General features: G+C 58.0%; 48 protein-coding genes, 2 rRNA genes and 1 pseudogene (1 of these 51 running past the window's edge). 21 read left to right on the top strand and 30 right to left on the bottom strand.

Annotated features, from left to right (window positions below; translation table 11 throughout):
* Window positions 1–41: 41 nt before the first annotated feature.
* The 5 genes from HMPREF1267_RS00005 to HMPREF1267_RS00025 all read right to left on the bottom strand — a co-directional run bounded on the left by HMPREF1267_RS00005 (window position 42) and on the right by HMPREF1267_RS00025 (window position 7892).
* Window positions 42–3120 (bottom strand): 23S ribosomal RNA (locus HMPREF1267_RS00005).
* Window positions 3121–3634: 514 nt separating this feature from the next.
* Window positions 3635–5152: ribosomal RNA gene (locus HMPREF1267_RS00010) — 16S ribosomal RNA — on the bottom strand.
* The 16S and 23S rRNA genes sit together here, the layout of an rRNA operon.
* A gap of 588 nt (window positions 5153–5740) precedes the next feature.
* Window positions 5741–6490 (bottom strand): hypothetical protein, encoded by a 750-nt coding sequence (locus tag HMPREF1267_RS00015; RefSeq protein WP_232215084.1) that lies wholly within the window; start codon window positions 6488–6490, stop codon window positions 5741–5743.
* Window positions 6491–6717: 227 nt separating this feature from the next.
* Window positions 6718–7521: an ATP-binding cassette domain-containing protein gene (locus tag HMPREF1267_RS00020; protein ID WP_023027974.1), complete on the bottom strand. Its 804-nt coding sequence runs from the start codon at window positions 7519–7521 to the stop codon at window positions 6718–6720.
* A complete protein-coding gene (locus HMPREF1267_RS00025) occupies window positions 7518–7892 on the bottom strand; it encodes a GntR family transcriptional regulator (RefSeq protein ID WP_034653268.1) in 375 nt (124 codons plus the stop codon). Before HMPREF1267_RS00025 ends, HMPREF1267_RS00020 begins: the two co-directional genes overlap by 4 nt.
* A gap of 208 nt (window positions 7893–8100) precedes the next feature.
* Between HMPREF1267_RS00025 and HMPREF1267_RS00030 the strand changes: the two genes are divergently transcribed.
* Window positions 8101–9255 carry an NYN domain-containing protein gene (locus tag HMPREF1267_RS00030; RefSeq protein ID WP_005280398.1) on the top strand — a complete coding sequence of 385 codons (1155 nt, stop codon included), beginning with the start codon at window positions 8101–8103 and terminating at the stop codon, window positions 9253–9255.
* On the opposite strand, the gene HMPREF1267_RS00035 is transcribed toward HMPREF1267_RS00030, so the two are convergent.
* Window positions 9252–9989, bottom strand: coding sequence for a PspA/IM30 family protein (locus tag HMPREF1267_RS00035; RefSeq protein WP_005280399.1), 738 nt, complete (start codon window positions 9987–9989; stop codon window positions 9252–9254). The genes HMPREF1267_RS00030 and HMPREF1267_RS00035 overlap by 4 nt on opposite strands.
* A gap of 91 nt (window positions 9990–10080) precedes the next feature.
* Entirely contained in the window at window positions 10081–10452 is a 372-nt protein-coding gene (gene trxA / locus HMPREF1267_RS00040; RefSeq protein ID WP_005275779.1) for a thioredoxin, read from the bottom strand.
* A 119-nt stretch (window positions 10453–10571) separates the two neighbouring features.
* Between trxA and HMPREF1267_RS00045 the strand changes: the two genes are divergently transcribed.
* The 4 genes from HMPREF1267_RS00045 to HMPREF1267_RS00060 are packed head-to-tail and all read left to right on the top strand — an operon-like array spanning window position 10572 to window position 14769.
* A complete protein-coding gene (locus HMPREF1267_RS00045; protein WP_023027975.1) occupies window positions 10572–10772 on the top strand; it encodes a heavy-metal-associated domain-containing protein in 201 nt (66 codons plus the stop codon).
* 9 nt (window positions 10773–10781) lie between these two features.
* Window positions 10782–12971, top strand: coding sequence for a cation-translocating P-type ATPase (locus tag HMPREF1267_RS00050; RefSeq protein WP_023027976.1), 2190 nt, complete (start codon window positions 10782–10784; stop codon window positions 12969–12971).
* A gap of 3 nt (window positions 12972–12974) precedes the next feature.
* Window positions 12975–14276 (top strand): MFS transporter, encoded by a 1302-nt coding sequence (locus HMPREF1267_RS00055; RefSeq protein ID WP_023027977.1) that lies wholly within the window; start codon window positions 12975–12977, stop codon window positions 14274–14276.
* Window positions 14277–14304: 28 nt separating this feature from the next.
* On the top strand, window positions 14305–14769 hold the full coding sequence (locus HMPREF1267_RS00060) for a VanZ family protein (protein ID WP_023027978.1): 465 nt from the start codon (window positions 14305–14307) through the stop codon (window positions 14767–14769).
* Window positions 14770–14774: 5 nt separating this feature from the next.
* On the opposite strand, the gene dnaB is transcribed toward HMPREF1267_RS00060, so the two are convergent.
* The 8 genes from dnaB to HMPREF1267_RS00100 form a co-directional block, all read right to left on the bottom strand.
* Window positions 14775–16208 (bottom strand): replicative DNA helicase, encoded by a 1434-nt coding sequence (dnaB, locus tag HMPREF1267_RS00065; protein ID WP_005275794.1) that lies wholly within the window; start codon window positions 16206–16208, stop codon window positions 14775–14777.
* 461 nt (window positions 16209–16669) lie between these two features.
* Window positions 16670–17122 (bottom strand): 50S ribosomal protein L9, encoded by a 453-nt coding sequence (rplI, locus tag HMPREF1267_RS00070; protein WP_005275797.1) that lies wholly within the window; start codon window positions 17120–17122, stop codon window positions 16670–16672.
* Between the two features lie 48 nt (window positions 17123–17170).
* On the bottom strand, window positions 17171–17722 hold the full coding sequence (locus tag HMPREF1267_RS00075; RefSeq protein ID WP_005275799.1) for a single-stranded DNA-binding protein: 552 nt from the start codon (window positions 17720–17722) through the stop codon (window positions 17171–17173).
* A gap of 49 nt (window positions 17723–17771) precedes the next feature.
* Window positions 17772–18062: a 30S ribosomal protein S6 gene (gene rpsF, locus HMPREF1267_RS00080; protein WP_023016353.1), complete on the bottom strand. Its 291-nt coding sequence runs from the start codon at window positions 18060–18062 to the stop codon at window positions 17772–17774.
* A 122-nt stretch (window positions 18063–18184) separates the two neighbouring features.
* Entirely contained in the window at window positions 18185–18373 is a 189-nt protein-coding gene (locus HMPREF1267_RS00085) for a hypothetical protein (RefSeq protein ID WP_005275803.1), read from the bottom strand.
* Window positions 18370–19761 (bottom strand): glycosyltransferase family 87 protein, encoded by a 1392-nt coding sequence (locus tag HMPREF1267_RS00090; RefSeq protein ID WP_023027979.1) that lies wholly within the window; start codon window positions 19759–19761, stop codon window positions 18370–18372. Before HMPREF1267_RS00090 ends, HMPREF1267_RS00085 begins: the two co-directional genes overlap by 4 nt.
* 16 nt (window positions 19762–19777) lie before the next feature.
* Window positions 19778–22036 (bottom strand): transglycosylase domain-containing protein, encoded by a 2259-nt coding sequence (locus tag HMPREF1267_RS00095; protein ID WP_023027980.1) that lies wholly within the window; start codon window positions 22034–22036, stop codon window positions 19778–19780.
* Between the two features lie 75 nt (window positions 22037–22111).
* On the bottom strand, window positions 22112–22486 hold the full coding sequence (locus HMPREF1267_RS00100) for a DUF5318 family protein (RefSeq protein ID WP_023027981.1): 375 nt from the start codon (window positions 22484–22486) through the stop codon (window positions 22112–22114).
* 116 nt (window positions 22487–22602) lie between these two features.
* Between HMPREF1267_RS00100 and HMPREF1267_RS00105 the strand changes: the two genes are divergently transcribed.
* The 4 genes from HMPREF1267_RS00105 (at window position 22603) to HMPREF1267_RS00120 (ending at window position 25798) form a co-directional block, all read left to right on the top strand.
* A complete protein-coding gene (locus HMPREF1267_RS00105) occupies window positions 22603–23691 on the top strand; it encodes an inositol-3-phosphate synthase (protein ID WP_023016356.1) in 1089 nt (362 codons plus the stop codon).
* Window positions 23692–23745: 54 nt separating this feature from the next.
* Window positions 23746–24240, top strand: coding sequence for a MarR family winged helix-turn-helix transcriptional regulator (locus HMPREF1267_RS00110; RefSeq protein WP_005280408.1), 495 nt, complete (start codon window positions 23746–23748; stop codon window positions 24238–24240).
* Window positions 24241–24334: 94 nt separating this feature from the next.
* Entirely contained in the window at window positions 24335–25306 is a 972-nt protein-coding gene (locus HMPREF1267_RS00115; RefSeq protein WP_023027982.1) for a universal stress protein, read from the top strand.
* A gap of 9 nt (window positions 25307–25315) precedes the next feature.
* A complete protein-coding gene (locus tag HMPREF1267_RS00120) occupies window positions 25316–25798 on the top strand; it encodes a hypothetical protein (RefSeq protein WP_023027983.1) in 483 nt (160 codons plus the stop codon).
* 607 nt (window positions 25799–26405) lie between these two features.
* Here the strand turns inward: HMPREF1267_RS00120 and HMPREF1267_RS00125 are convergent.
* Window positions 26406–28229: a UvrD-helicase domain-containing protein gene (locus HMPREF1267_RS00125; RefSeq protein ID WP_023027984.1), complete on the bottom strand. Its 1824-nt coding sequence runs from the start codon at window positions 28227–28229 to the stop codon at window positions 26406–26408.
* Window positions 28230–28231: 2 nt separating this feature from the next.
* Complete coding sequence (locus HMPREF1267_RS00130; RefSeq protein ID WP_023027985.1) at window positions 28232–30100, bottom strand: ATP-dependent endonuclease; 1869 nt, start codon at window positions 30098–30100, stop codon at window positions 28232–28234.
* Window positions 30101–30270: 170 nt separating this feature from the next.
* On the opposite strand from HMPREF1267_RS00130, the gene HMPREF1267_RS13245 reads away from it, so the two are divergent.
* Entirely contained in the window at window positions 30271–30414 is a 144-nt protein-coding gene (locus HMPREF1267_RS13245) for a hypothetical protein (protein WP_232215119.1), read from the top strand.
* An 84-nt stretch (window positions 30415–30498) separates the two neighbouring features.
* Here HMPREF1267_RS13245 and HMPREF1267_RS13250 read toward each other — a convergent pair.
* A pseudogene (locus HMPREF1267_RS13250) lies at window positions 30499–30669 on the bottom strand (DUF3322 domain-containing protein); the annotation flags it as partial.
* A gap of 165 nt (window positions 30670–30834) precedes the next feature.
* Window positions 30835–32073: an IS256 family transposase gene (locus HMPREF1267_RS00135; RefSeq protein ID WP_023027987.1), complete on the bottom strand. Its 1239-nt coding sequence runs from the start codon at window positions 32071–32073 to the stop codon at window positions 30835–30837.
* 1156 nt (window positions 32074–33229) lie between these two features.
* On the opposite strand from HMPREF1267_RS00135, the gene HMPREF1267_RS13510 reads away from it, so the two are divergent.
* Window positions 33230–33463 (top strand): IS3 family transposase, encoded by a 234-nt coding sequence (locus tag HMPREF1267_RS13510; RefSeq protein ID WP_367317541.1) that lies wholly within the window; start codon window positions 33230–33232, stop codon window positions 33461–33463.
* 251 nt (window positions 33464–33714) lie between these two features.
* Here HMPREF1267_RS13510 and HMPREF1267_RS00140 read toward each other — a convergent pair whose 3' ends face one another.
* Together HMPREF1267_RS00140 and HMPREF1267_RS00145 are read right to left on the bottom strand one after the other, a co-directional pair.
* A complete protein-coding gene (locus HMPREF1267_RS00140) occupies window positions 33715–34656 on the bottom strand; it encodes a rhodanese-related sulfurtransferase (protein WP_034657981.1) in 942 nt (313 codons plus the stop codon).
* 42 nt (window positions 34657–34698) lie between these two features.
* Window positions 34699–36195: a DUF1846 domain-containing protein gene (locus HMPREF1267_RS00145; RefSeq protein ID WP_023027989.1), complete on the bottom strand. Its 1497-nt coding sequence runs from the start codon at window positions 36193–36195 to the stop codon at window positions 34699–34701.
* Window positions 36196–36313: 118 nt separating this feature from the next.
* On the opposite strand from HMPREF1267_RS00145, the gene HMPREF1267_RS00150 reads away from it, so the two are divergent.
* Together HMPREF1267_RS00150 and HMPREF1267_RS00155 are read left to right on the top strand one after the other, a co-directional pair.
* Window positions 36314–37129: an Fpg/Nei family DNA glycosylase gene (locus HMPREF1267_RS00150; protein ID WP_023027990.1), complete on the top strand. Its 816-nt coding sequence runs from the start codon at window positions 36314–36316 to the stop codon at window positions 37127–37129.
* Between the two features lie 17 nt (window positions 37130–37146).
* A complete protein-coding gene (locus HMPREF1267_RS00155) occupies window positions 37147–38739 on the top strand; it encodes a bifunctional ADP-dependent NAD(P)H-hydrate dehydratase/NAD(P)H-hydrate epimerase (protein ID WP_023027991.1) in 1593 nt (530 codons plus the stop codon).
* Here the strand turns inward: HMPREF1267_RS00155 and HMPREF1267_RS00160 are convergent.
* Together HMPREF1267_RS00160 and HMPREF1267_RS00165 are read right to left on the bottom strand one after the other, a co-directional pair.
* Entirely contained in the window at window positions 38726–39361 is a 636-nt protein-coding gene (locus HMPREF1267_RS00160) for an ABC transporter ATP-binding protein (protein WP_023027992.1), read from the bottom strand. The two genes, HMPREF1267_RS00155 and HMPREF1267_RS00160, sit on opposite strands and share 14 nt — an antisense overlap.
* Complete coding sequence (locus tag HMPREF1267_RS00165) at window positions 39362–40345, bottom strand: ABC transporter permease (protein WP_023027993.1); 984 nt, start codon at window positions 40343–40345, stop codon at window positions 39362–39364.
* A 153-nt stretch (window positions 40346–40498) separates the two neighbouring features.
* On the opposite strand from HMPREF1267_RS00165, the gene HMPREF1267_RS00170 reads away from it, so the two are divergent.
* From HMPREF1267_RS00170 to HMPREF1267_RS00185, 4 genes are read left to right on the top strand one after another with little or no spacing between them, the layout of a single operon-like run.
* The gene (locus tag HMPREF1267_RS00170; RefSeq protein WP_023027994.1) at window positions 40499–41596 is read left to right on the top strand and encodes a sensor histidine kinase; all 1098 of its coding nucleotides are present in this window, start codon (window positions 40499–40501) and stop codon (window positions 41594–41596) included.
* Window positions 41589–42206 carry a response regulator transcription factor gene (locus HMPREF1267_RS00175; RefSeq protein ID WP_023016367.1) on the top strand — a complete coding sequence of 206 codons (618 nt, stop codon included), beginning with the start codon at window positions 41589–41591 and terminating at the stop codon, window positions 42204–42206. The genes HMPREF1267_RS00170 and HMPREF1267_RS00175 overlap by 8 nt, the downstream gene beginning before the upstream one ends.
* Window positions 42206–43189: an NAD(P)-binding domain-containing protein gene (locus HMPREF1267_RS00180; RefSeq protein ID WP_023027995.1), complete on the top strand. Its 984-nt coding sequence runs from the start codon at window positions 42206–42208 to the stop codon at window positions 43187–43189. The genes HMPREF1267_RS00175 and HMPREF1267_RS00180 overlap by 1 nt, the downstream gene beginning before the upstream one ends.
* Window positions 43190–43224: 35 nt before the next feature.
* Entirely contained in the window at window positions 43225–44199 is a 975-nt protein-coding gene (locus HMPREF1267_RS00185; protein WP_023027996.1) for an MDR family oxidoreductase, read from the top strand.
* An 83-nt stretch (window positions 44200–44282) separates the two neighbouring features.
* On the opposite strand, the gene HMPREF1267_RS00190 is transcribed toward HMPREF1267_RS00185, so the two are convergent.
* On the bottom strand, window positions 44283–44729 hold the full coding sequence (locus tag HMPREF1267_RS00190) for a MarR family winged helix-turn-helix transcriptional regulator (protein WP_023027997.1): 447 nt from the start codon (window positions 44727–44729) through the stop codon (window positions 44283–44285).
* A 312-nt stretch (window positions 44730–45041) separates the two neighbouring features.
* On the opposite strand from HMPREF1267_RS00190, the gene HMPREF1267_RS00195 reads away from it, so the two are divergent.
* Window positions 45042–45680 (top strand): hypothetical protein, encoded by a 639-nt coding sequence (locus tag HMPREF1267_RS00195; RefSeq protein ID WP_232215085.1) that lies wholly within the window; start codon window positions 45042–45044, stop codon window positions 45678–45680.
* A 28-nt stretch (window positions 45681–45708) separates the two neighbouring features.
* Here HMPREF1267_RS00195 and HMPREF1267_RS00200 read toward each other — a convergent pair whose 3' ends face one another.
* From HMPREF1267_RS00200 to leuS, 5 genes are all read right to left on the bottom strand, one after another.
* Window positions 45709–46275 carry an NADPH-dependent FMN reductase gene (locus HMPREF1267_RS00200; RefSeq protein ID WP_023027999.1) on the bottom strand — a complete coding sequence of 189 codons (567 nt, stop codon included), beginning with the start codon at window positions 46273–46275 and terminating at the stop codon, window positions 45709–45711.
* A 33-nt stretch (window positions 46276–46308) separates the two neighbouring features.
* Entirely contained in the window at window positions 46309–47322 is a 1014-nt protein-coding gene (gene nrdF / locus HMPREF1267_RS00205) for a class 1b ribonucleoside-diphosphate reductase subunit beta (protein ID WP_023016372.1), read from the bottom strand.
* A 39-nt stretch (window positions 47323–47361) separates the two neighbouring features.
* Window positions 47362–47835, bottom strand: coding sequence for a class Ib ribonucleoside-diphosphate reductase assembly flavoprotein NrdI (gene nrdI / locus HMPREF1267_RS00210; RefSeq protein ID WP_023028000.1), 474 nt, complete (start codon window positions 47833–47835; stop codon window positions 47362–47364).
* Window positions 47836–47979: 144 nt separating this feature from the next.
* Window positions 47980–48714: a metal-dependent transcriptional regulator gene (locus HMPREF1267_RS00215; RefSeq protein WP_023028001.1), complete on the bottom strand. Its 735-nt coding sequence runs from the start codon at window positions 48712–48714 to the stop codon at window positions 47980–47982.
* 3 nt (window positions 48715–48717) lie between these two features.
* Window positions 48718–51564: a leucine--tRNA ligase gene (leuS, locus tag HMPREF1267_RS00220; RefSeq protein WP_023028002.1), complete on the bottom strand. Its 2847-nt coding sequence runs from the start codon at window positions 51562–51564 to the stop codon at window positions 48718–48720.
* 297 nt (window positions 51565–51861) lie between these two features.
* Between leuS and HMPREF1267_RS00225 the strand changes: the two genes are divergently transcribed.
* The 3 genes from HMPREF1267_RS00225 to HMPREF1267_RS00235 all read left to right on the top strand — a co-directional run bounded on the left by HMPREF1267_RS00225 (window position 51862) and on the right by HMPREF1267_RS00235 (window position 56779).
* Window positions 51862–53445, top strand: coding sequence for an alkaline phosphatase (locus HMPREF1267_RS00225; protein WP_023028003.1), 1584 nt, complete (start codon window positions 51862–51864; stop codon window positions 53443–53445).
* A gap of 114 nt (window positions 53446–53559) precedes the next feature.
* On the top strand, window positions 53560–56145 hold the full coding sequence (locus tag HMPREF1267_RS00230; protein ID WP_023028004.1) for a hypothetical protein: 2586 nt from the start codon (window positions 53560–53562) through the stop codon (window positions 56143–56145).
* Between the two features lies 1 nt (window position 56146).
* On the top strand, window positions 56147–56779 hold the full coding sequence (locus HMPREF1267_RS00235; protein WP_023028005.1) for an MOSC domain-containing protein: 633 nt from the start codon (window positions 56147–56149) through the stop codon (window positions 56777–56779).
* Between the two features lie 26 nt (window positions 56780–56805).
* Here HMPREF1267_RS00235 and HMPREF1267_RS00240 read toward each other — a convergent pair whose 3' ends face one another.
* Window positions 56806–57671: the 3' portion of an MFS transporter gene (locus tag HMPREF1267_RS00240; RefSeq protein ID WP_232215110.1), read on the bottom strand. 319 nt of this gene lie beyond the right edge of the window; only the last 866 of its 1185 coding nucleotides appear in the window; its start codon lies beyond the right edge, outside the window; its stop codon occupies window positions 56806–56808.

Below are 57671 nucleotides of genomic sequence, written 5' to 3' on the forward strand. Positions count from 1 at the left end.
CCCAACAATCATCCCCACACGTGGTGTTTGGGTTTGTTGTGGTGTGTTTGTTTTGGTCAATTAGTACCAGTAGCCTTCACACCTTACAGTGCTTCCAAGTCTGGCCTATCTACCCCATAGTCTTTAGGGGACCTCAAAAGAAACCTCATCTTAAAACAGGCTTCCCGCTTAGATGCTTTCAGCGGTTATCCCTTCCGTACGTAGCCAACCAGCGATACCCCTGGCGGGATAACTGGCACACTAGAGGTACGTCCGTCCCGGTCCTCTCGTACTAGGGACAGCCTTCTTCAAGTTTCAACGCGCGCGGCGGATAGAGACCGAACTGTCTCACGACGTTCTGAACCCAGCTCGCGTGCCGCTTTAATGGGCGAACAGCCCAACCCTTGGGACCTACTCCAGCCCCAGGATGCGACGAGCCGACATCGAGGTGCCAAACCATCCCGTCGATATGGACTCTTGGGGAAGATCAGCCTGTTATCCCCGGGGTACCTTTTATCCGTTGAGCGACACCACATCCACAAGTAGGTGCCGGATCACTAGTCCCGACTTTCGTCCCTGCTCGACATGTCTGTCTCACAGTCAAGCTCCCTTGTGCACTTACACTCACCACCTGATTGCCAACCAGGCTGAGGGAACCTTTGGGCGCCTCCGTTACATTTTGGGAGGCAACCGCCCCAGTTAAACTACCCACCAGGCACTGTCCCCAACCCAGATCATGGGCCAAGGTTAGATGCTCAATCCGATCAGAGTGGTATTTCAACAACGACTCCACCACCACTAGCGTGACGATTTCACAGTCTCCCACCTATCCTACACAAACCGAACCAAACACCAATACCAAGCTATAGTGAAGGTCCCGGGGTCTTTTCGTCCTGCCGCGCGTAACGAGCATCTTTACTCGTAATGCAATTTCACCGGGCCTGTGGTCGAGACAGCAGAGAAGTCGTTACGCCATTCGTGCAGGTCGGAACTTACCCGACAAGGAATTTCGCTACCTTAGGATGGTTATAGTTACCACCGCCGTTTACTGGGGCTTAAATTCTCAGCTTCGCAACCACAAAGGTTACTAACCGGTCCTCTTAACCTTCCAGCACCGGGCAGGCGTCAGTCCATATACATCAACTTAACGTCTTCGCATGGACCTGTGTTTTTGATAAACAGTCGCTTCCCTCTATTCTCTGCGACCCCACAACACTCCAACCGCACAGGGTCTTCACGTCACAGGGCCCCCCTTCTCCCGAAGTTACGGGGGCATTTTGCCGAATTCCTTAACCACAGTTCACCCGAACGCCTTAGTATCTTCAACCTGACCACCTGTGTCGGTTTAGGGTACGGGCCATACACACACTCGCTAGAGGCTTTTCTCGACAGTACAGGATCACCACCATCAACCCCAATGGGTCTACGCATCACGCCTCAACCACAATGTGTGGCGGATTTACCTACCACACGGCCTACACGCTTACACCACCAATCCACTAAGTGGCGCGGCTACCTCACTGCGTCACCCCATCACTTGAACCACACATCAGGCCCCACGACATCAACACCACCAACACTCAAAAAGTGAAAAGGTAGCGTATCCGCAGTGGTTAGTATCCGTGCTTTATCATGGGCGCACATGTACGGGTACCAGAATATCAACTGGTTATCCATCGACTACGCCTGTCGGCCTCGCCTTAGGTCCCGACTCACCCTGGGAAGACGAACTTGACCCAGGAACCCTTAGTCATCCGGCGGTAAGGATTCTCACCTTACAATTCGTTACTCATGCCTGCATTCTCACTCGCACACAGTCCACGCCTCCTCACGGTAACGCTTCCACCCATGCACGACGCTCCCCTACCCAAACAACAAAAAAATGTTGCTTGCCGCGGCTTCGGCGGTGTACTTGAGCCCCACTACATTGTCGGCGCAGAACCACTCGACCAGTGAGCTATTACGCACTCTTTCAAGGATGGCTGCTTCTAAGCCAACCTCCTGGCTGTCTTCGCGATCCCACATCCTTTTCCACTTAGTACACCCTTAGGGGCCTTAACCGGCGATCTGGGCTGTTTCCCTCTCGACTATGAAGCTTATCCCCCACAGTCTCACTGCCGCACAACACAATTGATGGCATTCGGAGTTTGGCTGACATTGCTAAGATTGTAGTCCCGCTCAACCAACCAGTCGCTCTACCTCCACCAAGCTAAATGCGACGCTGCACCTAAATGCATTTCGGGGAGAACCAGCTATCACGGAGTTTGATTGGCCTTTCACCCCTACCCACAGCTCATCCCCGCAGTTTTCAACCTACGTGGGTTCGCGCCTCCACAACCTCTTACAGCTGCTTCACACTGGCCATGGGTAGATCACCCCGCTTCGGGTCCAGGACATGCCACTTATCACCCCATTAGGATTCGGTTTCCCTACGGCTACCCCACACGGGTTAACCTCGCGACATGCCGCTGACTCGCAGGCTCATTCTTCAAAAGGCACGCCATCACACACAAACAGGTGCTCTGACGGATTGTAAGCACATGGTTTCAGGAACTATTTCACTCCCCTCCCGGGGTACTTTTCACCATTCCCTCACGGTACTATCCACTATCGGTCACACTGAGTATTTAGGCTTACCGGGTGGTCCCGGCAGATTCACAACAGATTCCACGAGCCCGTTGCTACTCGGGAACCCAACAACCCCCACATCATCATCTTCAGCTACAGGACTCTCACCTACTCCGGCAGATCATTCCAAACCACTTCACCTAACAACAATGCACAGGGCGTGCCACTGGTAGATGACACAAAATCAGGCCCCACAACACCGCACACACAACCCCTACCAGGTATCACATGCACACGGTTTAGCCTCATCCACGTTCGTTCGCCACTACTAGCAGAATCATTATTATTTTCTCCTCCTACGGGTACTGAGATGTTTCACTTCCCCGCGTAACCCCCACAACAGCTATGAATTCACTGAAGGGTAACCCCACATAACCAGGGCCAGGTTTCCCCATTCGGACATCCTCGGATCAACGCTTTATTGACAACTCCCCGAGGCTTAACGCAGCCTTACACGTCCTTCATCGGCTCAGCATGCCAAGGCATCCACCATGCGCCCTAAATAACGAACACACCAACCACCACACACAAACCACACAACACGAAGCCATGCAGCCAGCATGTGGCAGCAACAAGTGAACTTGACAAAATAAACAAAAAGAAAAATCACATCACACACACAAGACACCACCCACAAAAGCAGGCGGCATCATGTGAGATGCTCGCGTCCACTATACAGTTCTCACACAACACCCCAACCAGCAACAAACACCACCACAACAAACGATGCTCATCAACCAGTCAGGCACACACAAAAGGGGATAATGCCCCAGACACCCAACAATGCACCAACGACTTACCAATCAACTTTACTTCCTGTATGCATGGACACTTTTACGCATGTCACAAAGCACTGTCTCAACACTTAGACCCTGCTGATTAAGGTGTATGTCCTACCCGGAATTTCCATATTCGGTGGCAGCAGAACACTCGCCCACTCAACCACCAACCCACCATCAAACAACAGTGGGCAACCCACAACTGTGGGCCATTGGCTGCAACTGCAGCCAAAATAAAAGCTCCTTAGAAAGGAGGTGATCCACCCGCACCTTCCGGTACGGGTACCTTGTTACGACTTCGTCCCAATCGCCGATCCCACCTTCGACGGCTCCCTAACACGTTTAGGCCACCGGCTTCGGGTGTTACCAACTTTCATGACGTGACGGGCGGTGTGTACAAGGCCCGGGAACGTATTCACCGCAGCATTGCTGATCTGCGATTACTAGCGACTCCGACTTCATGGGGTCGAGTTGCAGACCCCAATCCGAACTAAGGCCGGCTTTCAGCGATTCGCTCCACCTCACAGTGTCGCAGCGCGTTGTACCGACCATTGTAGCATGTGTGAAGCCCTGGACATAAGGGGCATGATGATTTGACGTCATCCCCACCTTCCTCCGAGTTAACCCCGGCAGTCTCTCATGAGTCCCCAACCAAATGCTGGCAACATAAGACAAGGGTTGCGCTCGTTGCGGGACTTAACCCAACATCTCACGACACGAGCTGACGACAACCATGCACCACCTGTACACCAACCACAAAGGGACGAACTATCTCTAGCCCAATCTGGTGTATGTCAAGCCCAGGTAAGGTTCTTCGCGTTGCATCGAATTAATCCACATGCTCCGCCGCTTGTGCGGGCCCCCGTCAATTCCTTTGAGTTTTAGCCTTGCGGCCGTACTCCCCAGGCGGGGCGCTTAATGCGTTAGCTACGGCACGAAAGTCGTAGAAAGACCCTCACACCTAGCGCCCACCGTTTACGGCATGGACTACCAGGGTATCTAATCCTGTTCGCTACCCATGCTTTCGCTCCTCAGCGTCAGTAACTGCCCAGTAACCTGCCTTCGCCATCGGTGTTCCTCCTGATATCTGCGCATTTCACCGCTACACCAGGAATTCCAGTTACCCCTACAGCACTCAAGTTATGCCCGTATCGCCTGCACGCCCGGAGTTAAGCCCCAGAATTTCACAGACGACGCGACAAACCACCTACGAGCCCTTTACGCCCAGTAATTCCGGACAACGCTCGCACCCTACGTATTACCGCGGCTGCTGGCACGTAGTTAGCCGGTGCTTCTTATCTAGGTACCGTCACAAAAAGCTTCGTCCCTAGCGAAAGGAGTTTACAACCCGAAGGCCTTCATCCCCCACGCGGCGTCGCTGCATCAGGCTTGCGCCCATTGTGCAATATTCCCCACTGCTGCCTCCCGTAGGAGTCTGGGCCGTATCTCAGTCCCAATGTGGCCGTACACCCTCTCAGGCCGGCTACCCGTCGCCGCCTTGGTAGGCCATTACCCCACCAACAAGCTGATAGGCCGCGAGCTCATCCTACACCGAAAAAACTTTCCAACCACCACACTAAAGATGGCTCCTATCCGGTATTAGACCCAGTTTCCCAAGCTTATCCCGAAGTGCAGGGCAGATCACCCACGTGTTACTCACCCGTTCGCCACTCGAGTACCCTGCAAGCAGGGCCTTTCCGTTCGACTTGCATGTGTTAAGCACGCCGCCAGCGTTCGTCCTGAGCCAGGATCAAACTCTCCACAAAAAGAAAATTTCGAACAAAAAAATCCAGAATAGGCCGTGAAAAGCCCAAACCTAACCAAAAGAACAAACCACCACAAACCCACAAAAGCAGGCCCATGCTGGCGTCCAAAAATTACTACAAAGAAAAATAAACTGCCTCCCCAACCCGACGGGGCACAAAAAAGGGAGACAAAAAGTTGAACACAATCACATGCCAACCAATCCATCAATGCAGCCGAAACACTAAACAGTATTCAAAAAGATGCGTATTCCAACACCTTACCGGCACACACCAACCAACAAACCACCATTAGGTTCGCCGGCCAACAGACCAATCAACACACAACCATGCACACAAAAATAAAAATAAGTACATTGGCACACTATTGAGTTCTCAGACATCATCACCACACAACAGCTACATGCCTAAAAGCATGGAACTCGTTGCGAGTAAAAAATTGTTTTCGTCAGGGCCTGTTTTCCTATCGCCACTTCAGTCAGAGACAGTGTCTGTCTCTGTGGGGCGCTGTCGGTCGCGCTGACTCGTATTAAGTTACACACCGCTTTAAATTTTCACAAACTCGCTGGTCAGCACGAATTTCGGACACTTTTATTTCATGCCAAGCCAGCCCGCAAGGCCTTTCTCCCACAGGCTGCTTATGCGGCGTGCATACATCGGCAGGGTTACGGCCCATACGGCGTAGATGCCAAGGCTTATAAACATCCCCACCGCGGCCGAGACATAGCCTTGGGCGAAAAGCCAGACCAGCACTGCGATACCGAGGAGGTACGCGACAAAGACTCCAAGGGTCCTCTTCTCTAGGAACTCGAGGTACGTAAGCCCAGGTACGGTGACGGCCGCGATTGCGGTGATGCCGGCGGCGACCTCGATTGTGTTCCCCCAGAAAGAAAGGGCCAAGCCCACGGCGGCGCAACCAAGGATGGGGATGAGCCCGGTCATTGCGGTCATGGAAGCCCAGCGGCGACGCGTGCCGCCGAGCGTGACGTAATCCCTGAGCGTATCGCGCAACATGCCCATGGGCTGGCTGCTAAAGAAGGCGAAGAATACCCAAGCAATGAAAGCGATGAATTCCATCGTTCCCCACAGCGTGCTCATTAGCGAAAGCACAACGTTGATGGCTAAAAATACGACGACCAGCACCCACATGCGGACCTGGCGGCGGTATACAGCCTGCGCGTCGAGCGTCGGCGGGAAACGCCCAAGCTTGGATGCAATTCCCAAAGGGGTCGTCGAGTAGCCCGTCCTGGTTGGGGTTGGTTCGCGCCACAGTGCCCATGCCAATGCCGCCGCATAAACAGCCAACGCCCACCAGCCCTGCCGTGCAGCCGTTCCTGCCATGGCCACGACAGCGAAAACCGTGACTATAATCCGGCGATGTTCATTCCATATCTGTGAGCTCAGGCCTAGTACTTGGTACTTATCAAAACTGGGTTGATACGTCAGGATGGGCACAAGGGGCAAGAGCAAGGTGACAGTTCCCCACTTTTCGCCAAAAAGTACGGGGTAAACCGCAATGAAGAAGAGGACTGTAACCCAAACCCATTCCGTTGTGTGCCATAGAAGTTTCATGACTGCTCCTCCAATGCTCGGACAGCCTTTTCAAGTGATACCTCTGCTACCCGGAGATGATGTTCGTTGGCATAGCGGAAGACGGGATCGGGCGAGGTAGTGCGGGCATCGACAAGCACCTGGTCTCCCAGGCTTGTTGAAGCGCGCTCCAATACCGGCAGGTCCAGTGCGGAAATTGCCTCGGAGATCGCCTCTTCGGGCCCGCTGACTTCCAGGAAAGAATCAACAAATTCATCTACGGGGCCGCTAATGGGGTGCTCCCCCATGAGGGAAATGGTGTCCAGCAAGCCCTCTATTTCATTGAGGTGATGGGTGGATACCACGATGGTACGACCGTGCTCTTCCCGGAGGACCTGGTAAAAGAGTTCGCGGCGCGGCAGGTCGAGGCCCAGATAAGGCTCGTCCAGAAGCATTATTTCGCAGCCAGAGGCAACGGCGAAGACAAATCCCAACGCCGATTTTTGCCCGCGCGAGAGCGCAGAATACGCCTTATTGGGGATGTCGAAGCCGGCGATGAGGTCGTCGTAGCGGTCCGCATTCCAGTTGGGCCATCGGGCCTGGCCGACGGCGCCGAGTTTCTTGCTTCCCCACGAATTCGGCAGCGGATTGTCGATGCCCATGAGGATCACCCGGTTGAGCACGGATTGGTTATCAAAGGGCTGGCGGTCAAAGACCGTGATGCGGCCGGATTGAATTTGGCCGGCGATTTTTCGCAATAAGGTGGTCTTGCCAATTCCGTTGCGGCCCACCAGACCATGGGTAAGACCTGCGGAAAAGGTGAAATCGCGGGTAGTAATCATGAGTACATTCCTCTACTTTCTGCAACCCGATCGAAAAGGTCATGCAGCTGCGCGCGGTTATAGCCCAGGCGCACTGCTTCATCGACAAGCGGGGCCATATATTCCGCGGCAAAGTCGCCTCGCCTGCGCTCGCGAATGGCACCCGATGCACCCTCGGCCACAAACATGCCGATGCCCCGCCGCTTTTCCAGCACCCCCAGATCCACCAAGAGGGTGATCCCCTTCCGCGCGGTTGCGGGGTTGATGTTGTGGAAATCCGCCAACTCATTGGTGGAAGGTGCTTTATCGCCCTCCGCCAGAGTGCCGTCCACAATGGTGTCTTCCACCAAGGACGCAATCTGCCGAAAGAGCGGCTGCGTGGAGTTATCCATCATCACCTTCGGCTCGTTAGTTACTTAGTTAGTTGTGTAACTAACCATATAACACGCTTGCCGACGCCGCAATGGTCACCGAATTCTTTTCATTTGCGGCCAATATGCTGGGAATTAGCGAATTGTGATCGACGTTTCGGGGTGAATAAGGCACACTGGAGGTAACAAAGAATTTTATTTAGAACAATTAGAACGGAACTTAGGAGCCATGCTTGAACGCACACTTGTCTTTGTCGATACCTCATACCTGCTCGCGAGCTTTTATAACTCCTGGGAAACGGGGGCTCGCGCGCAACTAGAAATCGATCTGCCCGAGGTGGTCAGCACCATGGGCGGAATGATCGAGGAGCAATTAGGCAACCCGATTCAGCGCCAATACTGGTACGACGGAATCCCGGATACCGGTCCGCACCGCTACCAACGCGCCCTTCGCACCTGCGAGGGCGTGCAATTGCGCACGGGACAACTCATTGAATGGGGTGAGCGACGCACCCAAAAGGGCGTCGACACCCGGCTTGTGGCCGATATGGTCATGGCCGCCGTGAAGAACCAGTTCACCGACTTCGTGCTGGTCAGCGGCGATGCTGACATGATCCCCGGCGCGCAGACCGCCGTAGACAATGGCATCCGCGTGCACCTGTACGGCTTTGGCTGGGACTCGATGTCCGCAGCGCTGCGCCATACGTGTGATTCCACCACCATCTTGGATCCGCGCGAGGACTTCGCGGATTCCATGGAGTTGCAGGTCCTCGAGGGACCGCTTCCCCCAGTTGTGCGCGATGCAGCGCAGAAGGCAGAGGGAGCAGAAGAGGAGCTTCCGGGCACCGAACACTGCGACGAGTGCGAAGAGCCCTCCGAGGTAGAAACCGCATTCGGCACCCCAGAAAAGCCCACGCCGGCACCTACCCCAAAGCCCGCGCCGCCTCAAAGCGCACAGCAGGCTGCGCCACCAGCCCAACAAGAGCAGGAAAAGCCCGCCGCGGAAGAGGCCGAGGCTACCGATCAAGCAGCACCAAAGCCTGCGCCGAAACCGTCAATGATGGCACCGCGGCGCAAGCTGCGCTCGAAGTACGTCCCGCTGCCAGAAGAGGTCTGGAGCTCTGCCGGGTTCCAGTCACCATTCGATGTGGGCCAGCAATACGCATCATGGTGGTTTGATAATGCCGCCAACTCAGAGCAGCGCGACCAAGCCCACTTACTGTCTGGCGGCGGATTGCCACCGGAAATCGACCGCCCGCTGCTGCAGTTCGCCTGCGAAACCCTGCATGAATACACGCTGACGGAAACCCAGCGCGTCAACTTGCGCGATGGGTTCCACTCAGGGATTCGCGGCGTGCTTATTAATATCCGCCGCGAGAATTAATCCCCGGATTCGATTTCCTTCTTCTTGGCCATATCGGCGCGCAGCGCATCGAGCCGCGCGCTGGCCTTCATGTCGTTGCCGGCCGCTTGAATCTCGCTCATGCGGTCGCCGCCGGTTGCCTGCTGCAATTCTTGTGCACCAAGGGCATCGGCATAGCGCTTTTCAATCTTGGCGCGGACGGAATCTAGACTCGGCACGGAATCATCGGGCTTGAGCTCGTTCATGGAATCGAGCGCTTCCGCGTTCTTTTCCTGCATAGCAGCCTGATCCGCCTGCGCTTCTAGCTGGCTCACCTGTGCCAGCTGCTCCTTCAGGCGGGCCTCGGACTGTTTTTGCTGGTTCTTGGCCTGTTCAGCCGCCTGCTCCGCCGCCGCGTACTGCTGCTTGACGTCTTCCAGTTCCTGTTCCACCGCAACGAGCTGGGAGGCCACTACCTCAGCGGCTTGGTTGTACTCATTCGCCTTCTGTGGGTCCTCGGCGGAATCCGCAAGCTCCAATGCGCGCTGGGTTTGGGATTGGTAATCCTGCTGGGACTTCACCAGGCGGTTCATCTGCATTTCCAACTGAGACTTGTGCCCGATGATCTCTGCCGCATGATCAGAAATCTCTTGGTGCTGTTCCTTGGCGGCCTTAACCGCCTGCTGGATTTGGACCTTTGGATCGGCGTTCTCATCAATCTTTTGATCGAGAGAACTCATCACGTACTTCCAGCCCTTGCTGAAGGGGTTAGCCATCACAATCTCCTTTGGTCATAAAAAAGACGCTTTCTAGCGAGTTTAGCGATACTCACCAGAAAGCGCCGTGGAAGCTCTGAAAATTCAGATTCTATGCCTGCTGTGCGTTCTGCTCTTCAACCTGGCGGCGAACCTCAGCCATGTCCAGGTCCTTGACCTGCTTGAGCAGATCCTCCAGCGCTGCGGGCGGCAGTGCGCCAGCCTCGCGGAATACGAGGATGCCATCGCGGAAGATCATCAGGGTAGGAATGGACTGAATCTGCAGCGCGGAAGCAAGGCCCTGGTTTGCCTCGGTGTCCAGCTTGGCAAAGGTAGCATCCGTGTGCTCCTCGGATGCCTTCTCGTAGACAGGGGCAAAGCGCTTACATGGGCCGCACCAGTCCGCCCAGGCATCGACAAGCGTAATGCCTTCGCCGGTTACGGTCTGTTCAAAGTTCTCTTCAGTGACATCAATAGTAGCCATACTCGTTGTAACTCCTTTACATTGTGGTTTATTCCCCACCGTACCTAAATTTCTTCCTTGCCTGATACCCCTAGGGGGTATAGCATGGAAGCATAAGCAATCGAGAAAGGATGATAGTCATGGCAACGAAGAACTACACCGTAGAAGGAATGAGCTGCGGACACTGCGAAATGTCCATCCGCGAAGAGGTAGGCGAAATCGCCGGTGTGGACGCGGTTTCCGCAGACCACACCACCGGCGCAGTGTCTGTCTCCGGCAGCGATTTCACCGATGAGCAAGTAGCAGCCGCCGTAGCCGAAGCCGGATACACCCTGAAGTAGGCGAATAACATGTCACACGTTGATCTCGGGGTCTCGGGCATGACCTGCACGTCCTGCTCTTCCCGGGTAGAACGCAAGCTCAACAAGGTAGACGGCGTTGAGGCGAGCGTTAACTTCGCCACCGAATCCGCCTCTATTGAGTTCGATCCGGAGACTTCTACGCCCGCGGATCTGATCAAGGTCGTCGAAGGCGCCGGATACAGCGCCTTCGATATGTCCGGCAGCGATGACGGCGACCAGGACGAGGACGCAGAGGGCACGCCGGTTGATGATGCCCGCGCTGCCGAACAACAGAGCCTGCTGCGGCGCACCATCATCTCCGCGGTCCTGTCCGCCCCCATCATGGTCGTCTCCATGGTGCCTGCCCTCCAGTTCCAGAACTGGCAGTGGGCCTGCGCCATGCTGGCCACCATCGTCTTCATCTTTGGTGGCGCCCCCTTCCACTCCGCTACGTGGACCAACCTGAAGCACGGCTCGTTCACCATGGATACCTTGATTTCCATGGGTACCTCGGCCGCCTACCTGTGGTCCCTGTACGCGCTATTCTTTGGCAACGCCGGCGAGCCCGGCATGACGATGAGCATGTCGTGGTCCTCCAGCTCGGCCGAGATGGACCATATCTACTTTGAGTCTGTGGGAATGGTCATTACCTTCCTGCTCCTCGGTCGTTGGTTCGAGGTCAAGGCCAAGGGACAGTCTTCTGAGGCGCTGCGCACCCTGCTATCCATGGGCGCGAAGGAAGCCTCCGTGCTGCGGGATGGCAAGGAAAAGCGCATCCCCATCTCCCAATTGCAGGTGGGCGATGTCTTCGTTGTGCGCCCGGGCGAAAAGATTGCCACCGATGGTGAGGTCGTCTCCGGCAATTCTGCAGTCGATGCCTCCATGATCACCGGTGAATCCGTCCCGGAAGAAGTGGGCGTGGGCGATACCGTTACCGGCGCCACCATTAACGCTTCCGGCAAGTTGGAGGTTAAGGCCACCCAGGTGGGCGAGGACACGGTCCTTTCCCAAATGGCCGCCTTGGTCACCAACGCACAGGCCTCCAAGGCACCCGTGCAGCGCCTGGTGGACCGCATCGCGCAGGTCTTCGTGCCGGTAGTCATCGGGATTTCCGTCCTCACGCTGCTGGTACACCTCATCTTTGGCGGCGTGGCGCCGGCGTTTATCGCCGCCGTCTCCGTGCTGATCATCGCCTGCCCTTGCGCGCTGGGCCTTGCCACCCCGACCGCCATCTTGGTCGGCACCGGCCGCGGTGCCCAGCTGGGCTTGCTCATCAAGGGCCCGGAGATCCTCGAGTCCACCAAACAGGTCGATACCATCGTGATGGATAAGACCGGCACGGTGACCGCCGGGGAAATGTCCGTTACGGCCGTGCATGGCGATGTCCTCGATTATGCCGCCGCCGTCGAGCGGAACTCCGAGCACCCCATCGCCCAGGCCATTGCCCGCGAACGCGACGTGGAGCCCGGTACCGATTTTTCCACCAGCACCGCTGGCGTGGAAGCAACGGCGGATGGGGTGCGCGTGGGCGTCGGCAAGCCGCGTGGAGACCTAGGCCAGTACGCTGAGGCCTTCCGCGAGGCAGAGGCCGCGGGCGCTACCCCGGTGGCGGTGTACCTCGACGATGAGCTCGCTGGGCTCATTGAGGTCCGCGACACCGTCAAGCCCACCTCCGCTGAGGCCGTCCAGCAGATGAAGCAGCTGGGCCTGACCCCGCACCTGCTGACCGGCGATAACGAGGGCGCTGCGAAGCGCGTGGCCGAGGAAGTTGGCATTACCGGGGTCACGGCCGGCGTGGTTCCGGAGGAAAAGGTCGACGTCATCAAGAAGCTGCAGTCCGAGGGACACAATGTGGCGATGGTTGGTGACGGCGTCAACGATGCCGCGGCCTTGGCCCAAGCGGACCTTGGCTTGGCGATGGGCGCCGGTACCGACGTTGCCATCGAGGCCTCCGATATCACCTTGATGAATGGGGACCTGCGGTCCGCAGCCGATGCCATTCGCCTGTCCCGCCGCACGCTGCAGATCATTAAGGGCAACCTGTTCTGGGCCTTTGCCTATAATATTATTCTCATCCCCGTGGCGGCCTTTGGCCTGCTCAACCCGCTATTTGCAGGCATCGCCATGGCATTGAGCTCCGTATTCGTCGTTTCCAATTCCCTGCGTCTCCGGAAATTTTCTACCCAGCGCTATGATTAGCGCATGCTCAGCCGCAATGAACGATTAGACCGACTCCCGGTCACCAGCAAACACAAGCGCCTGCTCTTGGGTTCCGGCCTAGGGTGGGCGCTCGATGCTATGGATGTGGGGCTTATTTCCTTCATCATGGCCGCCTTGGCCGTGCATTGGGATTTAAGCAGCACCCAAACCTCCTGGCTCGCTTCCGCGGGCTTCCTCGGCATGGCTCTGGGCGCGACATTCGGCGGGCTCCTTGCGGATAAATACGGCCGCCGCCACGTCTTCTCACTCACCCTCCTGGTCTACGGTCTGGCCACCGGCGCCTCCGCCCTGGCCAGCGGGCTGACCATACTTATCGTCTTCCGCTTCATCGTCGGACTGGGCTTGGGTGCGGAGCTGCCGGTCGCCTCCACCCTCATCTCCGAATTCTCCCCGCGCCGCATCCGCGGGCGCATGGTGGTCCTCCTCGAGGCCTTTTGGGCGCTCGGCTGGATCCTCGCCGCGCTCATCGGCACCTTTGTCGTGGGCGCCGGTGAAAACGGCTGGCGCTGGGGTTTTGCCGTGGGGCTCATCCCCGCCGCTTATTCGGTTTACGTGCGCCTCGGCTTGCCGGAATCGGTGCGCTTCCTCGAATCCAAGGGGCGCCACGCAGAAGCCGAAAAGATTGTGGTGTCCTTCGAAAAAGCCGCCGCGGGGCAGCCGCTTGACGATGTCCACCCGGAACCCACCGCCTCCACCGAGACCTCCATTTGGGGGCCGGGCCTGCGCCGCCGCACGGCGGCGCTGTGGACCATTTGGTTTTGCGTTAATTTTTCCTATTACGGCGCCTTCATCTGGATTCCGTCCCTGCTGGTTGCCGATGGTTTCTCGCTCGTAAAATCCTTCAGCTTCACCCTCATCATTACCCTGGCGCAGCTGCCGGGCTACGCCACCGCCGCCTGGCTCATTGAGGTCTGGGGCCGGCGGATCACCCTCGCCGTATTCTTGGTCGGCTCTGCCGTCTCCGCCGGGCTCTATGGAACCGCAAGCTCCGAGGTATCCATCATCATCGCCGGGTGCCTATTGTCCTTCTTCAACCTCGGCGCTTGGGGCGCCCTGTATGCCATCGGCCCCGAGCTCTACCCCACCGCGCTGCGCGGGCGGGGTACGGGTGCCGCGGCGGGCTTCGGCCGCATCGCCTCCATCGTGGCACCGCTCATTGTGCCGCCGTTGATCGCGGCGACCGGGGCTGGATTCCTTTTCGTACTCTTTGCAGCGGCATTCGCCATCGCCGCCGTGGCGGCATTTACACTACCCGAGTTGAAAGGTAAGACGCTTGCTCAATAAATTAGCCCTTGGGGCGTGGATCGGCGTCATGGTGGCTCTGACCACGCTGAAAGCCTTCTTCCAGATTGGTTACTTGTGGAAGCCCGAAAATCAACGCGTCCGCGAGCTACATCTAGTTCCCTTCGATGAATTCTCCGGCACTAGTTGGTTTGCCCCGCTTTTTGAATACGCTGGTAATACCGCCTTCTTCATCCCCTTCGGGCTCTTGGTATTCACGCTATGCCGTTCCGTGAAGGTATCGACGGCCTGGGGATTCGCGCTGAGTTTAACCCTGGAGACGGCCCAATATGCCTTTGCGCTGGGCCGCACGGATATCGATGATCTGCTCTTTAATACCCTCGGCGCGCTCATCGGTGCAGCAATCGCCTACTGGTGCGGCCAACGCTTCTTCCCGGTTTGGCGGTGGCTTTCCTTGGCCGCGGCCGCGGTCTTTATCGTGTTGGTGATTCTGGGTCCCCGATTAGGAGACCCAGCCGCCGTCGTGGACCTATAAGCCTTTTATCCGTGCGCCATGTTGACGAACTTGGAGTAGTGCAGCTGGTGGGCCACCTGCACCGTATCAATGGGCCCGCCGCGGTGCTTAGCCAAGATAATATCCGCTTCACCGGCGCGCTCGTTATCGCGGTCCTGCGAGTCTGGGCGGTACAGCAGCATCACCATATCGGCATCCTGCTCCAAGGAACCGGACTCACGCAGGTCAGCCAATTGCGGCTTCTTGTCGTTTCGGGCTTCAGGCCCACGGTTGAGCTGCGAAATGGCAATCACCGGCACCTCAAGCTCCTTGGCCAATAGCTTGAGCTGGCGCGAGAACTCCGAGACCTCTTGCTGGCGCGACTCCACCTTTTTGCCCGAGGACATCAGCTGCAAATAGTCCAAAACAATGAGGTCGAGCCCATGCTGCTGCTTGAGCCTGCGGGCTTTAGAGCGAATCTCCATCATCGTCAGGTTCGGGGAATCATCAATGAATAGCGGCGCATCTTGAATGCGGTTAAGCGTGTCATCGATCTTCGCCCAATCTTCAGTGGAGACCCCACCACTGCGCATATCGGTGAGCTTGACCTCGGATTCCGCGGAGAGCAGGCGCATCACGATCTCTGAGGCGGACATTTCCAAGGAAAAGATGACGGAAGACTTGCCGTGCTGCAGCGAGCACGAGCGAATGAAGTCCATCGCTAGCGTGGACTTACCCACACCGGGTCGCGCCGCCACGATGATCATCTGGCCTGCGTGCAAACCATTGGTGAGCTTATCCAAATCAATAAACCCTGTGGGCACACCCAATTCAACGCCACCGGCCTGCTGCAGCGCCGCCAACTCATCAATGGTCGGATCAATCAGATCCCCCAGCACGCGGTAGTCTTCAGCGGTCTTGCGCTGGGCGATGGCAAATACTTCCTGCTGGGCCCGGTCGATCACCGATTCGATCTCAGCATCCTCCGTGCCCGAAAAGCCCAGTTGGACCACGCGCGTACCGGCATCCACGAGCCGGCGCAGGACGGCCTTTTCCGCCACGATTTCCGCGTAATAGCGGGCGTTGGCAGCGGTAGGAACCGTAGCCAAAAGCGTGTGCAAATAGGGTGCGCCGCCAACGCGCTCAAGGTTATTGAACCTATCCAACCGCGAGGAAAGGATAAGGGGGTCAATGTCTTGGCCCGCCGCGTAAAGGTCCAGCATCGCGCCATAAATTAGCGCGTGGGCCGGATAATAAAAGTCATCGGGCTCGAGCTCTTCAATAACTTCCATGACCGTATTGGGGCTAAGCAGCATTGCACCCAATACGCCTTGCTCGGCTTCCCGGTCCGACGGCGGCTGGCGATACTCCTCGTAGCGCTGCGGTTGGTCCTGTTGGTACCGCGGCCGGCGCGCTACGGCGTTATCCGGCGCAGGCGGTTCCGGTGGAAGCTGTTCATCATCAAAGCTCGCGTTGGTCATGTGTCCCCCTTGGTGTCCGTGAAGCGACCTTGTGTAACGCTGTCCAAGTGTAGACCAGCGCCCGGACACTACCCGCCTGGGTATAACTTCCACAGTTATCCACAGGGGCTTGTGGAATTACCAGGTAGTCCAATCATCGCTTTCCATTTACCGAGGTCACGGCTGTGGATAACTTGTCACCTTTCTGACCTGCGGTGATAATAATCGCTGGTCAGGGAGTTATTTGGAGGTGTGAAAATTGCCACACGATCGTGGAATAAGGCCTGTGACCAGCGGCTAAGGCAAGCAAAAATTTCGGTGGGAAAGAACGCCGAATTCCACATTCATCCACAGATTTTCACAGTTATCCACAGGCCAGTTGGGTAGGCAAAAGGCCCCAGGAATTCTCCACCTCACATAGAGAATTCGTGGGGCCTTAAGCCGTGCTGTTGTCTTTGGGTCTGTGGACCGTCGTGCGCTGCTTAGGCAGCGACGACCGAGAAGTTCACCTTGCCGAGCACGTCAGCGTGTAGCTTCAGCTCGACCTGGTAGTTGCCGGTCTTCTTGACCAGGCCCTTGGGCATATCAACGATACGCTTATCCAAGTTAGGGCCACCGGCCTTGGAGACGGCCTTGACAATGTCTTCTGCGTTAACGGAACCGAAGAGCTTGCCGGAAGTGGAGGTCTTAACCTTGACCTCAACGTTCGTCAGCTGCTCAAGCTGGTTGCGGACCTCGCGTGCGTGGTCCAAGTCGCGAATTTCGCGAGCTTCCTGGGCGCGCTTGATGCCCTCAATCTGCTTCTCAGCGCCGCGGGAAGCCACGATGGCCAAGCCGCGGGGAAGCAGGTAGTTACGTCCGTAGCCGTCCTTAACCTCAACAATTTCGCCAGCGGCGCCGAGGTTCTCAACGGCAGCGGTGAGGATCAGCTTCATGATCCCTGCCTTTCAATTGAGTTAGTTGAATAGTTGCGGGTGACAGACTTAGAACGGGGGTTCAGAATCAGCGCCTCCGAAACCACCAGCTGGCGGTGCGGAGTTCCACGGATCCTCTGCAGGAGCCTGGTTCTGCTGCTGCGACTGCTGCTGTTGCTGTCCTCCAAAGCCGCCCTGATTATTGTTATTCGAGCGCTGCTGCTGGCCGCCGCCATAGTTGCCGCCACCCTCACGGGGATTGCGGTTTACCTGTGCGGTGGCGTAGCGGAGCGACGGACCGACCTCATCGACGTCGATCTCAAACACGGTGCGGTTTTCACCCTCGCGGGTCTGGAAGGAACGCTGCTTCAAGCGGCCGGTAACGATGATGCGCATGCCCTTGCTCAGGGTCTCGGCGACGTTCTCCGCCGCCTGGCGCCATACGTTGCAGGTCAGGAACATAGCTTCGCCGTCTTCCCACTGGTTCGTCTGCGAATTATAGCGACGAGGCGTGGAGGCGACGCGGAAGTTAGCTACCGCCGCACCCGCCGGGGTGAAGCGAAGCTCGGGGTCAGCAACTATGTTGCCCACCACCGTAATATTGGTATCTCCCTGTGCCATGTCTTTACTCCTTATCGGTTACGTGGATTGTGCCTGATCCCAGTATCCGCTACTTGCTGTCGGTGCGCAGAACCTTGGTACGCAGGATGGTGTCGTTCAGGTTCAGGCGACGGTCGAGCTCGGAAACCGAAGGGTGCTCGCACTCCAGGTTAACGACGGCGTAAATGCCCTCTTCCTTCTTCTCGATGGGGTATGCAAGGCGACGCTTGCCCCATACATCGAGGTTCTCAACCTTGCCGCCGTCCTTGCGGACGATGTCGAGGTACTTATCTAGGGACGGGGTTACGGTGCGCTCATCCTGATTAGGATCCAGAATGATCATGACTTCGTAGTGACGCACGGACCTCATCACCTCCTATGGTCTAGTCGTTTTCGGCTGCATCACCTTTGCGGATGCAGCAGGAGGGTACGTTGCGTCAAGCAACCCCACCACAGTACCGCATATGACCGGCGAAAAGAAATCTATCCCGTCGTGGTGGCGGCGAAAAAGATAGCTCCCGTCGCGGGGATGATGGTGAGGAAAACGATGGCAAGGATGCCTAAGATGATGGGCCCGCGCTTATCTTCCCTGTTGTGAAACAGCCAAAAGGCCGCCATAACGCAGATAAAGCCCAACAAGATCGACACCATGCCGATTAAAGTCACAATCATTGAAATACTCCCGCCACTGGGTCGCGGCCCATATGCGCCGCACGCACTTTATCTTCCGTTTTATTCCACATTTGCCGCAGCACAATAACCGCCATCGCAATGATGAACCCATCGCGCACGAGGATCGCCATGTCCAAGAGCTCGTGTGGAATGCCCTTATTATCAATGCCCAGCATGTGCCACATGAGCAGGGGCCATACGAGGGCATCGGCAAGCGCCCAGCCCAGAACCAACCGCCAACGCGGCACGGCCAAGGCCGCCGGAACCACCAGCCAGAGCGAATACTGCGGGGACCATACCTTATTGACCAGCAGAAACGCCGCGACGATGAGGAAGACCAACTCCGCTACCCGCGGGGTAAGCGGGCTGCGCCAGCCGGCCAGGGCGATACCGGCGCATAAAAGGATGAACGCCACGAGGGAGAAGGTATTTAAAAAGTCCTGGCTGAAAGAAATACCCAGATTTCGGCTAATCAGGGCATAGAGGGTGGTCCATTCCGCACCGCGTTCTTGGTTCAAACGGAAAAATTCCGCCCAAGCGGCCGGGTATTTCAGGGCGATGGGAAGGTTGACCGCAAGCCACGCGGCGGCCGTAGCGACGGTGACCTTTGCAAAAGCGTCCCAACGGCGATTGCGCCAGGCAAGGACGAAAAACGCGCCCAGCAAAAATATCGGCCATAATTTGAAGGCGGTTCCAAGGCCAATGAGGATGCCGGCGAGCCAGGGGCGGTGGCGGCTAATGGCCAGCAGCGCGCCGACGGCGAAGGCGATGGCAGGTATATCCCAATTGCTAAAGGCATGGATGATAATCAACGGGCTGGCGGCCACCTGGATGGTGTCCCACGTGCGGTTTCCCACCAAGAGGTAGACCATGTAGATGACGCCGACCCAGATGCAAGCCATGACCAAGGCGGTGAGCCCAAAGTACCAGCCAGCGGCAGGCACACCGGCCCACTCCACGAGGCCATAGGTATGGCGCGAAATCCAGCCCATCAGGCCCTGGAACATGCCCGCCAATACCGGGTATTCCATATAGCGGGTCAGGCCATCTTCCTGCCAGGAAAAGGCGTAGGGAAAGCCCGGTCGATCGAGGCCGCGGCCTTCATACAGCGGGACGATGTCGTTATAGCAAAAGGAGGTGTACTGGCGGTTTGCGGACCAATCCAGGTTGATGGTGCCGTCTTCGCCGCGGGTGCCACCAGCGCAATTCGCCTTGGATAAGAACCCGCCGGCCAAGAAAACCCAGGCTACTGCGATCAGCGCGCGCAGAGGGGTCCACCACTGTGTGTGGCCATCCCGGGCAAAGCGCCCCCTTGGCCCGCCCAGGAACTCGATGACGCCGCGCGCCATCGGTTCGTCTGCGGCGGACATGCGCTGATCGTGGCTCACGCGTACCGCTCCTTGCTTAGCCTAAGAGGTCAGCCAGGCCGCCTTCGCGGCCGAAGAAGTCATCTAAAGACGGGGCCTCAGGCCGGGCCGGCTCATTATTACCGCCGCCATTGCCGCGGTTGCCGCCGTTTCCATTATTGCCACCCTGGTTCTCGGGCGGCTGCGGCGGGGCATCGTGGCCCGCATCCGGGGTCTCGGCAGGTGCTGGGCTGGCCTCTTCTTCTGGGGCGCCGTCCTGGGCTGGGCCAGTGTAGTTCTGTGCACCCTGCCCACCGGAACCGCCGCCTGGGTTATAGGCCGGGGCACCACCGCCGGCAGATACCGTGCCGAAGCGAACGGGGTAAGCCGAGGGGAATTGCTGGAATTCCTGATCCGCCAAGGAGTTATCCAATACGGACTTCCAGATCTTGGTCGGCGCGCCGGCGCCGTACATGATTCCGCCGTACTGGTCGAAGATGGCCGAGGTGTTGTCCGCGGTACCGACCCACACGGAGGTAGCAAGCTGCGGGGTGGCACCAACCATCCAGGTGTCCTTGTTGGTTCCGGAATCGCCCAGCTGGGTCGTACCGGTCTTGGAAGCCGAAGTGCGGCCGCCAGCCAGCGAGCCATTGGACCATGCCGCTACCGGCGCCATGGCCTCAAGGACGTTATTGGCCACATTCGCGGAAACGCGGCGCTCGCCCTCATCGGTTGGGTGTTCATACAGAACTTCCCCGGCGGCATTTTCTACGCGTTGCACAAAGTGCGGATTGTGCCAAACACCCTGGTTCGCGAGGGTAGACATTGCGGTTGCCATGTCTAGCGGACGGGACTGGTACTGACCCAAGACCACGCCTTCAAAAGGCTGCTTGCCGTTTTCAGTCAGCGTCTCTTCGATTCCCGGCAGCGAGCGGGCTACGCCCAAAGCGTGGGCCATATCCGCGGTATCCTGGGTGCCATTTTTCAGGTCGTGTTGCAAGCGCAGGTAGGAGGTATTCAGGGACTGCTTGGTGGCTTCACGCAGGTCGCATACGCCGCAGCCGCCGCCCACGTTGGTGACCAGATCGGAGCCCGGCAGCTGGTACGGAGCCGAGGAGTAGTTGGTGTCCAAGCTAATGCCCTGCTGCAGCGCAGCGGCGAGCGCCATGATCTTGAAGGTCGAACCGGTCTGCAGCGGGGAGTTGGCGTAGTCCCAACCGTTGGAATCATGCCCGCCAAAGTAACCGCGCACCGCACCCGTCTTCGGGTCGATGGTCACAGAGGCCGCGCGTGCATCCTCCTGGAGCGGTGCCAGCTGGTCATCGACTGCCTGAATCGTGTTGTTTTGCACGTTCATATCGATGGTGGTGGTAATGCGCAGTCCGCCGGTAGAGACCTGGTTTTCTGTAATTCCCACCTCCTCTAGCTCACGGATGACCTGGTCCTTAATGTGGCCATTAGCGCCTGGAGCTTCCGTGTATGCCGAGTACTCAGCCGGGTCACGTGTCTCTGGGAAGACCATTCCATCGCGCTCTTCCTTGCTGAGATCGCCCATGTCCACGAGGCCGTCAAGCACGTAGTTCCACCGGTTTTCGGAGCCTTCTTGGTTCACGCGTGGGTCCAAGCCAGACGGCGACTGAATGAGGCCGGCAAGCATGGCGCCTTCTTCTGGGGTGAGGTCCTTGGCGTCCTTATCAAAGTAGGCGTTGGATGCGGCCTGGATGCCGTAGGCATTACGGCCGAAGTAGACCGTATTCAGGTAGGCGTTGAGGATGTCCTCTTTTTCCCACTCGTTGGTCATCTTGATGGAGTAGATGAGCTCGCGCGCCTTGCGCACGTAAGAGTATTCGTTGCCCACCAGGGTGTTTTTCACGTACTGCTGGGTAATCGTGGAACCACCACCGGCGGTGTCATTGCCGGTGACCTTACCCAGTACCGCGCGGCCCAAACCGGTGAAGGAAAAGCCGGAGTTATCCCAGAAGTCGCGGTCCTCTGCGGCGAGCACGGAGTCCTGCACAAAGACGGGGACCTCATCCAAGGTCACGTGCGTACGGTTGCCTTCCGGCGGAACCAAACGCGCCAACTGGGTGTCGTTATCGGAGGCATAGATGGTAGAGACCTGGTTATTGGCCAGCTCTTTGGGCTCCGGAACGGTGTACTGCGAATAGGCATACGCAAAAAGGCCTGCAGGCAGTGCCACAAAAACCAATAGGAGGGCCACAACGATCCACGGCCAGATGCGGCGCTTTTGGGGTTCTTCGCCTTCTTTGCGGCGGTCCACCTTAGTGGACTCGCCAGTAGATTCCTTCTCGGTCACTGATTCGTGTCCTCATTCATCCCTGGTAACAAACTAAATAATTGCAGCTTACTGCCTAAGGCGGTGCGCCGAAAACTAACACGCGTTAAAAGCCGTTGCAGAACGCAACAAATGATTCCAGCGGCAGTGCCGGCAGACCTCCACCTCATGCACGGTAAATTCCAGGCCTTCGCCGACAAATTCCGCTATTTCTTTCTCGCTGCGGGCGCTCCCGGCGCGCCGGCCCAGGCTCTCGCCGTACACCCACCGGGTCAGGCGCAGGTTCTCACCACAGACCGGGCACGGCTTATCCATGGTGCGTCCGTGGTACTCGGCGGCGGCCCGGAGGAGGAAGTTCGCATCGCAGACCTCGTCGCGCCTCAGGTGCCCGGCGCGGTATTCGCGGACGTGTTGGGTGCGTTCCCACTCGTGGGAAAGTTCGTGCTTGAAGGCAACGGAATTCACCCGCATTATCTTAATTTCCTCTTCTTGATCGATCCATATGCCGTCGTGCTACCACCAGGCATAATTTCTGGCCTAACGTTGCGCAGGCACCACACAGCAACGAATTAATAAAGGAGCATAGTGTGTCTGACAAAGTAAAGGTCGCCATCGTCGGCGTCGGCAATTGCGCCACGTCCCTTATTCAAGGCGTGGAGTTTTATCGCAACGCCGCAGCGGAGGAAAATATTCCTGGCCTGATGCACACCCAGTTCGGGCCTTACCACGTCGGCGATATTGAATTCGTCGCGGCCTTCGATGTCGATGGGGACAAGGTGGGCAAGGATCTTGCGGAGGCTACCCGCAGCTCCCGCAACTGCACCATCACCATCGCAGACGTCCCAGACCTAGGCGTCACCGTTCAGCGCGGCCCCACCATGGATGGCCTGGGCCGCTACTACCAGGAGTCCATCACGGAATCGGACGAAGCTCCTGCCGATGTCGCAGCTGCCCTCCGCGAGGCCGGTGCCGAGGTCGTTGTTTCCTACCTGCCGGTTGGTTCCGAAGAAGCAGATAAGTTCTACGCCCAGGCCGCCATCGACGCTGGTTGCGCGTTCGTGAATGCCCTGCCGGTCTTCATTGCTTCTGACCCAGAGTGGGCCAAGAAATTTGAGGACGCAGGCCTGCCCATCGTGGGCGATGACATCAAGTCCCAGGTTGGTGCCACCATTACCCACCGCGTTATGGCAAAGCTTTTTGAAGACCGCGGCGTGCGCTTGGACCGCACGATGCAGCTCAACGTGGGCGGCAACATGGACTTTAAGAACATGCTGGAGCGCGAGCGCCTGGAGTCTAAGAAGATTTCTAAGACCCAGTCCGTGACCTCCAACGTGCACAATTCCCCTATCGCTGGCAAGCGCGCAGACCGCAACGTCCACATCGGTCCCTCGGACTACGTGGAGTGGCTGGATGACCGCAAGTGGGCCTATGTCCGCTTGGAGGGTTCCGCATTCGGCGAGGTCCCACTGAACCTGGAGTACAAGCTCGAGGTCTGGGACTCCCCTAACTCCGCCGGCATTATTATCGATGCCGTCCGCGCCGCCAAGATCGCCTTGGACCGCAAGGTCGCCGGACCGGTACTTTCCGCTTCTTCCTACCTAATGAAGTCCCCGCCAGTACAGAAGGCCGACGATGTCGCACGCAACGAGCTGGAAGATTTTATTAAGGGAAGCTAATTTTTTCGTCGCGATACTACCGCCAGGCGGTAGTGCACGATAGAATTTAGTTTTATGACGCAACACCATGATGAGACGGACCCAACGAAGTCCCCGTCCGACTACGAGGACGCGGTAGAGGTAGCCCGGGATATCCAACCGGCGCTCAATAAGTTAATTCTTATTTTCCAGCGCACCGCAGAGGGTTCATCGCTGACTACCTCGCAGGTCTCCATCATGAATCAGTTGCGCTTGCGCGGGCCTTCCCGCGTATCCACCATTGCCCAGGCGGAGCTTATCCGCATGCCCACCGCATCCAACGCGCTCTACCAACTAGAGCGCCGCGGGTTCGTGGAACGCCACCGCGATGAGGAAGATCGCCGCGGCGTGCTGGTCGCGCTCACCCAACTGGGCGAGTCCGAATTGGCCATAGTTTCCGGGCAACGTGCCGCGGCCCTTGCAGAGATTATGCGGTGGCTCGAGCCCGGGGACTTGGCTACCGCGCGCGAGATGGGCGCGGTCATTTCCAAGCTTGCGGATGTCTACCGCCCCACCATGGATAGCGAGTAGCGAGCTTACGGCGGCATGTAATTTTAGTTTTGCGGCCACAACAGACGATAATGAGCTTTAGTACTCACTAAGCTTTCGCATACATATTCTTTCTATGGGCAAAAAATCTAAACAACCGCTGCTGCCGACCCTGCATAAGGGCTCGGTCAAAGAGCCGCTGCGCATCCTCATTTCCTGGAGTCCTTCCTCTTCCGGTACCGAACCCCTCGAATTCGCCGCCTGGCTATCGCGCACCGCGGTGATTGAGGTACGCGTTATTTCCACGGTTTTCCAGCCTTGGACCACGACGTCTTTGTCCAAGCTGGGCGGGAAATACAAAAAATGGTTTAAAGAGCAGAAGCAAGCATGCGCGACAGCCACCGCTGCGGCCCTGACGGAGGCAGGTATCCCGGAAAAGTACTGGAACGATACGCCCTCCGTGCTTGTCGATGGCCCCTCCCGCCCCCAGCTCCTTACTGAGATGGCCCAGGATTTTCAGGCCGATATCATCCTTCTAGGCCCCAACCAGGCCGCACCCAAGGGCCGCTTTTTCCCCGGTTCCACCGCGGATACCCTCCTGCACTACTCGCCACTATCCTTAGGGCTTATCCCGCGCAAGGCCAAATTATCGAAGCACGGCGTGACCCGCTTTAATTTTGTCATTACAGAGCGCGGTGAGCGCGCGGATAGGGAATTATTAGGCGCAGCCGCGCTGGCGGATCGCTGGGATCTACCACTGCGCATCTTGGCCTTCTCAGCGGATGACCTGCTTCATTCCCCGTCGAAGGATAAAAGCGATATTGCGCTTAAGCTCACCGCGGAGTGGCACGAGGATTCGTTGGCCATGCTCGACCGGGCCCGCGACCACATCCAAGATGCCTACCCGGAGGTCGAGGTCACCTCCGAGATCGGCTCTGGCGCCGGGTGGTCCGGTGCCGTTGATTCGCTCAAGTGGAAAAAGGGCGATCTGATGTTGATGGCCTCTGCCCCACAAGGCCCCATCGCGCGGGTCTTTTTGGGTTCTACCGCAACCGAGTTGCTCCCTCATATTCGCGTACCGGTACTCATTCACCCCGCGACCGACTAGGCTTAATGTATGAGCTCGCGCCCAGAGCACCCCGAAAACGACCTGACGACCGACGCCGATTATGCCAACCTGCGTCGGCCTGAGCCGCAAAGCTTCGATGATTTGGCAGATGAGCCCGATCCCGTCGAGGTAGCCGCCGCCAACCGGCGCTCTACCCGCCAAGCCATCTGGTACATGGTTTCCGTGCTGGTCATCTCCGCGCTGTATGGCTTCGGCGTCGCGCTCTTTTCGCGCCTTACCGGCGGCCCCCTGTGCGAGGACGGCACCGCAAGCTGGCTGTGTACTGAGGGCCAAAGAAACTTCTTTGCCATTTCCACCATGATCATCCCCCTGCTAGGCATGATTGGCTGCGCGATCATTATGGTGCGCAAACTGCGCCGCTACCTGCGCTGGCGCAGCTGGATGGCGATCTTCTGGGTGATGGCCTTCAATTTCATGATCTGGGCCATTAGCGATATCCAGCTAATTCTGGTGGACTCGGCTGCCGTATAGAGAATCGCACGGGCCTGACCCCCAGAAATTAGATACGTCGAAGGATCAGGTCCGCAATTAGAATCTACGGTTTCGGATACGTCCCGTTGCGGTAATTATCTTCTTCCAGCACTAGCGTTAGCTGCTCTATCACCAAAGTAATAGACCAGGTGGCCATCTATTTTTGCATTTAGCTTGCGGGTAACTTCCTTTCGAGGATAGGTAAAAGTTGATTCGAAAGGTAGCCACGATAATCGCCTTATTGTGCACCGGCACGAGGCTTACCGCGGGCTACAGATACACCACAATAAAGGACACAACCGGTCAGGCCCATGTTCGGGCAGTCAAAAGTGTCATGAAAGTTTACCACGGTGTTACCTGGGCCGTTAGTCGTCTCAGCCCAGATTGAACTAATTGACACCCAATTCCCGCAGATGTCGGTGAGGGAGTCTGAAACGCTACCTTGTAGGGGGCGCATTGATGGAACCAAACGGTTTCACGAAGTTTCGGACTTTGACGTCCACGGAAAACAGTAGTGAGCACTTTTCGCCCAGACCATCCACGTAGGTCGTAACGGTGCTCCAGACACAAGACGCTTCAGTATTCTGAAATTGGCACTATGCCGATTCTAGGTGGATTGAAGGTATTGGTCTAGGCCGGCCATTTCAAGCTCTTCGCGGAACGTATTCTCGTGGTAGTTTTGAGAATCGATTTTGAACGCGATGTTAACTTGATGGATTGCCCTGGTGATTCCGACGTAGGCGACGTTGAGGGTTTCATCGGATCCCGGTGTATCTCGATGCTTCAGTACTTTCGTAAGAAGAGAATCTTCCCCGGGCGGACGCCAAGAATCGATAACGACCGACACTTTTGGAAATTCGAGCCCCTTTACACTGTGAATTGTGCCTCTATACTTGACATCAAGCGTCCCAAGCTTTTTCTCTGGTGGCTGGCTCCATAGCCTCTTCGTCAAGGACGGGAACTCCTGACCGTATCTGTTGACAAAGACGTCAGGCATGCCCATTAGAACGCCATTAAGATGAAGCTTAGCGAGCACACTTTCCTGCAGCCATGCTTCGAAATCTATGCGAGACAATTCTCGTATAAGCCCGTCCGTATTGCAGATGGCCTGGGTTGCAAGAACACGGGACAGCTCACCCTCGCCTTTCGCCAATAGATACTCGCCTTCATTACTTTTAGGATTAGGTCTAATGCACATCAATGGAAGGAGGCGCTGGAACGAATCTATAAGTACAGTGATTTGAGAAGCATTGACGTTGTCAGAAGCGTGTTGCAAAGAGAGCAATTGCGTATAAACTTCATGGGCAGGATCTCTTTCTTGCCCGAAAGCTGGAATATCACCAAATATGTCATCAAGGGTCTGTGCTCTGTGACTCAGAACGGTCCAGCCATCTCGGATTATATTTCTGCTGCCGTCTAATGAGTTTAGCTTTTGGATGTATTCTGCAGGATTCGAGTAGGTGAATATTGAGACTGCCGACGATGAGGATGGGAATTCTAAAGGGGAAATTTTTGAATGCAGCCCCATTTTTTGAAATTTGTTAGCGAAATCACATATTGCATTGTTGGAACGGAATGAGCGACGTAAGACGAAGCTTTTTTGAGAAGCTAGCGGTGCAAAAACTGGTGCGGGCGCTGATATATCTCTGAAACCGTAAATAGCCTGCTTTTTATCGCCAATAATGAAGACATCGGCATTGTTTCTCCGGAGTTCGTCCACCAAGCACCATTCGAAGCGGTTACAGTCCTGTGCTTCGTCAATATAGATGCTCGGAAAGCGCAGCGCAATCAATTTTAAAAGCTGTTTCGTTAATTCTTCGGCTTTAGCAGCGTCAGAGGATTCGATATTGCCAGTTAAGATTTCCTTTAGTTTAAAGCGGATGAGTTTGCTCGACCAGGCCCCTTCGCAAAACTTTTGATGATAGGCGTTGGCAAGAGCGTTGGAGAAGCCCGGATCTTCAGCCCACCGTTTGAACGATTTTTTATTGCCTTTGTATGTTCCGTCGGGTTCGAAATGCTGAATATTGACGGTAGATTTGCCATTTGACGGGGTTGGGATTCTCGAATTTGGAATCCGTTCGAAAGATGGAACAAATCTATACTTAATGTCAGGCCAAAGATACGACGCAAGAGGACGTGCTAGATAAGCATTAATGAAGGAATCAAAAGTTAAGACGCGTGACTGTGTCAGCCGTCGGTTAGCTTCAATATCAAAAGTTTCGTAGCTAGTGAGCTTGGCTTGAAAAGAATTGACAGCGGTGTTGGTGAAAGTCAATAGAAGAAATGGCTTCCCGCCGGCTGAGCTCAACATTCTTTTTATGTGCTCGGAAATGATGAATGTTTTTCCAGAACCTGGGTCTGCATCGATGAAAAAAGGCTGGTCTGTGTCAATGATGGCCTGCTGTTCGGGGGTCAGTTCGATTTTGCTCATGATCAATCGTTTTCAGTTACGAGGGCGTTTACAAACTTCTCGAGTTCTGACGGGAGTATTTCAAAGGCTAACTCACGGTTAGAAATTTCGAAGGCGAGTTCTTGTGCGAAATTTGCTTTCTTGAGGGACGATTTCCTTATGCGGTTCCAAATGGCATCGCCTTTGTCGACAATGTCTGGCTCTGCCCACTTCTTAGGTGTTTCACCCTCTCGAAAGGCGGACAGTGCGGTTTTGTAAAGAAGGCAGTGATTGTTCTGGAAAATATTTTTCATCGCATCTAGAAGGCGAGAGTCGTTCGCGAGAAATCGAAGTCTTAGAGCAAGAATGATTAGTTCATGTTCGAAGGTGCTGTGGGAAAGAAACCCTCCGAATTGGGGATACTGATGGTCCCACCCTGTTCTGGAAAGGCTTAGTTTGTCCAAGCGGGCTCCTCCCGCCGTGGCCTTGATTGGCTCGTTACGGATCCGGCTCGTTTGTCCCCATTGGTCCTCAGACCAGTCGGCATCAGTAAGTACGGCAAGTCTTCTTTGCGTCATGCCACTTCTCGACAGCTTTAGAAGGTTCCAGTGCGGACTGAAAGACGCGGATTGCACGCTACAAATACACAGCGACTCCCGTAGACGTTGGATTCTTCTTTTGCTGCTTGATTTGTCAGGTGAAGTCCCGCGTATATATGCCTCGAAAAGTGCAGGAAGGAGAAGCTCCTCGGCCGTACCTTCCACTAGTAAGACATGCTTACTGAAAATAGCTTCAGGGCGGTGGGATAAGAAAAACCTGTTCAACTTGGCTTTTTCTTCCTGACTGTTTTGGAGGCTATTTGCATGCCAGAAGATGGTTTCTTGGCCTTCCTTGTTTAGCCCACAAAGTGACTGGCAACCTGCCTTGGCTGCGATAACAGGAGAATGTGTGGTGAGTAGAATTTGCAGGTTATCCTTCTCAGCTGCGTGCACTTTAAGAAAATCCACAAGTGTCTCTTGCAATTTTGGATGCAAATGAGCTTCGGGTTCTTCAATAAGGAGAATGCTAAAAACATCTTTTGGTTGGTTGCTTAGCTCAAGGAGGAGCGTAGCTAGGTAAAGCAGGTTTGCGTATCCAAGGCCAACGTCATCAATTTCCCATGACTCACCGTTTTCAAGGAATGAGAGCCGAAACCTTCTCATGAGTCGCGAGAGATCTTGGTCATTGACTAGCATCGTGATGGAGGAGTTTTCGGATTGTGTGAGCTTGGACAACTCCTCATTGATTTTGATTGGAAGGCTTGCGAGCGAAGAATTGCCCTCTTCGTCGTCATCGCTCAATAATAGTCTTTCTAGCTTTTGGACTTGGGATTTTAGTTCTTGCTCGGCCTCAGGGTGACCCGAGACTAAGCGGAAGATTCTAGCCAATCGGGTTCCCGTATGGTGTTTGAACTCTCTTTTGGCGTCCCTCAGTGGTTCGATGTAGACGTAGTGGACAAGGCTCCTATTGGGCAATGAGTCCCATCCGACGAGTTGGTCTTGGATTGTGGGTATTGTACGGATACGCCCTGAATTGGTCTCCAATTCAAATCTCTTACCGAACGTTACGGTATCAAGCTCATTACCAAGAGCCTCAACATATCGAGCTTTTTCTTCTATTGAGAGTCCTTCGAAAACCAGAGAGGCTGAGGCGCGATGGATGCTGCTTCTAGTGCTAGTCCTAGTGAAGTCGTCCTCACTTATCCATCGGGGGTGGACTGAATCTCTTGGTGACAGAGCAAGACGAATTGCGTCAATCAGAGAGGATTTACCGCAATTATTCGGCCCGACAATAACATTTAGATTTGGGGTAAAGCTAGCGACTAAATTTTCAAGCCCGCGAATTCCCTCGATCTTGAGTTGAGACAGGAACATTTTCCCATTATACCACTCTCGCCAGTGAACTATAGCTACTGAATTTTCTATGGGGATGTCGGTGTGGTGGAGTCAGTCCTGCGCGTCGAGTTGGTGGGAGGCGGTGCCGAAGCTGAGGAGGGCGATGGTAGGCGGCAGGCGGCGGAAAGCGAGAGCAGCGTTAGAAAGGTTTGTTTGTTTTCTACGATGAGGACGTGGGGAGGAGCGCCTGGAAAGAGACGGACTGGGGCGAGAGGAACTTCGATATCCGGAAGCGCTGGCGCGTGGTTGAAGTAGCACAGGCGCAGGCGGGTATCGCTGCGCCGAAATCCTAAGCCCATGATGCCAAACGGTGCGATGAATGTGATGAGTAAGCGGCGGTGGGGACCGATCCACTTGCCGTCTACACCTTCTACTGGGGCGCCCCGTTCCCATTTGCTGGAGTCAGGGTTGGCATGCAACCAAGTTAAACACGGCGCGAGGCGGCGCAGGTCATAGGTACTTAAGTCCCTCCACTGGAAGTAGGTCCGGTGGATGATGTGGGCGAAAGCCGGGAGAGTCAGGGAAGATAGCAGCGATGCCCTGCGCACGCTCAAGGACGCGGGTGTTTGCGGTAGCGAGTCCTACAGCAGCTGTGATGCGTTCTGGCACCGTTGATCGTTACATGGGTGGAAACATTGTTCTTGCCGGTCAAGTCCCGTGTAGTGGTGTAGCCGTTTGTGCTTTCGGCTCGGTATTCAGTTCTGTGTTTGAGGTCAGGCGGTTAGCTGGTTGTGGTCACCATTGGCGTCTCCTGTGCGGTGCATGAGGTGTCTGGTGTGTTCGAGTGCGGTCAGTGACATGTAGCGTTTTTGTTGGATCCAATCGTCGTGTTGCTCGGCTAGGACCGCACCGACAAGCCGGATGATGGATTCGCGGTTCCAGAAGATGCCCACAACATCGGTGCGCCGGCGGATCTCCCGGTTTAACCGTTCTGTGGGGTTATTCGACCAGACCTTCGACCACACCGACTTCGGGGCTGCGGTAAACGCTAATACTTCATCGAGTGATTCCTCCAGATAGGTCGCAACTTGCGGGAACTTCGGCTCTAGTAGATCGACTACCTCACGGGCTTGGGACCAGGTGGATGTGGCGTCAGGTTGTTGGAAGATCGTCTGGAACATTGCAGAGACCATAGGCCACTGTGTCTTCGGGACCTTCTCGTAAAGGTTCTTCGCAAAATGGGTGCGGCAGCGCTGCCACGACGCATCAGGTAGCACTTCGGAAATGGCGTGCTGGATGCCTTCGTGGGCATCACTGGTGATAAGGAATACGCCGGTAAGTCCGCGGGCTTTTAAGTCCTGGAAGAAGCCTTTCCACGACGCGTTGGATTCCGTGGTGGCGACATGCATGCCAAGCATCTCGCGATACCCGTCAGCGTTGACCCCAGTGGCAAGCAGCACTGAGCATTTGACCACACGGCCGCCTTCGCGCACTTTGATTGTCAGCGCGTCGCAGGACAGGTAGGCGTAGCCGCCGGGATCGAGCGGACGGTTTTTGAAATCGGCGACCATCTCGTCGAGTTCTTCTGCCATGCGTGAAACTTGGGATTTCGACATGTTGGCAATACCCAACGTGGCTACCAGGTCGTTCATTCTGCGGGTGGAAACCCCTTTGAGGTAGCAGGTTGCAATCACAGTCGATAAGGCCCGTTCTGCCCGCGTACGGCGTTCTAACAGCCAGTCCGGGAAGAATGCGCCGTGACGCAACTTCGGTACTGCGACATCGATCGTGCCGACACGGGTGTCAAGGTCGCGGTGGCGGTACCCATTGCGGTGGTTGACGCGTTCGGTGGAGGCAACGCCGTATTCGGCGCCGCAGACGGTGTCGGCCTGGGCGGAGAGGATTTGGTTGATAAACCCTTGCAGCATCTGGCGCATCAAGTCAGGGGAGGCTTGAGCGAGCAGATCATCCAAGTAGGTTGCCGGGTCGATAGAATGTGGTGCAGCGGTCATCGTCATATGCCTTTCGGTGAGATGTGGTAGTTGAGTCGAAAGGTTAACTGACGGTGACCGCCCCACTATTTCCGGGGCCCACCATCAGCAAGCGTTACACCACACTAAAGGACGCAACCCTCCATTACCCAATATTGCGAGGTTATCCTCGTTTAGTAAACGCCCGATTAGTGCGGATCTTGTGTCCGTAGGAGAGGATGTTCATTGTGAGTCAACAACGCCAAAATGCATCGGAGTATCGAGTGAGGCTGCAAATCTTGTGATTGAGTCGCAGCGCCCGATTGCGCATGTGGCTCAAGGAGATTGGGGTCGCACCAGGCCTTTTAGGCCGGTAGGTCAAAAAATGAGCAACAAGGCGAGGATCCTCCAATGGGCTATAAGGACCTGATCCCTGCTTGGTGGACACCTGATATCCAGCCCAGTCGGTGGACACCTGATATCCAGCCCAGTCGAGCCGACAAAGAAGGTAATCTACCACCATGTCCGGGTACTAAGAACAGTTTACACGCGATGGTGTAGCCCCCTATGAAAACAACGAGGAACTCTCACTGAACTCAGCATCGGCCGAGCTTGGAATCAACCGCGCCTCGCTACATGTCGGATGCAGTTGGTTTGTACCGGTGTTTCAGTACCGCGGTACTGGTGTGTTCCGGGTAGTAGTTACTGGCCCGGGCCAAGCGATACCTAGCCCGGACCGAGTGTTGTGTGCTTAGGCCTCAGGTTTACCGGGCAGTAGCTTTGCGTATATCAAAGTCCTCGATTCGGATTCGATAGCCATTGTTTAGTCGGCTGACCAACGAATGGGGGTCAGGTCCAGTAGCTCCAAAGCTAGGGGTTTCATGGCACACTGCCCGTCAACGGACTCAGCACGCTCGTCGTGCGAGAAAAATCCCAAAACCTGTGCCTGAGAATGTGGCGGCCGAAAACGCGAAGCTCCGTCGTGAAAATCACCAGCTACGCGACACTAATGAACTTCTGAAGGCTGCCTCAGCTTTTTTCACCTCACGTCCAAACCCGAAACGTCAAGAAATGATCCGGTTCATCGATGAATACCGGAATCGTTTCACTGCCCGAGTTCATGTGTAAGACGCTTCAAAATAGCCGGGCTGGTGAGTTTATTACCTCGCGTGACTGCTGTCAATCTACATCTCGTGGCATGAGTGCCCGCAGACTTCCTGACGCAGCTGTGCTCGAGCACCTTCGCCATGTTCATGCTGCTAACTATGGTCTTTATGGTGCGCGGAAGATGCGGCACGCGCTATGCCGTGAAGGAATCGCTATCGGCTGTGAGCAGAATGCCAGATTGATGCGTATGGCCGGCCTGTCAGATAAAGGCGGTCACCTGTCACTACCGGCAGACCCAAGGGGGCGGTTCTGTGCCCAGATCTAGTTGGTCGACGGTTCACAGCCACTGGGCCCAACCGGGGGGTGGGTCGCAGACATTACCTATGTACGGACACGAAAAGGATTCGTCTACACCGCTTTTGTCGCCGACTTATAGAGGGCCACACCGTCGCGTGTGAACTGTTCGGAGTACCTGGACATGATGGCAAGATTACCAATCTTGCCAGCCCGACCGGGCTGGATATCAAGTGTCCACCGAACAGGGGCCAGGTCCTAGCAACTTCTCACAATCCATAATCAAAACTTCGAATTTTGATCGACGAGATTTGCAGCCACCTCGGCGCAATCCGGCCTCCCGCAATGCTGGGTTTCCACATTCTGGATGCAGTCATCACAGATGAGCACCTGCTGGCGGCACGTGTCCTCGTTAATGCAGTTGTGGAAGGTATTAGTACCCTTGCCGCAGTGCACGCAGTGACCCAATTGGATAAAGCCCGGGTCTTCTAGTCCTTGGCCGAACTCCTGGTGCATGCGCTTGTCAAAGACGTACATGGAGCCTTCCCACAGCCCATCATTGCCGTACTTTTCGCCGTAGCGCACGATGCCACCATCAATCTGGTAGATCTCGTTGAAGCCGCGATTCTTCATCAGGGAGGAAAGGACCTCGCACCGGATGCCGCCGGTACAATAAGAGACGACCGGTTTGTCCTTCATCCAGTCATATTTGCCGGATTCCAGCTCTTCAATGAAGTCATGGGTGGTGCGCACATCCGGCACGACGGCATTTTTGAATTTGCCAATCTCTGCTTCCATCGCATTGCGCCCATCAAAGAAGACGACCTCATCGCCGCGCTCTTCTACCAGCTTGTTGACCTCTTCCGGCTTGAGGTGTGTACCGCCGCCAACGACGCCGTTCTCATCCACCTTCAGCTCGCCCGGGGCACCAAAGGCCACGATTTCATCGCGCACCTTAACCGATAGGCGCGGGAAATCATCGGCTCCGCCATCGGACCACTTAAACTGCATGCGCTTAAAGCCCGGGTACTCACGGGTTTGGCGCACGTAGCGCTTGCAGGCATCCATGTCGCCGCCGACGGTGCCATTGATGCCGTGTTCCGAAATGAGGATGCGCCCCTTCAAGCCCAAGGACTCGCACAGGGTGCGCTGCCACAGCATGACGGCGGTCGGATCCTCGATGGGGGTAAAGCAGTAATACAGGAGAACTTTGCCGATAGTCACGCCCATAATCTTAGGCGCGCTACCGGCAAGATCCCCAATTCCTTAGCGCTTCTGGTACAGCGCCTTCTTGCGGGCGAAAACCGGATCAGAGGTCACGAGCACACCAAGGTTGCGGAAGATTCCCTCATCCACCGAGCCCAGGATGGTGGTGGTGTGGACGTCGCAGCCGGCGAGTTCCTTGATCTGTTCCAGCGCCTTGCGGGCATCCTCGTCCTTCGCGGCGGATACGGATAGCGCGATGAGCACCTCATCGGTGTGCAGGCGGGGGTTGGAAGAGCCCAGGTGCTTCGTCTTCAGCGTTTGGATTGGCTCTATCGATTCCGGCGAGAGCAGGTGGGTATCGTCATCGATGCCGGCCAGGTACTTGAGGGCATTGAGCAGCATCGCCGCGGAGCAGCCCAGCAGCGGGGAGGTGCGGCCGGTGATGATAGTGCCATCGTGAAGCTGCATCGCGGAGGCGGGTCCATCGGTTTCCTCCGCGCGCTTGCGGGCCGGGCCCACTACTGGGCGGTCATCGACCTTGATGCCGGCCTTCGCCATGACGACGGCAGCGCGCTCAGACTGCTCATCGCCCAGCCCGGCGCGGGCTTCTTCTACCTTGGCCTTGAAGTAGCGGCGGATGATTTCCTGTTGGGCGGCGGCGCGGCAGACCGCATCATCGGTAATGCAGTAGCCGGCCATATTCACGCCCATGTCCGTGGGCGATTCGTACGGCGTGGTGCCGGTGAGCTTTTCCAGCAGGGTCCGCAGCAGCGGGAAGGCCTCAACGTCGCGGTTGTAGTTCACCGTGGATTCGCCGTGGGCGCTCAAGTGGAAGTGGTCAATAATATTGGAATCGTTGAGATCCACCGTGGCTGCCTCATAGGCCAGGTTAACCGGGTGCTCGAGGGGCAGGTTCCAGATGGGGAAGGTCTCAAACTTGGCGTAACCAGCGTTATTGCCGCGCTGGTGCTCGTGGTAGACCTGCGATAGTGCGGTGGCGAGCTTGCCGGAACCAGGGCCTGGGGCGGTGACGACGACCAAGTCCCGGGAGGTTTCCGCGAACTCGTTCTTGCCAAGGCCATCCTCGGAGACAATGAGGTCCGTATTCGTGGGATAGCCAGGGATAACGCGGTGGCGGGCAACCTTGAGGCCGAGGCGCTCGAGCTTTTCGATGAACGCTTCTGCCTGTGCATTTCCGTCTTCCACCTGGGTCATGACGATGTTTTCAACCAAGAAGCCGCGGCTGCGGAATACGTCCACCAAGCGCAGGAGATCATCTTCATACAGGATGTCTAAATCAGCGCGTACCTTGTGGCGAGCAATGTCTTTGGCGTTGATGCACGGGAGGATTTCGATTTCCTCTTTGATGCGCTCCAGCATGGCGATCTTGTTATCCGGGGTAAAGCCCGGCAGCACGCGGGAGGCGTGCATATCATCGAAAAGCTTGCCGCCCATTTCCAGATAGAGCTTTCCGCCGATTTCTTCGCGGCGGGCCTGGATGTGCTTTGACTGCAGCTCAATGTATTTTTCTCGGTCAAAACCGATTTTATGCGTCATGATTTATCGACCCTTCAATAGAAATAAAATCAATCCGCGCTTCGAGTTTACTCTTTTTCATCCCCCGGCGCCACGCGCCCTAGTTGGGGGCGACCAATGATGTCACTACACTGAAGCTATGCCTGAAGGTCACGTGATCCACCGCCTAGCCCTCACACTCAACGCTGACTATCGCGGGATGCCACTCAGCGTGACCAGCCCGCAAGGCCGGTTTGCCACCGAGGCGGCCATCCTGGACGGTACAGAAATCGACCACGCAGAGGCCTTTGGCAAGCACCTCTTCGTGCACTTCACCGCCGCCAACCCGGCACATATCCTCTATATTCACCTAGGGCTCATCGGCAAGCTCAGCTTCGAACCGCGCGAGGAAACCCGCGGGCAGATCCGCATACGCATAGACAATGGGGCGCAGGCCGCGCAGCTGCGCGGGCCCCAATTCTGCCTGCTGCTCACGGAGGAGGATTACCAGGCGCGGCTGACCAAAGTGGGCCAAGATCCGCTCCGCGCCGATGCCGATCCTGAAGTCCTGTGGGCCAAGGTGAGCAAATCCCGCCGCAGCATCGGTTCCCTCATGATGGACCAGCACCTGTATGCCGGTGTGGGCAATATCTACCGCGCGGAGGCCCTCTTTCGCGCCGGCCTCTCCCCCTTCACCCCTGGCAAGGATGTTTCCCGTGAAACATTCTTCGCCATCTGGAAAGACCTGGTAGAGCTCATGAACTACGGCGTAGAGCACGGCCGCATCGATACCGTGCGCGCCGAGCACTCCCCCGAGGCCATGGGCCGCGACCCACGCAAGGATGACCACGGCGGCGAAGTCTACGTCTACCGGCGCGCGGGCTTGCCCTGCTATGTCTGCGGCACGCCGATTGCGGAGCAAGTAATGGAGGGCCGAAACCTCTTCTGGTGCCCCACCTGCCAATCCGCTGCTTAAGGCCTATAGTGGCGGGCATGCGACCTGCCTATAGTGTATCCGCCGTTCGTTCCGCCGAATCCGCGCTCCTCGCGCAGCAGAGCCACGATGATGAGCTCATGCGCCTGGCCGCTAGGGGCGTTGCCGCCACGGCGAAATCCATGCTGACGGGCCCTGCGCCTCGCCGCATCACCATCCTGGCCGGGCCTGGCGGCAACGGTGGCGATGGCCTTTATGCAGGCGCTTTCCTCGCCGAGGAGGGCTATGGCGTCGATGCGCTCCTCGTTGCCGATGCTGCGCACGACCCAGCGCTGCAAGCTTTTACCGCTGCCGGCGGGACCATTACAGATCAACCGCACGCGGAGGCTACCGGCCTACTCATTGATGCCGTCGCCGGCCTCAACTCCACCCGCGGGCTTAGCGGTGCGGGCCTTGCCGCGTACCGCGCGGCCAAGCAGCACGATATCCCGGTGCTTTCGGTGGATATCCCCTCTGGCATCAACGCGGATACGGGCGTGGCCGCGGAGAATGCCGTCGAGGCAACGATTACCGTGAGCTTCGGTTGGGCGCGCGCCGGCCATATCTTCGCCCCGGAATGCGGCACGGTGGTGCTCTGCGATCTGCAGCTGCCCAACGCGCCGCGCTCCTTTGCGGAGGAACTAACGGCTACCGCAGAGCCGGCGGGCTATATCGCCAACGAGCCCACCATCGATCTCCCTTTCCAGTGGCCCGGGGAGCCCGTGCTTGCCGATGCCCACCTCGGCCACGTCACCGCCCCCAAACCCGTGGGCTGCACAGGCCCCATCGTGGACCCCACTCCTCACGCTTCGAGCACGAAATACACCGGCGGCGTCACCGCCATTTGCGCTGGCAGCAGTGCCTATCCCGGCGCGGGCATCCTAGCGGCTACCGGCGCGGTGCGCGCGACGCCGTCAATGGTGCGGGTGATAGATAACGATGCCGTGGTCCCCCACCTGCCCGAGGTGGTTCCCCACCCGAGCGCCGAGGACAAGGTACATGCCCAGGCGTGGGTGGTTGGCCCTGGCCGCGGCACCGATGAGGCAGCGGCCCGTGAGCTCCGCGCCGTCTTGGATCGCGGGCTGCCCACCATCCTGGATGCCGATGCCCTGACGCTGCTCGCCCAAAGCGCCGATCTGCGCGATCGCGTCCGCTCCCACCCGCGCATCATCCTTACCCCGCACGCCGGCGAGTTCCGCCGCCTCTACGAGGCCACCCTCGGCCGCGAGCTCGATCTCAGCGAGGGCGTGGGCCCGCGCCAGCGCGAGCTGGCCGAGGACTTGGACTGTTTTATCCTGCACAAGGGCCGCATCACCACGGTGACCGCGCCCGGCCAGGCCATCTACGGGATGAATGCCGGCCACTCTTATGCGGCCACCGCAGGCTCCGGCGATGTTTTATCCGGCATCCTCGGCGCCACTATCGCGCAGGTAGACCACGAAAAAGCCGATGCGGAGTACATCATCATGGAGATCCTCCACGCCGCCGCCCTACACCAGCACGCCGCAGCCATTGCGGCACATACCCCCGATGGTTTTGGCATTTGTTCCGCTTCCGAGATTGCCGCGGCGATGCCCCAGTCCATCGCGCGATTGCTCGTTATGCACCGATAGCGTCCCGCTTACTCACGCGGCCGTCTTTAACCTCCACCACGTGGTCGGCGAAGGTGAGCAAGGAGCGATCGTGCGTGACCAGCACGGTGGCGGTGTGCATCTCCTGGGTAATATCGCGCAGCAGGCGGATGATTTCCTGGGAAAGGTGGGAGTCGAGGGCGGAAGTGGGTTCATCGGCAAGCAGCAGGTTCGGCTCATCCATCAAGGCGCGCGCGATATTGACGCGCTGGGCCTGGCCGCCGGAAAGCTGGCCGATGCGACGATTGCCCATGCCCTTAAGGCCAACGAATTCTAGCAGCTCATCGGCGCGATCCTTGCGCAGCTTGCGCCCGACCATGTGGTCCATGATGAGCAGCTGATCGCGCACCTTGAGCGAGGACAACAGGTTCGACTGCTGGAAGATGATGGAATTCGTGCCGTTGACCTTTACGGTGCCGGAGTCCGGAGTGATGAGCCCGGCGCCGACGGAGAGCATCGTGGACTTACCGGAACCGGACTCGCCCACGATTGCGGTGAGGGTATCGGAGTCGGCGCTAAAGGTGGCATCATCAAGCGCCGTAGTAGTCGTCGTACCGTCCTGGAAGGTGACGGTGGCGTTGCGAATATCAAGGATGGTGGACATTTAGGCATTTCCTCCCAATGCATCGAGGGGGTTGGCTTTGGCTACGCGGCGAGTAGAGACCAGGGCACCGGCCATGCCCAGGATCCAGATGCCGACCGCGGGAACGATGATGGTGCGCACGGATACGTCGAAGGGGACGGTGCCGGAGGCCAGCAGGCCAAGCAGCCAGCCGACGAAAGCGCCGAGGATGGTGCCGGCGGCCAAAATCAGCGCGGCTTGGGCCAGGGCATCGCGCAGCAGGTAGCGCACCGAGGCGCCCAGGGCGCGCAGGATGGAGAGATCGCGGGTGCGCTGCAGGGTCCATACCGTCAGGAAGGCCACGGTAACCAGGGCAGAGATGCCGTAGAGGAAGCCCTGCATGGTCAACAGCGAACCGCGTTCTGACTGATACGCGGGCAGGCCGGAGAAGGAATCAGACATCTCGACCGAACCGGGCACCTCCTCAGAGTGCAGGGCAACCGTACCGACTACGTCCTCTGGGGCGTGGCTTACCTTCTGCCAGGTCTCTGTAGATACCCATACCACCGGCGAGTGGGAGAACTGCGTTTCGGCAACGGTGCCCTCTACGGAGAGGTCTACCCCACCGATATTCACGGTGCCGGAGGCCTCAATCGTGTCAGAGAGGACGGCGCCATCTTCCGGGATGGTGGCGTTGGTATTGGGGATGGTCGTACCGGCCGGCAGGCCCATCACGCCTACCGCGCCCTCGCCCTCCAGCTTGGTTTGCGCGGTGCCCAAGGCAATCGCATCGCCGGAGAGATCCTTCTCGTGGATCTCGGACTCGTTATAGGCGGGCTCTTCGGTAGAAAAACTGACGTAGGGGTGCTCCTGCGCCACGGCCTCGAGCGCCGAGGTATTTTGCTTGGATAGGCCCTCCGTCAGGCCGGAGAGCATAACCAAAAGAAGGGTGATAAGCGCTACGGTGCCGCCGATGAGCCCGAAGCGGCCGCGCGCGGCGGTGATTTCACGAATAGCTAAGAACATACTTCTATAGTCCCTTTGCGCAGGTCAGAAGTAATCGGCGGCCTAGTTGAACCTCCAGTCAACCAACTGGTTGATCCCTCATCCACCCTCCGGCAGATACTGTAGGAAATTGTGTTTTCTGGACAGAAATTATGGCTCTGGGGCTTACACGCCATGTTCACGTTCCTGCTGGTTTTCGGCGTGGCCCGCGCCTATATCGATGACCGCTTGGACGCCCGCGCCATCCTTTTGGCCATCGGCCTAGCCGCGGTGTACGCGGCCGCGCACTGGATTCCCACCTGGCTCTGGCTCACCGGGCTGTGCCTGCTCTGGTTGGGGCTCATGGTCCACGCGCAGGATTTCATGTGGCTCGAGTTCCCGCTTATCTTCGTTTTCCTGCGTGCCTTGCCCAAGTGGCCAGGGCTTATCTCCATCACGGCGCTATGGGCGGCGGCCGCCTTCATTCCGGCGTGGCTGCATCCGGATGGCTGGTCCATCGCCGCGGCCATCGGCCCGCTTATCGGCACGACCTTTGCCGCGGGCGTGTTTTATATCCAGCGCCGGTTGCAGGCGGAGGCGGCGCACCACAGGGACATCGCCAAGCAGCTGCAAGAAACCCAAGCTGAGCTGGCCGCCAGCGAGCACCAAGCCGGGCGTCTGGAAGAGCGCGAGCGCCTATCCCGGGATATCCATGACACCGTGGCCCAAGGGTTGAGTTCCATCCTCCTGCTCTCGCGCGCCGCCCGGAATACCGATGACCTAGCGACCAAGAACGAGCAGCTCGCCATCATCGAGGACACCGCAGGCGAGAACCTGGCGGAGGCCCGCCGCTTCGTCCGCGAGCTCGCCGGGCCCGATGAGCGCCTGGAGACTCAGTTGGATTCCATCCTGTCCCAGATGCGCCGGCGCACGGAGGCTTTGGGCGAAGATACCACCATTGACCTCGTCGTTTCCGGCAGCGGCAGCGTGCCCAGCGATATCAAGCAAGTGGTCGTGCGCGCCGCGCAGGAGGGCCTTAATAACGTGATCAAGCACGCGCACGCCTCCCGCGCGGTGGTCACCCTGGGCCTTTTTGAGGATGCGATTACCCTGGACGTCGTGGATAATGGGCACGGTGTAGTTGAGCCCCCGCGCCACGGCGGCGATAGCGGCTTTGGCTTGCAAGGATTGTCCCAGCGCGTGGAGAGCGTCGGTGGCTCCCTGAGCCTCGAATCCGGCGACGGCACCGCCCTTGCCATCAGAATCCCCCTCAAGGAGCAGCCCCATGGTTAATGTCATGCTTATCGATGACCACCCCGTCGTCCGCGCCGGGCTGCGCGCGATACTGAATACCTTTGCCGATGTCCGCGTGGTCATGGAAGGCGATAACGGCGCGGACGTGGACAAGCTCTTTACCGATGACGCCCCCGAGGTCGACGTCGTGGTCTGCGATATTCAGATGCCGGGCGTCGATGGCATCACCGCCACCAAGAAGCTGTCCGAGGCCGGCGGCCCGCCCGTGCTCATACTCACCACCTATGACACCCAAGCCGATATCTTGGCCGCGGTCGAGGCTGGCGCGATGGGCTACCTGCTCAAGGATTCGCCCGAGGAAGAGCTACACGAAGCGGTGCTCAATACCGCCGCACGCCGGCGCACCCTCGCCCCTGAGGTGGTCAACCTCTTGGCCCAGCGCGTGGGCCAGCCGGAGCAGTCCCTCTCCACGCGCGAGCTGGAGATCCTCCGCGCCCTTGCGACCGGCTCCTCCAATAAGGAGCTGGCCAATCAACTCTTCATTTCTGAGGCCACCGTGAAAACACACCTCATTCACATCTATCAAAAGCTGGGCGTAGACACCCGCACTGCCGCGGTAACTGTGGCCCGCGAAAGGAAACTGATTTAATGCTGGACTGCATCGTTATCGGCGGCGGCCAAGCAGGTTTAGCTACGGGCTATTACTTGCGGAAAAAGCGCCTCGATTTCCAGATCCTTGATGCCGAGCCCGCCCCCGGCGCGGCCTGGCGTCACGCGTGGCCATCGATCACGTTATTTAGCAATAGCGCGTCTTCCAACCTGCCCGGCTTGCCGATGCCCCACTATGAGGGCTTTCCGCCCGCCAGCCACGTCATCGACTACTTGACTCGCTACGAGCAGCGCTATGACCTGCCCGTACGCAGGCCGGTGCGGGTCAAGCAAGTCACCCACGATGGCGAGAACTTTCATGTCACCACCGATGATGAGCGGCTCACCGCGCGCACGGTGGTAGCCGCCACGGGCACGTGGTCTTCGCCGTTTATCCCCTATTACCCCGGTTCCTTTGGCGGGCGGCAATGGCACTCGGCGGTCTACCCCGGGCCCGATCCTTTCCGCGGCGAGTCCGTCGCCGTCGTTGGGGCGGGCAACTCCGGGGCCCAGATAGCCGCAGAGCTCGTGCTCTCCGGCGTAGACACCACGTGGTTTACGGCGAAGCCGCCGCGGTGGATGCCCGATGACGTTGACGGCCGGGTGCTCTTTCAGCGCAACCGCGCCCGCCTCAACGCCATGATGCGCGGCGAGCCCGATCCCGGCGCGGATACCAACTTGGGCGATATCGTCGTTGTTCCTCCCGTCAAACGCGCCCGCGATGAGGGCCTTCTTAAGGCCTCCCCCATGTTCTCCAGCCTCGATGAGGTGGAGGCAGACCACCTCATCTGGTGCACCGGGTTCCGCCCCGCGCTGGGGCCTTTCCGCGCGCTTCTCGATGGCCGCACCCCCACCGTCGAGGGCCTCTTCCTCGTCGGCTACGGAACCTGGACGGGCCCCGGTTCTGCAACCATTACCGGGGTGAGCCCCTTTGCCAAGCAGACCGCGGGGGACATCGCCAAGCTCTGCTCCCCCGACCTTTAGCTGCCCAAAAATGGTTGCATCACAATTCACGTATCATGGTGAGCATGAGCACGCTACTTGTTACCCGTAACGAAGACAAATCCGTCACCACCTCCTTTGAGGAAGGGGAATTCCTCGGCGAGGGTGACCTGACCGTTGACGTCTCTTATTCCTCACTGAACTACAAGGACGCGATGGCGATTACCGGCGATCCCGGCGTCGTCCGCACCAACCCGCTGGTGCCCGGTATCGACGTGGTCGGTACCGTATCCGAGTCCAACGTGCAGCGCCTGCCGGTGGGCACCCTCGTTGCCTCCTTCGGCGATGGCCTTGGCGAATTCCGCCACGGCGGCTACACCCCAAAGCAGCGCGTCAATTCCCGCGCCACCGTTGCCCTGCCTGCAGATTTCACCGCGGAACAGGCCGCTGCCGTTGGTACCGCTGGCTACACCGCGGCGCTGTGCGTTAACTCGCTGCGCGGGCTTCCCGAGGGCCCCGTCCTCGTCACCGGCGCCACCGGCGGCGTCGGTTCCATCGCCGTCAACCTCCTGCGCAATGCCGGCTACGAGGTCCACGCCATGACCGGCCGCCCCGACGATTACGCCAACTACCTCCACGAGCTCGGCGCGCACGAGATCATTGACCGCTCCGAATTCACCGAGCCTGGCAAGCCCCTGCAAAAGGCCATCTACGCCGGCGCCGTAGACACCTCCGGTTCTCAGGAGCTGGCCAATGTCCTGGCCCGCACCAAGTGGGGCGGCACCGTTGCCGCTACCGGTATGGCCAGCGGCCCCGACCTGCCCGCCACGGTCATGCCCTTCATCCTGCGCAACGTGCACCTTGCCGGCGTGAACTCCGTCGATGCCCCACTGCACTACCGCCAGAATGCTTGGCAGCTCCTCGCCCGCACCCTGGACCTGTCCATCCTGGAGTCCTTGACCAATACCCTTCCCCTGGAAGATGCGGTAAAGGAAGCGCAATCGCTCATCAACGGCAGCCACCATGGCCGCACGGTGCTGAAGATTTCCTAAGGCCTTAGTCTTTAGGACCTACAAATAGGCAGGCACCCCGTCAGTGACGGGGTGCCTTTCTTGTGCGATCGACTCCTTGGGTTCTAGGTATCGCCCGTTAAGCTGCGCATGATTTTTCTGGAGATGAAACCCAACTGCTGCAATTCCTCTCCCGTCAAGACGGAGACCACCTTGTCATCCACCTTCGCGGTATGGCTCTCCAGTGCTGTAGCGAATGCTTCCTCGCCTACTTTCGTCACTGTGACTTCAATAGCTCGGGGTCCTAGTTCCTCCGCGTGCCGCCTTGTCACCAACTTGCGCCCCTCCATCCGGACCAGTTGTCGGTGCAACCGCGACTTTTCCCACCCCAGTTCCGCGGCCAACTCATGCGGCCGGGTGCTCTGCCCACGGCGGCGCTGCAGGACGGCCAACACCGCATAATCGGCCTCGCTCACATTCGCAGTTGCCTGCAGCGCGTTGGCCAACTCCTTATGCAGCGCCCGCTGCATCGCTACGAAGTCCGCCCACGCTGCACTTTCTTCTGGGCGCACAGGATTCCCCCTTAGGCTTTGACTTAAATAGCATTATATAATGCGCAGTTGATTACTCAACCGACAATTGAGCGGAGCGGTTGTTCCATCAACCCCCACCATTTATTAAGGCGCGGGATTTGGACTTCCAATCATTCATAAGTGCCATATTTTTGCCAATTTAAACGCATATACTTTGCTTTTCGTAAGCTATTTATTGGTCCTGACGTTTTCTGGATACTATCTATCATTAGGACTTAATAAGTACCTATCGGCCGGATTTCGAGCCGGCTGCGACCCCCGTCGGGTAGGCGGCTGTCTATGATGGCGGGCATGGATAAACTTTTTAGCGCCTGCGGATTCGACTTCGTGGACACGGAGGAACTCATCGCGGAGCTTCCCGCAGACCGGACCCTGTGGGATGCGCCTGCTTTTGATCAAGTGCTCTACTATGCGGATCCCTCTGGCATCGCCGTCACGGCGATGGAGTACGAGGGCGAGTGGACCGTATTGCCGTCGTTCCGGGGCGGGGAAGACGTAGAGACAACGCTATATCGCGCCATGCCATTTATTGGCATCTTAGAAATGGAAGATTTCCGGTGGGCAGTGCTTAGCGATGCCCCCTTCACGCTACCTACCGGCAACCCCGTGGGCGGCGAAAAACTGCGCGGCCGCGTGCGGCCCGCAGTCGTTGCGCTGGACTATGAATTAACGGAACCGGCGGAGTTTTCGCTGCGATCCCCGGCCACGGAACGGTTCTATCAAAACTACAAGCCCAGCCTGCTCAACCCACAGGTCGAGCTAGCTGGCACCGTGAATAACGTCGAGAAAAAGACCAATGAATTTGGGGGAGGGGAGTTCTGGGTATGCGAAATCGACGGGCTCCCGCTCATCGTTGATGCCCCAGTTGAGGCGGGCCAGGGAATCCGGGCGCACGGCATCGCGCTATGCGCCACGGAGTACTGGGATTAACCGCCTCGCTGCTAGGAGGAGGTAGCTCCTACTGTTGCGGAGCCGCAGGTACCAGGGCTACAAGGCGCTCGAGGTAGTCCTTCACAAACTCGATGGTGCTGGACGGCTCGATCTTTCCGTCTTCACCAAGGAGCTGGGGAGAATTGCCCAAGAATACCTCGGGCTGACCGGGCATCGGCATGTCGAAGTAGGACAGGGCTAGGCGCACGTTCTTGTGGGAAGAATAACCACCCATGCGGCCGACGGAGTGGCTGATGATGCCTGCTGGCTTATTTTTCCAGGCGACATCGGAATTGGGTTTGGATCCGATATCGATGGCATTTTTTAAGCACGCCGGGATGGTCCGGTTATTCTCGCTGGTGACAAACAAAATGGCATCCGCTTCCTTAATTGCTTTACGGAAATCGGTGTACTCTTCCGGCGTGGGTTTATCCTCCACGCCAGAATCGTCGTAGTCGAAATCATAAAGCGGGAGTGTGCGCAGGTCATAGCGCTGGCACTCAACGTGCTCGGGGACCAGTTCCATGGCATGGTTGGCGATCTTTTTCGCGATGCTTTCCCGCCGCAGGCTGCCGACGAGTACAAGAAGTTTCATGATGTGTGTCCTTTCTGTGGAGATTTGGAAGTTTTAGAAATCCCAGTCGGCATCGGAGGTCTCTACGGCTTTGCCGATGATATAAGAGGACCCCGACCCCGAAAAGAAGTCGTGGTTTTCATCCGATCCTGGCGTGAGTGCCGCGAGGATCTTCGGGTTGACCTGGCACTCCTCGTACGGGAAGAGGTTGGGATAGCCCAGATTCATCAGGGCTTTATTAGCGTTGTAGCGCACGAATGTAGCGACATCATCCATAAGCCCGTATGGTTCATAGAGCTCGCCGGAATAGCGCATCTCCAGGTCATAGAGCTTGCGCACCAGGTCAAAGGTAAATTCGCGCATTTCTTCGCGGCGAGCGTCCGTGGCGTGATCCAATCCCCGCTGGAACTTGTATCCGGAGTAGTAGCCGTGGACCGCCTTATCCCGCAGGATGAGCCTGATCATGTCTGCCGTATTGGTCAGCTTTCCGTGCACGCTGAAGTGCAGTGGAAGATAGAAGCCGGCGTACAGCAGCAACGAGGATAAGAGGGTAGAGGCAACCTTGCGCTTTAGTGGGTCATCGCCATAGTAATGCACCATGACACTGGTCGCGCGCTGTTGCAGCACCGGGTTATCCACGGCCCACGCATAGGATTTTTCGATCTCTTCGGTGCTGGCCAGGGTAGAGAAGATGGAGGAATAACTCCGCGCGTGCACCGCCTGCATGAAGGCGATATTGGTATAAACGGCCTCCTCATGTTCCGTCCGGGCATCTTGAATCTGGCTGATTTCGCCCACGGTGGCCTGCACGGTATCCAGTAGCGTCAGGCCGGTAAAGACGCGAATGGTGAGGTCGCGTTCGGCTGGGTCCATGCGGGACCAGTCATTGCGGTCATTGGAAAGCGGGACCTTCTCCGGCAGCCAAAAATTCGAGGTCAGACGGTTCCACACCTCTAAATCCTTATCGTCCCAGATGCGATTCCAGTTCACTGGGCGCAGCGGCGTGGAGGCATCGTGGCGAAAATGCGGCGGGGTTTGGGATCGCTCAATGAGCTCTTGATATTTCATCGGTATTTTCTCTTTTCTTTGTCTTCGAGGCCCTAGCCGTCAGGCAATGGACGCGTGGGCGGTGGGGTAGAGGTGGTGCGCAAAGAAGTCCTGCAACCCCTCCCGTACGCGGGCAACATCACGGTCGGTGCCGAGCAGCTCAAAGCGGTAGAGCTCAGGCACGCCGCACTTTCGGGCTATCTGTGGCCCGGCGCAGCAATACGCCTCACCAAAATTGGTGTTTCCTGAGGTAATGACGCCGCGCAGGAGTGCGCGGTTTTCCGGAACGTTGAGGAATTGGCGCACCTGCACCGGAATTGCCGCCTTGATATTGCCGCCGCCGTAGGTGGGGACGATGAGCACAAAAGGCTCGGTGACATAGAGCATTCCTTCGCGCTTCGGACGCAGAGGGATGCGTGCCGCTGGAAAGCCCAGCTTGTGGACAAAACGGTGGGTATTTTCACTGACCGAGGAAAAATACACAAGATTAGCGGCGGTTTTATTGCCGCAGGGTGGCGTCGAGGCTGTAGTCATCTCGCTCCTTAGTGGCTGCGCCGAAGCGCACTTTCTACTTCAACTACAGATCTAACGTACTTTTAACTACGCCGCAACTAACCACCGCTGACATGCGCAAATACTCCCCTTCTTTCAGAAAAGAAGGGGAGAGGGGGAGGAGAGTTACATGCGCACCCACACGGCGCGGGCTGCGTGGGAGCTCAAAGAAAACGCCGCGGAATGTTCATTCTGGGCATGCTCGTTCTGGTTGCCCTTTACGCGCACGGCCATCCCGCCGGAATACGGTTGGCTGTCTCGCACGCTCACGGCAGCGCCGATGGTCAGGTTTTTCTTGCTAAAAAAGCGCAGCAGATCGGCGTCTGCATCACTTATGCGATCGACTATGCCCGCCTCACCCGGTTCCAGATCGCTGAGTTTGCGCAGATCCCCTGGCTCGGACGCGGGGCTCGCGGCATAGTCCGCGGGATAGTCACCCGTGGCGCTGGGGATGGGGTCTCCATGCGGATCGCGGCGCGGGAACCCCAGTTCAGCATCTATGCGCTCCAGAAAGAAATCGGAGACGCAGTGCTCCAATTGCTCAGCCTCCGCGTGGACCTGGTCCCAGCGGTAGTGCAGGGATTCCACCAGGAAAGTTTCAATAAGGCGGTGCCGCCGCACCATGGCAAGCGCAAAGGCACGCCCCTCGGTGCTCAGCCCGATGGCACCATAAGGCGTATGGGTGACGAGACCCTTTTTCTCTAGCCGCCGCACCGCATCCGACGCGCTGGAGAGCCGAACGCCTATGTGCTGGGCGAGCCTCTTTACCGTTACGGGATCGTCGTGCCATTCGCCCAGCTTAAACAGGGCCTTGAGGTAGTCCTGATTGGATGGCGAAAGGCCCGAGACGTCCACGCTCATTGGTTATTTAACCACCAGGTTCACCATCCGGCCGGGAACGTAGATCTTCTTCACCACGTTCTTGCCGGAGGTAAGGTCAGCCACCTTGGCATCGGCAAAAGCGGCCTCGAATACGGCGTCTTGGTCAGCATCGGCCGCAACGTTGATGCGGGATTTAACCTTGCCGTTGATCTGCACTGGCACCTGGATCTCATCATCTACCAGGTATTTCTCCTCAAAAGAGGGGAGTGGCTCGTAGGTGATGGTCTCATCGTGGCCAAAGCGCTGCCACAGTTCCTCCGCAATGTGCGGGGCGATGGGGGAGACCAGCTGGGCGATGGGCTCCACCGCCGCGCGCGGTGCCTCGGTGCGGTAGGTCTTGGTCAGGTAGTTGACGTACTCGATGAGCTTAGCCACGACCGTGTTCAGGCGCAGGTTCTCATAATCATCGCGCACGCCCGCGATGGTGCGGTGCAGCTGCTTCAGGTCATCCTGGGTGAGCTCGGCATCGGTAGTTGCCACTTCACCGGTGTCCTCATTGATGGCCAGGCGCCACAGGCGCTGCAGGAAGCGCTGCGAACCGACGACGTCCTTGGTCGCCCACGGGCGGGAGGTATCCAGCGGGCCCATGGACATCTCGTACACGCGCAGGGTATCGGCGCCGAAGTCGCGGCAGATATCGTCCGGGGCCACGGCATTTTTCAGGGACTTGCCCATCTTGCCGTATTCCTGGTTGACCTCTTCGCCGTTGTAGTAGAACTTGCCGTCCTTTTCCTCTACCTCGGCCGCAGGGACATATACGCCGCGGGAATCGGTATAGGCGTAGGCCTGAATATAGCCCTGGTTGTACAGGCGGCGATACGGCTCCTGCGAGCTGACAAAGCCCAGGTCAAAGAGCACCTTGTGCCAGAAGCGGGCGTAGAGCAAGTGCAGCACGGCGTGCTCGACGCCGCCGACGTACAGATCCACACCACCCGGATCGTTTTCACCGTGCTCGTCTGGGCGCGGGCCGGTCCAGTAGCGCTCGTTTTCGATATCGCAGAAGGCCTCGCTATTGCGGGGATCGATATAGCGCAGCTGGTACCAGGAAGAACCCGCCCACTGGGGCATAACGTTGGTATCGCGGTAATAGGTCTGCGGGCCATCGCCTAGGTCCAGCTCTACCTCTACCCAGTCGCGGACCTTGGCCAGCGGCGGTTGTGGCTCCGAGTCCTTATCGTCAGGATCGAAGGAGGCCGGCTTGTAGTCTTCCACCTCGGGCAGCTCCACCGGCAGCATCGACTCTGGCAGCGGGTGGGCCATGCCGTCCTTGTCGTAGACGATGGGGAAGGGCTCGCCCCAGTAGCGCTGGCGGGCGAAGAGCCAGTCGCGCAGCTTGTACTGAATCTTGCCGCGGCCGGAGCCGTCCTTTTCCAACCATTCGATGGCCTGGGCGATGGCCTCCGCTTTATTCAGGCCATTGAGGTCCAGGCCCTTATCGTTGGCGGAGTTTACCAACGCGCCGTCCTCGGTCCAGGCTTCTTCCTCGATATTGCCGCCGGAGACGACCTCCGTAATTGGCAGGCCAAAGGCCTGGGCAAACTCATAGTCGCGCGTATCGTGCGCGGGTACCGCCATGATGGCGCCGGTACCGTAACCGGTCAGCACGTAGTCTGCGATGAAGATCGGGATGCGCTTGCCGGAGACCGGGTTGGTGGCATAGGTGCCCAAGAATACGCCGGTCTTTTCCTTGTTTTCCTGGCGCTCCAGGTCCGACTTCGCTGCGATATCCGCGCGGTAGGACTCGACGGCTTCCTTCGGGTCATCGTTGCCGTAGGTCCAGCGCTCATCCACGTCATCGTCGTAAGGAATGGGGGACAAGAGGGCATCGACAAGCTCATGCTCCGGTGCCAAGACCACGTATTCCGCGCCAAAGAGCGTATCTGGGCGCGTGGTAAACACGTCGATGCCGTAGCCTTCCGCAGGGAAGGTTACCTCCGCACCGCGGGAGCGACCGATCCAGTTGCGCTGCATGGACTTGACCTTCTCCGGCCAATCCAGCAGCTCCAGATCATCGAGCAGGCGATCCGAATACGTGGTAATGCGCATCATCCACTGGGACAGATTTTTGCGGAATACCGGGAAGTTGCCGCGCTCAGACTTGCCTTCCGCGGTGACCTCCTCGTTGGCCAAGACGGTACCCAAGCCTGGGCACCAGTTCACCGTGGAGTTGGACAGGTACACCAGGCGGAACTCATCGACGGCCTGGGCCTTCTCCTGCGCGGACAAGTCCTCGTAGTAGCGCCCGTCCTTGGTGGTGCGCTTATTGGCCTCCAATTCCTTGATGAGCTCAGCAATGGGGCGGGCCTTTTGCTGCTCTTCATCGAACCAGGAATTATAAATCTGCAAGAAGATCCACTGGGTCCACTTAAAGAATTCTGGATCCGTGGATTCCACCGAGCGGCGCGGATCGTGGCCCAAGCCCAGCATGCCCAGCTGGCGGCGCATGTTGTCGATATTGGCCATCGTGGTGGTCCGCGGGTGCGTACCGGTCTGGATGGCGTATTGTTCGGCCGGCAAGCCGAAGGCATCGTAGCCCATGGTGTGCAGCACGTTCTTGCCCAGCATGCGGTTATAGCGGGCGTAAGTATCAGTGGCGATATAACCAAACGGGTGCCCCACGTGCAGGCCCGCACCGGAAGGGTAGGGGAACATGTCCTGCACGTTGAGCTTTTCCTTGGGCAGCTCGCCCGCACCCGTGGCTAGCGAACCGACCGGGTTCGGCGCGTTAAAGGTCTCATGGTCCTTCCAATACTGCTGCCAAGTCTTTTCGATCTGGTTCGCCAGCTCAGGGGTGTAGCGGTACGACGTGGAATCGCTCGGTTTAGTCATAAACACACAGTGTAATAGCCCCAGCCCGGCGCGGGGTAGGCAGAGGTGGGTTTTGCTTCACTAATCCGGCACCGGGCTGGCACTCCGGCGGTGGCGGAGGGGGCCTGGGGCAAGGACTAAGGCCCGCCACGGAATGTTCCGGCAGTGTTTAGGAGCTATTAACGCGCAGTTCCTTTCGTGGTTAAATCGCGTCTTTATCTTCAACTCAAGGCTTTGCGCCCAGCCATGTCTGGGTCGTTTCTCTCTTGCTCGCAAGGCCGCCATCTCTTCGTCTCTCACTTCCACAAAGGACAATTCATGCGCACTTCTCTCCGCATTGGCGCCGCTGCCGTAGCCGCAACCGTGGCTACCGCTGGCGCAATTGCCCCAGCCACCGCCGCCGAATCCCAGGGCCCAAAGAACATCATCTACATGATTGGTGATGGCATGGGCTATGGCCACGTGGCATTCAATAACCTCTACGAAACCGGCCAATCCAAGTACCTGGTCGATGGCGCATTTAGCGCCGAAGGACCAGAAGAACTCGACGGCGAATCCGTGCAGCGCTTCGAAGACTTCAACCGCCTGTCCATGACCACTTACCCAAATAACTCTTCCTATGACCCACAAAAGGCGTGGGCTAGCCATGAGTACGTGGATAAGGGATACACCGATTCCTCCGCCGCCGGCACCGCCATGTCCACCGGCGTGAAGACCGATAACGGCAAGCTGGGCGTGAACGATTACGGCCACGAGCAGGAAAACACCTCCGAGCGCGCCAAGAAGGCCGGAAAATCCGCCGGTGTGGTCTCCTCCGTGCCGTTTAGCCATGCCACCCCAGCTGCCTGGGCCGCGCACAATATCTCCCGCAATAACTACCTTGAGATTGCGGATGAGATGTTCAACTCTGATCTCGATGTCATCATGGGTGCCGGCCACCCGTTCTACGACGATGACAATAAGAAGAAGGATGAGGCCAAGTACAAGTACCTATCTGAAGAGGTCTACAACAAGCTGTCTTCCGGCGAGTCCGACTGGAACTACGCCGAAACCAAGAAGCAATTTGAGGCCTTGGCCCAAGGCGATGTCGCGGCGGGGGAGAAGTACTTCGGCCTGGCGCCTGTGGCCTCTACCTTGCAGCAGGGGCGCTCCGGCGAGTCCACAGTGCCTTATGACATTCCGTTTAACGATGTCGTGGATCTTCCCACCATGACCACCGGCGCCCTCAACGCGCTGGGCCAAAATGACGAGGGCTTCCACGTCATGATTGAAGGCGGTGCCATCGACTGGAGCGGCCACGGCAACGAATCCGCCCGCGATATCGAAGAGGTACAGGACTTCAATAAGTCCGTCGATGCCGCCATCGACTGGGTAGAAGAAAACTCCTCCTGGGACGAGACCCTGTTGGTCGTTACCGCTGACCACGAGACGGGATACCTCTCCGGCGCCAATGAGCGCTCTGAGGGTAAGTTCAACTCCATGAATGGTGGCGGTGGCAACACCCTGCCCTCTGGCCACCAGTGGTACTCCACGCAGCACACCAACCAGGTGGTCCCATTCTTCTTCAAGGGCGCTGGCTCCGAGGCCCTTCGCGCGAAGGCCACCCACACCGACCCTGTGCGCGGTGACTACATCGATAACACCACCTTGGCCAAGCTCACCTTGAATGAATGGTGGGTAAAGCACGATGACCAGGGCGGCAACGACCAAGCAGACGATTCTGCATCCGATCAGCCTGGCAACAATGACAATGGCGGTGACGGTTCCTCCAAGAGCGGGCTCTTCGCCGGCATCGCCGGTGCCGGTATCGCCTCGCTGGCCATCGGGGCCATTGCCTTCTTGGCGCAAAAGCTGGGTATCATCACCATCAACCCGAATGCGTGGCGGAACTTCTTCCACTAATCCAGGCGATTAATCGCGCGCGAAGGCTTTCATCACCGGCGGTGGTGAAAGCCTTCTTTTTGCCCTCTGCCTGCAGAATCCACATCTTTTCAAAAATGATCTAGGCTGGTGTAAATGAGCCAGGAGAAGTTTCGTAGCCAGCTATCATCTTTTCTAGACGCGGCGGTTTTTCAGGGGGTCCCGCATCTTCGCCTCGCGCCGGATACCGATACTTTAGAGCTTTACCTGCCAGCCGTAAGCGCGGCCTATGAACCAGAAGACCCGCAATGGACCGTGACCACGCAGCTATTGGATGGCACGGAGGTCACCCGCAAGTTTTATTACGTCGCCGGTGAAGAACCTGGCTTGTGGGTTTCCATGCCGCAGCCCTTTACCCACCTTGCCGTAACGTTTGCGGAGCAGACGCTGGAGTTTGCGGGTATTGCCAATGGTGGCCTGCTGCTCGATTCCGCGCACCGGCCCGTCGATAGCACGCAGCCCATCCCGCAGGGCGCGTACACCTTCATCGCACCGACCGGCACGCAGCTAACTCCCGCCCCGGATAGCCAGCCGCGCCCGCATGGCGCGTGGGAAGGCTGGTCCATCTTTGAGGTAGCGGCACAAGATTCCTTCTCCATCGCTGTGCCACGCCAGGACAAGGCCACCATCACCGTTGCGGAGGGCGCGGATTTTTCCTGGGATATGGCGGTCAAGTCCCTGCCCAACGCGCGCGGGTTGGACGGCGAGCTGGTGTACACGAAATCCCCACGCCTCTTGGTCAATACCCCACTGCACCTGCAGCTGACCTATGTCCCCATCGGTGGGGAAGAGGAGGAAATCTTAGAAGATGAGCTGCCGGAGGGAATCCATGAGGTTCTACCCGGCGACGTCTTCGAGGACCCCTGGGTGGGCCGGTACCGCTTTAGCCTGTTTAAGGGCGAAGAGCTTGTCGATGTCCACTATCTCAACTTTGCCGAAACCCTCCACATGCGCTCCAAGAACGAGGGGCCCCGCGGAACCAACTTCCGCTTCATCGATGCGCTGGGGAACCTGTCACCGTTTAGCTATGCTTTGGCCTCGTCCCCCGATAAGCCCATTCACATGGAAAAGGGCCAGCGCGTATTTGGGGAAGACGAATCGGTGCGCGAGGAGACCATCAGCAGCGAAGCCGGCTACGAGCTGACCTTTGAGGTCATCCCGGCGACCATCCGCACGCGCGTGAAGCGCACCGCGGCCGAGCCCGTGGATTATATGGATAAGCAGGTCATCCTGGCGGATCAGCTGGATGCGGATGCGCTCTTTACGGTGCACTCGCCGGAGCCGCTGCCGCTGGCGAAATTCGTGGTCATTGATAAGAACCAGAAGATCCGGGATCTCGTCACCGCCAATGGCTCAACGGAGGCGACGACGGCCCTCTCCGTGCCCAATCGCGCCCTCAAGGCCGCGCTGACCAAGAAGTCCTCGCTGGAGCTCTACCTCCTGTGGTCCACGCTGTCTTATGAGGAGTACCTGGAGGGCCTGCCGGATAAGGAGCGCGCGGCGCACCTTAAGCGCAGCATGGACCGCCGCGTGATGGAATACGAGGCAACCGCGGCAAGTGACCTGATCTATGCCGCCATCGCCACGGTGCGCAAGGCGCCACTGGTGGCCCGCGCCACCATCGAAGACGGCATTCTTATGCCCGAGCAAACCCACGAGGAAGAGGTGGAGCTTTTGGCGTGGGCATGGCCGCTTGGCAACCCCGCCAGCGAGCCGCTGCCCTTGGAGCCGGTAGAGGAGGGCTTCAAGCTACCGGAGGAATTGCACGAAGCGGGCGATCTCATCGTGGACTTCCGCGAGGATGAACCGGCCAGCGACCTCGCCGCCCCGCAGTACCCGCCGGCGAGCTCGCTCATTATCTTCCACGACGGCGAGAGTGAGAATACCGCCGGGACGTGGGAGACCTATGCCGCCCTGCGTCGCCTTGCCCCCAAGGCCAAGGAGACCTTCGAGGGCGTTATCAAGGACATCGAGGCCGATCCGCGCGCCAGCCTCGATGCGCTCATGCAGGTGGACTTCGAGCGCGGCCAGCGCATGCGCGCGTTGGTGCGCACGGGCCTGATCACCCGTTCCTTTAGCCGCGATGGGCAAGAGGCTGCGGATCCTTCTTCCGTGCTCGCCGCGCTTGCCGATGCCAACCAGGCCCACGTCGAACAGTCCGGCTCCCCCTCGCTGTGGCGGACGGCCACCACGGGAGTAGACGATGTCACCCGCCCCATGCTGCTCATGAGCGCCACCGGCGAGGCCCCAACGCCTGCAACGGACAGCTCGCAGCTGTGCGATGACGCCCACCGCATCGCCGCGCTGCGCGAGTGCTTCGATAACGACTTGGCGCTAACCCGCCTGGGAACCATGTCCAACCTGCGTTCTACCGCGCTGCAATTGCGGGTGACGCTGCAGCAATTGGGCGTTGATAAGTCGGTATTGCACACCCTGCTCGCCTTGGACGCCTTTGGGGAAGGAAACACGGATCTTGGCGGCTCTGCTTGGATGCCGTTTATTTCCTATGTCTTTGCCATTGCCGCACGTGGGGTGGCCAATGGGAAGCTGACGGATGCGGCCGTGGCCTCTGCGCTAGATAACGCCCTCCCGCAGCTAGCGGAGGCGGTCTCGCTGGCCCCAGAGCTGTTTTACCGGGATATTCTCACTGCGGAGGCCCTTACCCGCGACTACAGTGACTAATATGCAGGTTATTTCCACCAACGTCGCCGTACGCGGGCCAGATCCGAGCGGGAGGCATGAGTTTTCGGGCATCGACAAGCGCCCACAAGACTTCATCGATATCTCCGCTCCCGGCCCCAATTACGGCGATGGTTCTGGCGTGCGCGGCGATTCTATTGGCGATAGCGATCATCACGGTGGAAGTGACAAGGCCGTTTATGCCTATGCCCGCGAGGAATTGGATTATTGGGAGGATTCGCTGGGCCGCACGCTGGCTTCGGGGTCTTTTGGGGAGAACCTCACCACGCGCGGCATTGATCTGTCCGCGCTGCTTATCAATCAACGCCTCCACATCGGTACGACCACTCTCGAGGTCTCCGTACCCCGCCAGCCGTGCGCGACCTTTTCCGGCTGGGTGCAGGAGAAGGGCTGGCTCAAGCGGTGGACCGCGCGCGGTGATTGCGGCGTGTACTTCCGCGTCATTACGCTCGGGCGCATTTCTGCCGGGGATGCCATAACCTGTGGCCCCGCGCCCGCGCACGATATCACCATGCGCATGGCGTTTGCGGCCAAGATGGGGGACCGGGCGATGGCCCGGCGCGTGGTCGATGCCGAGTGCTTGCCGCCCCAGCACGCAAAAAAGCTCCGGGTATAAACCCGGAGCCAAAAATCTGTGTCACTTTAGGCCGGCTGCGTGCCCTCTTCGGCGCTGACGACGGGTGCCTTCGCCTTGGGGTAACGGCCGTGCACCATGTAGTAATACACCGCCGCGACGGCGATGAGGCCGGCGAGGATGAGGTACATCGTATCGAAGCCGGTGGCGCTCACGATGGGGCCAAGCCCGAAGGGTGCGAGGCCGATGCCGAAGTCCATCAAGAGGAACATCGTGGAGATGCCCGCGCCTATTTGGGCGGCCGATACAGAGCGCACCGAGATGGCCTGGCAGGCGGGGCTTAGCGTGCCGTATCCCATGCCCGTAAACGCACCCGCGACCACGAGCATGACGTCATTGCTGGGAAAACCCATGATGATAAGGGCGATGGCGAAAGAGACCAGGCCCAGGTACATGACCGAGTTATCGCCCTTGTGGTCCTGTATCCGGCCCAAGAAGAAGCGCATGATGAGCATGACCACGGCGTAGCCGATGAAAAAGAGGCCAGCGCCGGTGGCCAGGTCCTCTTCGCGCGCATAGGCGTTAAGGTAGGTGACCACGCCGGAGTAGGCGATCCCCACCAGGAGCATGAAAATGCCAATGGGCACCACGTTGGGGTGTACCGCGTTGCGCAGCTTGAAGGCCGGTTTTTCCTCATCGAGCTCCGCCGGGTAGCGCAGCACGAGCGCCAGCACGAGGGAGACAATATTGGAGCCCAGGGCGACCGCAAAGAGGGTGTTATAGCCAATATTATTGGCCAAGAACAAGCCCACGGCTGGGCCGAAGGCGGTAGCCAGGGTCGTGCCGAGGGCGAAGTAGCCAGTGCCTTCCGCGCGGCGCTGCTGGGGGATGACGGACTGGGCGACGGCCATCAGCGCCGTAGAGGTAAGCGCAT

Source organism: Corynebacterium sp. KPL1824 (assembly GCF_000478095.1).
Lineage (GTDB): Bacteria > Actinomycetota > Actinomycetes > Mycobacteriales > Mycobacteriaceae > Corynebacterium > Corynebacterium accolens.

Excerpts from the sequence above, each read along its gene's own strand:
- HMPREF1267_RS00015 (WP_232215084.1), bottom strand. The coding sequence starts at position 6,490 with ATGGCAGGAACGGCTGCACGGCAGGGCTGGTGGGCGTTGGCTGTTTAT.
- HMPREF1267_RS00020 (WP_023027974.1), bottom strand. The coding sequence starts at position 7,521 with ATGATTACTACCCGCGATTTCACCTTTTCCGCAGGTCTTACCCATGGT.
- HMPREF1267_RS00025 (WP_034653268.1), bottom strand. The coding sequence starts at position 7,892 with ATGGATAACTCCACGCAGCCGCTCTTTCGGCAGATTGCGTCCTTGGTG.
- HMPREF1267_RS00030 (WP_005280398.1), top strand. The coding sequence starts at position 8,101 with ATGCTTGAACGCACACTTGTCTTTGTCGATACCTCATACCTGCTCGCG.
- HMPREF1267_RS00035 (WP_005280399.1), bottom strand. The coding sequence starts at position 9,989 with ATGGCTAACCCCTTCAGCAAGGGCTGGAAGTACGTGATGAGTTCTCTC.
- trxA (WP_005275779.1), bottom strand. The coding sequence starts at position 10,452 with ATGGCTACTATTGATGTCACTGAAGAGAACTTTGAACAGACCGTAACC.
- HMPREF1267_RS00045 (WP_023027975.1), top strand. The coding sequence starts at position 10,572 with ATGGCAACGAAGAACTACACCGTAGAAGGAATGAGCTGCGGACACTGC.
- HMPREF1267_RS00050 (WP_023027976.1), top strand. The coding sequence starts at position 10,782 with ATGTCACACGTTGATCTCGGGGTCTCGGGCATGACCTGCACGTCCTGC.
- HMPREF1267_RS00055 (WP_023027977.1), top strand. The coding sequence starts at position 12,975 with ATGCTCAGCCGCAATGAACGATTAGACCGACTCCCGGTCACCAGCAAA.
- HMPREF1267_RS00060 (WP_023027978.1), top strand. The coding sequence starts at position 14,305 with ATGGTGGCTCTGACCACGCTGAAAGCCTTCTTCCAGATTGGTTACTTG.
- dnaB (WP_005275794.1), bottom strand. The coding sequence starts at position 16,208 with ATGACCAACGCGAGCTTTGATGATGAACAGCTTCCACCGGAACCGCCT.
- rplI (WP_005275797.1), bottom strand. The coding sequence starts at position 17,122 with ATGAAGCTGATCCTCACCGCTGCCGTTGAGAACCTCGGCGCCGCTGGC.
- HMPREF1267_RS00075 (WP_005275799.1), bottom strand. The coding sequence starts at position 17,722 with ATGGCACAGGGAGATACCAATATTACGGTGGTGGGCAACATAGTTGCT.
- HMPREF1267_RS00085 (WP_005275803.1), bottom strand. The coding sequence starts at position 18,373 with ATGATTGTGACTTTAATCGGCATGGTGTCGATCTTGTTGGGCTTTATC.
- HMPREF1267_RS00100 (WP_023027981.1), bottom strand. The coding sequence starts at position 22,486 with ATGCGGGTGAATTCCGTTGCCTTCAAGCACGAACTTTCCCACGAGTGG.
- HMPREF1267_RS00110 (WP_005280408.1), top strand. The coding sequence starts at position 23,746 with ATGACGCAACACCATGATGAGACGGACCCAACGAAGTCCCCGTCCGAC.
- HMPREF1267_RS00115 (WP_023027982.1), top strand. The coding sequence starts at position 24,335 with ATGGGCAAAAAATCTAAACAACCGCTGCTGCCGACCCTGCATAAGGGC.
- HMPREF1267_RS00120 (WP_023027983.1), top strand. The coding sequence starts at position 25,316 with ATGAGCTCGCGCCCAGAGCACCCCGAAAACGACCTGACGACCGACGCC.
- HMPREF1267_RS00125 (WP_023027984.1), bottom strand. The coding sequence starts at position 28,229 with ATGAGCAAAATCGAACTGACCCCCGAACAGCAGGCCATCATTGACACA.
- HMPREF1267_RS00130 (WP_023027985.1), bottom strand. The coding sequence starts at position 30,100 with ATGTTCCTGTCTCAACTCAAGATCGAGGGAATTCGCGGGCTTGAAAAT.
- HMPREF1267_RS00135 (WP_023027987.1), bottom strand. The coding sequence starts at position 32,073 with ATGACCGCTGCACCACATTCTATCGACCCGGCAACCTACTTGGATGAT.
- HMPREF1267_RS13510 (WP_367317541.1), top strand. The coding sequence starts at position 33,230 with ATGAGTGCCCGCAGACTTCCTGACGCAGCTGTGCTCGAGCACCTTCGC.
- HMPREF1267_RS00145 (WP_023027989.1), bottom strand. The coding sequence starts at position 36,195 with ATGACGCATAAAATCGGTTTTGACCGAGAAAAATACATTGAGCTGCAG.
- HMPREF1267_RS00150 (WP_023027990.1), top strand. The coding sequence starts at position 36,314 with ATGCCTGAAGGTCACGTGATCCACCGCCTAGCCCTCACACTCAACGCT.
- HMPREF1267_RS00155 (WP_023027991.1), top strand. The coding sequence starts at position 37,147 with ATGCGACCTGCCTATAGTGTATCCGCCGTTCGTTCCGCCGAATCCGCG.
- HMPREF1267_RS00160 (WP_023027992.1), bottom strand. The coding sequence starts at position 39,361 with ATGTCCACCATCCTTGATATTCGCAACGCCACCGTCACCTTCCAGGAC.
- HMPREF1267_RS00165 (WP_023027993.1), bottom strand. The coding sequence starts at position 40,345 with ATGTTCTTAGCTATTCGTGAAATCACCGCCGCGCGCGGCCGCTTCGGG.
- HMPREF1267_RS00170 (WP_023027994.1), top strand. The coding sequence starts at position 40,499 with ATGTTCACGTTCCTGCTGGTTTTCGGCGTGGCCCGCGCCTATATCGAT.
- HMPREF1267_RS00175 (WP_023016367.1), top strand. The coding sequence starts at position 41,589 with ATGGTTAATGTCATGCTTATCGATGACCACCCCGTCGTCCGCGCCGGG.
- HMPREF1267_RS00180 (WP_023027995.1), top strand. The coding sequence starts at position 42,206 with ATGCTGGACTGCATCGTTATCGGCGGCGGCCAAGCAGGTTTAGCTACG.
- HMPREF1267_RS00185 (WP_023027996.1), top strand. The coding sequence starts at position 43,225 with ATGGTGAGCATGAGCACGCTACTTGTTACCCGTAACGAAGACAAATCC.
- HMPREF1267_RS00195 (WP_232215085.1), top strand. The coding sequence starts at position 45,042 with ATGGATAAACTTTTTAGCGCCTGCGGATTCGACTTCGTGGACACGGAG.
- HMPREF1267_RS00200 (WP_023027999.1), bottom strand. The coding sequence starts at position 46,275 with ATGAAACTTCTTGTACTCGTCGGCAGCCTGCGGCGGGAAAGCATCGCG.
- nrdF (WP_023016372.1), bottom strand. The coding sequence starts at position 47,322 with ATGAAATATCAAGAGCTCATTGAGCGATCCCAAACCCCGCCGCATTTT.
- nrdI (WP_023028000.1), bottom strand. The coding sequence starts at position 47,835 with ATGACTACAGCCTCGACGCCACCCTGCGGCAATAAAACCGCCGCTAAT.
- HMPREF1267_RS00215 (WP_023028001.1), bottom strand. The coding sequence starts at position 48,714 with ATGAGCGTGGACGTCTCGGGCCTTTCGCCATCCAATCAGGACTACCTC.
- leuS (WP_023028002.1), bottom strand. The coding sequence starts at position 51,564 with ATGACTAAACCGAGCGATTCCACGTCGTACCGCTACACCCCTGAGCTG.
- HMPREF1267_RS00225 (WP_023028003.1), top strand. The coding sequence starts at position 51,862 with ATGCGCACTTCTCTCCGCATTGGCGCCGCTGCCGTAGCCGCAACCGTG.
- HMPREF1267_RS00230 (WP_023028004.1), top strand. The coding sequence starts at position 53,560 with ATGAGCCAGGAGAAGTTTCGTAGCCAGCTATCATCTTTTCTAGACGCG.
- HMPREF1267_RS00235 (WP_023028005.1), top strand. The coding sequence starts at position 56,147 with ATGCAGGTTATTTCCACCAACGTCGCCGTACGCGGGCCAGATCCGAGC.